This window comes from Pseudomonas sp. 8(2025) (genome assembly GCF_052665325.1).
Genome location: NZ_JBQOIE010000002.1, coordinates 227,208 through 284,878 on the forward strand (window position 1 = coordinate 227,208; position 57,671 = coordinate 284,878).

The window sequence follows — 57,671 nt, forward strand, 5'->3', positions numbered from 1 at the left end:
GATCGATCCGGTCACTTGCACAGTCTCGGGGCGGGCCCCAAGCCGGAGGAAACGCTGGGCCTCGGCTTCGGTCTGCACCGCGAACAGGCTCATCTGCGCCAGCATCGGTGCGGTCAGCCGAGCAAAACGCCCATAGCCCTTGGCCGAACGCTCGGACAACCGGGCATTGGCCAGGGCTACCGGAATCCCGCGCCGGGCACACTGGTCGATATGGTTGGGCCACAGTTCGGTTTCCATGATCACTGCCAGCTTGGGCTGCACCCGATCGAGAAACCGCGCCGCGGCGCAAGGCAAGTCGTAGGGCAGGTAGCAGTGCTGGATCCGCGGCTCGTTGGCAAACAGCGCGTGGATGCGCTCGGAGCCGGTGGGAGTCATGCAGGTCACGGTAATCGGCAGCTGTGGATAACGCGCCAGCAGCGCCCGGATCATCGGCGCGGCAGCGATGCTCTCGCCCACCGACACCGCATGCACCCAGATGCCACCGGGTTGCATGCTCGGCAAGCCGAGAGAGAAACGCTCGCCAATGCGCTTGGCATAAGCCGGCGCCTTGCGCGAGCGCAGCCACAGGCGGATCGCTACCAACGGCAGCCCCAGGTAAAACAATACGGTATAGAGAGTTCTATTCATGGCGGCGGAGTTTATCGTTTTTTTAGCCGATCGCCTTCAGGTGCACGGCAAAACGTTCTGCCAGCCAGTGCGCCGCGGGGCCCAGAGGTTCGTCACGGCGCCAGGCCAGTTCCACCACCAGTGCCGGGGGCGTCCACTGGCTGGCCAGCTCCACCATCTGGTTCTGATAGGCCGGGTACTGCACCACATGCCGTGGCAGCCAGGCCCAGCCCAGCCCGCGCATCAGCCATTCGGCCAGGACGTAGAAGCTGTCAGCCCGCCAGACCTGGGGGCTGACCTGCTCACCACCGGGGTAGCCACTGGCTTGCGGAGCGATGAGCAACTGCCGGTGTAGCGCCAGCAACTGGCGGTTGACCCTTTTTTCATGGGCCAGCGGATGCCCCACGGCGCAGACAGTGACCATCTCCACACTGCCCAGGGCCCGGCGCTCCAAAGTTTCCGGCATCTGTTCATGGTGAAACAGCAACCCCAGGTCGGCCCGGCGCTCCACCAGTTTGCGCGCTACGTCGCCCTGGGCCCCGCTGGCCAGTTGCACCTCCAGGCTGGGAAAGTGTTCCGCCAAAGCCTCCAGGCTGTCGAGCACCGGCTGATAGGGCATCGCCTCGTCCTGGGCCAGGCGCAACCGCGCTTCCTGGCCGCGCATCAAGGCCAGCGCCCGGCCATTGAGGCGGTCGCACTGGCGCAGGATCTCCCGCGCTTCCTGCAACAGTGCACTGCCCGCCTCCGTCAGCCTTGGCTGGCGGCCACTGCTGCGTTCGAACAGGCTGACTCCCAGGTCATCCTCCAGCTGGGCGATGGCACTGCTGATGGCCGATTGCGCCTTGCGCTGCTGGCGGGCCACGGCAGAAAACGAACGCAGTTCGGCGACCCCGACAAACAGGCGCAACTGCTCCAGGTTCCATTGCATGTTCATGGCACAACCTATCTATCATCCAGATAGGTAATGACTTTACCCCATCTGAACTTTCTCTAGAATGCCGACCTCACAAAGCAGTCCCAGCCCCGAGGAACCCTCCCATGAACGCTTACTACTACCTGGCTATCGCCATCTGCGCGGAAGTGATCGCCACTGTTTCAATGAAAGCGGTCAAGGGCCTGAGCACTCCGCTGCCCCTGGCATTGATCATCGTCGGCTACGGCGTGGCCTTCTGGATGCTGACCCTGGTGGTGCGTACGGTGCCGGTGGGCGTGGCCTACGCGGTATGGGCCGGCATGGGCATCGTCATGGTGAGCATCGCCGCGCTGTTTCTGTACGGCCAGAAGCTGGATATCCCGGCGATGCTGGGCATGGCGCTGATCGTCCTCGGCGTGGTGGTGATCCAGTTGTTCTCGAAAACCGCCGGGCACTAGAAAGCAGCCTCACGCCACACGCCTCAAGCGGCCAGAGTGAGCGCCAAGCTTGCAGCTTGAGGCCTGAGGCTTGAAACTTGCGGCTTCGTTTTACTTACCGAGGTCGCTGCATGCCATCCGCTATTTCCACCGATGTGCTGATTGTCGGCGCAGGCGTCGCCGGTCTCTGGCTCAACGCTCGCCTGCAACGCCTGGGTTTTTCCACCGTGCTGGTGGAAAGCGCCAGCCTCGGCGGCGGACAGAGCGTGAAATCCCAGGGGATCATCCACGGCGGCGCCAAATACGCCCTGCACGGCGCCCTCACTGGCGCCTCCGAGGCCATTGCCGACATGCCACGGCGCTGGCGCGAAGCCCTGGCGGGCAATGGCGAGCTGGACCTGTCCGGCGTGCGCCTGCTGTCCGAGGCCCACTACCTCTGGTCCCCCGGCACCCTGGCCGGCAACCTCACCAGCTTCTTCGCCAGCAAGGCGGTACGCGGGCGGGTCGATCAGGTCAAGGGCGAGCAACTGCCCCCGGCCCTGCAGGACAAGCGCTTCAAGGGCAAGGTCTACCGCCTCGCCGAACTGGTAGTGGATGTGCCGAGCCTGATCGAGCGCCTCGCGCACCTGGCGGGAGACAGCCTGCTGGCCGGGCAGAAGATCGAGCCCCTGCTGGAGAACGGCCAACTGCTGGGCCTGCGGGTCGACGGCCGGGAAATCCGCGCGCAACGCATTGTCCTCAGCGCCGGAGCCGGCAATGCCGAGCTGCTGCAAGCGGCCGGCCTGAGCCAGCCCGCCATGCAACGGCGACCATTGCACATGGTGCTGGTCAAGGGCCCGAGCCTGAAACCGCTGTACGCCCACTGCCTGGGCGGCGGGCCAAAACCACGGATCACCGTCACCACTCACCCGGCCGCCGACGGCCAGTGGGTCTGGTACCTGGGGGGCGATATCGCCGAAGCCGAGGGCGTGGCCCGGGAACCGGCAGCGCAGATTGCCGCAGCCCAGAAGGAACTGGGGCAACTGCTGCCCTGGATCGACCTGAGCCAGGCGCAATGGGCCACCCTGCGGGTCGACCGCGCCGAGCCGGCACAGTCGGGCCTGGCCCGCCCGGACAACGCCTTCCTCGCCGAGCAGGATCGCCTGCTGGTGGGCTGGCCGACCAAGCTGGCCCTGGCACCGGACTTCGCCGACCGGGTCCTGGCTGCCCTGGAGCGCGACGGCATTCGCCCCGCCGCCGCCCAGGCCCTGCCCGAACTGCCCAAGCCGTCCCTGGCGCAACCAGCCTGGGAGCAACTGCTGCCATGAGCCAGCCAACCCTGCACGATCTGCATCGCCCCTTGGGCAGCACCGGCCTGCTGGTGTCGCCCCTGGGTCTGGGCACGGTGAAACTGGGCCGCGACCAGGGCGTGAAATACCCCAACGGCTTCCAGATCCCCGACGACCAGGAGGCCCGCATGCTGCTCAAGCTGACCCGCGACCTGGGCATCAACCTGATCGACACCGCTCCGGCCTACGGCCGCAGCGAAGAGCGCCTGGGCCCGCTACTGCGCGGCCAGCGCCAGGAATGGGTGATTGTCAGCAAGGTCGGCGAAGAGTTCGCCGATGGCCTGTCGCGGCACGATTTCAGCGCGGCCCATACCCGGATGTCCGTGGAGCGCAGCCTGCAACGCCTGGAAACCGACTTCATCGACCTGGTGCTGGTGCATTCCGACGGCAACGACCTGGCGATCCTCGAGCAGTGCGAGGTCTACCAGGCCCTGGCGCAGCTCAAGCAGGAGGGCAAGATCCGTGGCTTCGGCTTCTCCGGCAAGACCGTAGACGGTGGCCTGAAGGCCCTGGAGCAAGGCGATTGCGCCATGGTTACCTACAATCTGAACGAACAGGCCGAGCGGGCAGTCATTGACTACGCTACCGCTCACCACAAGGGCATCCTGGTGAAAAAGGCGCTTGCCAGCGGCCACGTCTGCCTGAGCCCGGGCATCGATCCGGTGCGGGCCAGCTTCGAGCTGCTGTTTGACCGGCCCGGTGTCGCCAGTGCTATTGTCGGGACCATCAATCCCTTGCACCTGGCCCACAACGTGTCGACTGTGGCGCAGGTCCTTGGCAAGAACTGATGCCGCCGACGCGGCCGACCCCGACGCAAGAAGGAGCCGAGATGTCGCGACCGCTCATTAGAAAGAACCCCAGCAACTTCAAGACCCTGCCCCTGTTCGTCGAAGCGACTCCCGAAGGCTTGAGCTACCAGAGCGTCGGAATGCCGCTGAACTTCGCTCAGACCCTGCAGCGCCGGCGCGCGGTGACGGTGGCCGACAATCAGCGCTTCGCCCTGGAGCTGGCCAACCTCGGGGTCTCGGTGCGCCTGACCCTGCACTGGCAGAACCGCGACTACTGGGTGCTGGTGCGCCAACGCCGCCAGGATCGCGGCGATGTGGTGCTCAAGCTGATTTCCGGCTATGTCCCGGCTCACGAGCTCAACCTGCCACTGCATACCGCGATCCAGGAAATTGCCGAGGAATGCCTGCTGGAAACCCCCGAAGGCTGGCTCGGTGGGCGCTTCAATGACACCTGGCTGCCCGCGCCCTACGCCGGCGCCCTGCACTATCGCGAGGCCCTGCCCTTTCGCCTGACCCCGCTGTCCGGGGCGGCGCTGCCGGTGCGCTGTGGCAACCTGCAGTTGCTGGAGCGTCCCCGGGCCTATGTGCACCTGCCCACCGCCTCACTGCAGTTGATCTACGACCTGCGCCTGGACGTGCCGAGGGAAGCCAAGTCCCTGAGCCTGTTCCACGTCGACGAGCGCCTGGAGGGCGACCAACTGGTGGCACGGCTGGACCGCAAGCGCCCGGACCTGTACCTGATGCCCCTGGACAACGGCGAGCCCTGCGCCGAGCTCTACACCCTGAAGAAAGACCAGTTGCATCCGGCCAGCACCCGCGGCCTGTACCTGGCGGAAAGCTTCGCCCAGCAGGAAGGCTGGGTGGTGAGTGACGAGCGGATTCGCTGGAAGGACTGGCTCAGGCAGCGGGGCCTGGAGCCACCGCAAAAGGCGTCGAAGCTATCGCGGCTAACCGGCCGGGCCCGGCAGATCCTGCGCAAGATCGTCCCCGGCAAGGCCCGGCGCCAGGGCTGAGGCAAAAAAAGGCGCCTGCAACAGGCGCCTTTTTTGCAGACCGCAAGGCCGTTACTCGGCCTTGTCGGTCTTGCGGATCTTCTCGACGATAGCCGTGGTCGAGCTGTTTTCCACCAGCCCCAGCACCTTAACGGTGCCGCCATAGGCACCGACTATATCGGCACCTACAACCTGGTCGATGGAATAGTCACCGCCCTTCACCAGCACGTCCGGCCGAACCTGGGACAGGAGGTTTTCCGGGGTGCCTTCGGGGAAACTGATCACCCAGTCCACCGCCCCCAGCCCCGCCAGCACCGCCATGCGCCGGTCGACGCTGTTGATCGGACGGCCTGGGCCCTTGAGGCGACTGACCGAAGCATCATCGTTGATCGCCACGATCAACCGGTCGCCCTGGGCTCGCGCCTGTTCCAGGTAGGTCACGTGCCCGGCGTGCAGGATGTCAAAGCAGCCGTTGGTGAAGACGATCTTCTCGTTGTGGGCTCGGGCATCATCGATGGCCAGCAGCAACTGGTCGAGGCTCAGCACCCCGCGCTCGGAGCCTTCCTCGCGCTGGATCGCCCGGCGCAGTTCGGGAGCACTGATGGCGGCGGTACCCAGCTTGCCAACCACGATGCCGGCCGCCAGATTGGCCAGGCCCACTGCGTGGGGCAGCTCTTCGCCGGCGGCAATGGCGGCTGCCAGGGTGGAGATCACCGTATCCCCGGCACCGGTAACGTCGAACACTTCCCGGGCCCGGGCTGGCAAGTGCATGGCCGGATGGTCGGGGCGCAACAGGGTCATGCCATGTTCGCCACGGGTCACCAGCAGCGCCCCCAGTTCCAGGTCATGCATCAACTGCGCGCCCTTGCTCACCAGTTCGTGCTCGTCGGCGCAGCCGCCGACGATGGTCTCGAACTCGCTGAGGTTCGGCGTGATCAGGCTGGCGCCGCGGTAGATGGAGAAATCCTTGCCCTTGGGGTCCGCCAGCACCGGAATGCCCCGAGCCCGCGCAGCGGCGATCAGCACCTGGTGATTGCGCAGCGCGCCCTTGCCGTAGTCGGACAACACCAGCACCTTGATCCCGTCGAGCAGGGCATCGACCTCGGCCGCCAGGGCCAGGGCGTCGGTGGCGAAGGGTTCTTCGAAATCGATACGCAACAACTGCTGGTGACGGCTCATGACCCGCAGCTTGACGATGGTCGGCTGGTGCTTGATGCGCTGGAACAGCGCACGCACGCCCGCGCCTTGCAGGCTGTTGGCCAGGCTGTCGGCGGCTTCATCGTCGCCGGTCACGCCCACCAGGGAGGCCGGCGCGCCGAGGGCAGCGATGTTCAGGGCAACGTTGGCGGCACCGCCGGGGCGATCCTCGATTTGCTCGACCTTGACCACCGGCACTGGCGCCTCAGGGGAAATCCGTGAGGTACCACCATGCCAGTAACGGTCGAGCATGACATCGCCGACCACCAAGACGGGGGCTTGATCGAATCGCGGCATGGACAACTTCATGGAGCATCCCACATACAAAATGAACAGGGGCGCGATATTAACACAGGGTTGGCGCCGCCTAGTTCTATGCCTTGAATGGGGCCGACGAAGAATTCTTGCCGCTTATTTACGGGGCAGGAGTTGCAGCAGGCGGCGGATCGCCTCCGGCAGTGCCACGGTCGCCGTGTCGATCTCGCAATCGGCCTGCAACGGCGCTTCATAGGGGCTGTCGAGCCCGGTGAAGTCCTTGATCCGCCCCTCCAGCGCAGCCTGGTACAACCCTTTGGGGTCACGCCGGGCACAGGTATCAAAAGGTGTACTGACGTACACCTCGATGAATTCCCCCGGGCCGAACAGCGCGCGGGCGGCATCGCGCTCGGCGCGAAACGGCGAGATCGCCGACACTATGACCAGCAGGCCGGCGTCCACCATCAGCCGTGCCACCTCGGCCATGCGGCGGATATTCTCCTTGCGCGCCTCGGCCCCCATTCCCAGGTCACTGCACAGGCCACTGCGAACGTTGTCGCCGTCGAGGACGAAGGTGTGCATACCCAACTCGTTGAGCCGCAGCTCCAACAGATTGGCCAGGGTCGACTTGCCGGCCCCCGACAATCCGGTCAGCCAAAGACAGCAGGGTTGCTGCTGCTTGAGGGCGGCCCGGGCCTCGGTGGACAACGACAGGCTGTAGGGACGGATTTGCGGGCGCTCCAGCGGTACACAGGCAAGCTTATTCATAACCGAGCATCTCGTAGTCGCGTTGATAGACCCGGCGCACCAGGCGCCGGGTGCGTACCGAACAGATTTCCCTGACGGGGGTGCTATGGCGCTGCTGGGTGCTGTTGACATGGGGCAGTCGGGTCTGGACCTGCAACTGCTCGCACAGCAGTTGGAAATCTCGCTGCAGGTGCTCCTGATAGCCGACGAAATCCAGGGCCAGTCGGCCTAGGGAGTCGGTGAGAAAATCGCTCTGGGCAGCAAAGTGCATCTGCTTGTGGATGGTTTCCGGGTGCAGCCAGCGGCCGATAAAGTCATCGAAGTCGCGGTAATGCCCTACCAGCGCCTGGGCTGCCTGGTCCCGTCGGCCGAGGCGATTGCCCCGCAGGAAAGCGTAGGCCGAGTAGGCGCGCTCCAGGGGGTCGCGCACGAAGGCAAACTTGAAGCTGCTGGAAAAGGCCTGGGGAAACTGCTGCTCGTACCAGTACAACGGCAGGTGCCCGGGCATCCAACCGTCGAACAATGCCGAACAGATGCTGCTGCCCGCGCACTTGGGGACATGAATGAACAGGCAGGAGTGTCGGGAGAAGGCATCAGGAAAGCGCACATTGGCCGACATGGACTTGTTCACCACTTGGCGATCCACCACCGACAGGCGCCCAAGCAGGAAATTGCGCTGGGTCTTGGGTAATAACTTCCACACAAAGCGTTGCAACATTCTGCTACCCACGCGAGAGGGATGGCCCCCTCGATCTGTTCAAAGATTCAGGCGGGAACCATAACAAGCGGGAAACGCAGAATTATTTAGGCTTGGTCAAGACTGTAAGGAAGCGGCTACAAATGATGCCAAGGTGCCTTGCACACCAAGGCCCCGGGGAGCGAGCCGGCTCGCTCCCCGGAACAGGTCAGGCGATTCCGCTGGGCGCGGGCTCTTCCAGGCCCATGGCATGCAGCCGCGAGTAGTAGCCGTTCTGTGCCAGCAACTGGGCATGGCTGCCGCGCTCGACAATCCGCCCCTGGTCCATGACCAGGATCAGGTCGGCTTTCTCGATGGTCGACAGGCGGTGGGCAATCACCAGGGTGGTGCGGCCCTTCATGACCTTGTCCAGGGCGGCCTGGATGTGCCGCTCGGATTCGGTGTCCAGGGCCGAAGTGGCCTCGTCGAGAATCAGCAGCGGGGCGTTCTTCAGCAAGGCCCGGGCAATCGCCAGGCGCTGGCGCTGGCCACCTGAAAGCAGTACGCCGTTCTCCCCTACCTGGGTATCCAGGCCTTCGGGCAACTGGGCAATGAAGTCCATGGCATAGGCATCGGCGGCGGCCTTCTCGATGTCCTCACGCGGCGCACCGGCCAGGTCACCGTAGGCAATGTTGTTGGCCACGGTGTCACTGAACAGCGTGACGTGCTGGGTAACCTGAGCAATATGCCGACGCAGGTTCAGCAGGCGGAAGTCTTCGACCTCGGTGCCATCCAGAAGAATCTGGCCCTTGTCGTGGTGGTAGAACCGCGGAATCAGGTTGGCCAGGGTCGACTTGCCACTGCCGGAACGCCCCACCAGCGCCACCATTTTCCCGGGCTCGATACTGAAGCTGATGTCATCGAGCACCTGCCGTTCGGTTCCCGGGTAGGTGAAACTCAGGTTGCGCACCTCCAGGTGCCCATTGATGCTGGCGCGCTCGACAGTGCCGCGATCGACCTCAGGCTCGACGTCCAACTGCTCGAAGATGCTCTCCGCACCCGCCACGCCTTTCTGGATCGTTGAGCTGACTTCGGACAGCTGGCGGATCGGCTTGGGCAGCAGACCGGCCATGGTGATATAGGCCACCATTTCACCGGCAGAAGCATCACCGCGCAGATACAGCACCAGGAACATCAGTACCGCCATGGCGCTGTAGATCACCAGTTGCAACAGTGGGGTGTAGATGGCGCCGGTACGGGTCATGCGCAGTTGCTTGTCGGTGTTGCCCTGGCTGGCCGCAAGAAAACGCTGCTGCTCATAAGTCTCGCCGCCAAAGCTGCGAACCACGCGATAGCCCTGGATGGTTTCCGAGGCAACATGGGTCACATCACCCATGGCCACCTGGATCTTCTTGCTCTGCTTGCGGAATTTCTTGCTGGCGGTGCGGACCATGACCGCGATCAGCGGCAGGATGGCGATCATCACCAGGGTCAGGCGCCAGTTCATCCACAACAGCGAGCCGAACAGGAAGATCACGGTCATGCCTTCGCGGATCACCACCTTGATCGCGTCCGTCGCCGCCCCCGTGACCATGGTCACGTTGAAGGTGATACGCGAGATCAGATGCCCGGAGTTGTGCTTGTCGAAGTAACGGTTGGGCAGGGTCAACAGGTTGTTGAACAGTTGCACCCGCAAATCGTGCACCAGCCCCAGGGATACCTTGGCCAGGAAGTAATTGCCCAGGTAGGAGCCCAGGCCTTGCCAGGCAGCGATCAGCACGATCAGCAGCGGCACCGCTTGGAGCAACTGCATGTCGCGCAGATAAGGCACACCGGGAAACAGCACCGCCTGAGGGTTGGACAGGCCGTCGACGAAATACTTGAGGATGTAGCCGAGCATGGGCTGAGTCGAAGCGAAGATCAGAAACCCGACGATGCTGATGAGAAACAGACCAATATAGGGCCGCACATAGCCGAGCAGACGGAAGTAGATTTTCAAGCTCGAGGGGCTTGCGTCAGGACTGGAGTCGGTCATATCACGCGAATGTCGTCAAAAAGGAGGCTGACTTTAGCACAGCTTGTTCGCGGTACTGGCACTCCCATAGACCCGAGATTGTTCAGCTGACCAACGACACCGCCAGCCATAAGTCGTTATGATTGCCAGCTTAACTTCCGGGATGAACGTTCAAGCATGCAACCCAATGCCCTTCACAACACGGCCAATCGAGTATTCGATTTCATTTGCCTGTGGATTCTGCCGATCGGTTATCTACTGCTTCTCTGTGCGATGTTCTTCCTGCCGGGACGCAGTGGATTGCACAAGCTGTACTACGGACTGTTCAGCATCCCGACGCTGATCGCGCTGTGTACTCGCCCCAGCGAACTGAAAAGCCTTCTGCGCGAACCTGTCTTCATCGCCATGCTGCTGTTCTGCACCTGGGCCCTTGTCAGCCTGGCCTGGAGCCCTCCGGTGGACAGCGTGCTGGGGGAAATCAAGACGCCTCTGCACACCCTGATGCTGTTCGCCGGCTGCATGCTACTGGTTCGCTACCGCGGCGAGGTGCTACAGCCGCTGGTCTTTTGTGCTGCGATCGTTGCTCTCATCGCCTCGATCTTCAACCTGTACGTCTTCGTTCGATACCACACCCCCGAACTGCGCATGATCGGTGCGGGCGCCTTTGACAACCCATTGCTGAGCTCCCATGTCTTTGGGTTCTTCTGTGTCTACTGGCTGTGCCTGAGCATGAACTGCCGTCGTTACCAGATACTCTGGCTGAGCGTTCCGGCGTTGGTCATCATGGTCGCCGCGCTGATCGCCACGGGCTCCAGAACGCCTCTGGTGGCATTGACCCTGGCGGCACTGTGGCTGAGCTTCATTAGTTGGAACCGTCGTTCGCTGATGCTGCTGGGCGGTATGCTGGCAGGCGGTATAGCCGTCGTTGCGCTGTTCTCGCAGATGCTTCTGGAACGGGGCAGCTCTTCGCGTTTCGATCTCTGGCGCCTGGCCCTGGAACAGATTGCCAACCACCCATGGATCGGCCACGGCTACAACGCCAGTCTGTCCCTGGACCCCGGCATCGGTTTCCTGCTGCAAGAGCCCCATAACTTCGCCCTGGGCGTGCTCTACTATGTGGGCATCATCGGCCTTCTGCCGTGGCTGTTCATGCAGGCCTGGGCCCTGTTCAAAAGCTGGCAACTACGGGCCGAACCACTACTGATCCTGGCCTCGACCTGGCTGATGTTCGGCATTGGCGCAGGCCTGACCGAAGGCGGCGGGATTCTCTCTCGCCCCAAAGAGCACTGGTTCCTGCTGTGGATTCCCCTGGCCCTGATCGCTGCCCTGTGTATCAGCCAACGTGCGCGACGCTCACCCAGCCACACGGTCGAGTCGCTCACCCAGGCCGACGCCGACAAGCTGATGGCCAATGCCCGGGTAATCGAAGCCGACGGCCTGGGGCCCAAGGTCCTGCGTCTTGAAGACGGCAGCTTCCTCAAGCTGTTTCGCCCTCGCCGCTGGTACACCTCCGGAGGGTTCAATCCCTACTCCGCGCGGTTTGCCACCAATAGCGAGCAACTGCGCGAGCTGGGCATCACCACCCCGAAAATCCTCGGACTGTACCGTCTTGCCGACGGCAGCAACGCCGTCCGCTACCAACCGCTGCCCGGCCAGACTCTGCGCCAGAGTCTGCAATTGGCAAGCTCTGGCGACGAGCGTGCCAAGCTGATCAAGCGCTTTGGCGCCTTCATGGCCAACCTGCATGAGCAAGGGGTGTATTTCCGCTCACTGCACCTGGCCAATGTGCTGGTACTGGAAAATGGCGAGTTCGGGCTGATCGATCTTGCAGACCTGCGGGTCTATCCCTCCTCACTGAGAAAATCGCTGCGCCAGCGCAATGTGCGCCATATGCAGCGCTATGCCGAGGATTGTGGCTGGCTGTTCCTGGAGCACCTGGACGCACTGCAGGCCGGTTACGCCCAGGGCACCTCGATGCCACTGGCCACCGGACTGTTGAAGCAGCTACCGGCGAATGACCTGCACCAAGTGGCTCGCTGATCCCTGCGCACGCACCTGTTCCATGGCAGCTACACAGGGCTGCCTGGAACAGGTTCGGAAGGGATTAAACAGCGAGCGGTCAGGCTGAACGCTGCCGGGCGTAGGCCAGGAAGCCGTCAATATCATCGCTGCAGAGCTTGTCGGCCAACCCGTGCAACTCAGCCTCCGGCCAGTCCCACCAGGCACTCTGCAAGAGTTGCTGGCGCTGCTCCTCGGGAAAGCGCCAGCGCAGGAAACGCGCCGGGTTGCCACCGACCACCGCATAAGGCTCGACGTCCTTGGTGACCAGCGCTCCCGCCGCAACAATCGCACCATGGCCAATGGTCACACCGGATAACAGCGTGCTGTTGGAACACAGCCACACATCACTGCCCACCCGGACATCGCCATTGGTCCCGGCGTAGCCACTGATGTGCGCGGCCTGAGGCAGCATCGCCGGGAAGGGAAAAGTGGTGACCCAATCCGCTCGGTGGTGGCCACCGAGGAATATCTGCACCCCTTCGGCAATCGAGCAGTACGCCCCGATGCTCAGGGTCGAGCCCTCCTGCCAGTCATGCACCTCGGGCAAGCCATAGCTGCCACGCCCGATGCTGTAACCTGGATATCTCTGCTGGAAACGCACCACGCCGCGCTCGATTTTCGGCAGCTTGCGGATCGCACGCTTGGCGCGCTTCTCCAGAAAACGTTGAATCCAGCCCATGCTCCGGCGTCTCTTCAGTCTTTTTCCAGTGGAGAAAAATAAAGGCGGCCCAATCCACGCCAGGTTTTCTTGTTCCAGGCCTTGAACGGGATCTGTGCCAGCAGCTCGCGTGCCAGTTTGCGATCCCGATTGGAGACTTTGAGGAACATCGAACTGAGAAACTTGTAGCGCACCTCGTCATACAGCGGGTGGTCGCTGAACAGGGCATAGGAACGCAGGATGTTGTCGATCATGAACCGGTGGTTCTTGTAGGAGTTGGTGGCGTGCTTGCGATACCGCGCCATCAACACGTTCAAGCCATCGATGAAATAGCCGGCCCGGGTGATCTTCAGCTCGATCAGCAGGTCTTCAAGACGGATATTCGGATCGAAACCGCCGACCTTTTCCAGGGCCTCACGACGAATCATCAGGGTCGGAGCCGGTGGATAGGGCTTGCGCTCAAGGAACATGTCGTCGAAGTCCAGGCGCCGGAACGGCACGTCACGGCGCTGGCGCTTCTCGGGAAACAGGTTGCCGCCGCTGTCGATCAGCTCGATATTGCCCGCGCAGATCCCCACCTCAGGCTTGCCATCCATATAGGCCACCTGAGTCGCAATGCGCTCGGGCAGCATGATGTCGTCGGAGCCGAAAGGCACGATCAGGCTGCCCCTGGACCGTGCAATGGCACCATTGAGAGTGTTGGTCAGGCCCTGATTCTGCTGGACCCGGAAGTCGAAGCCATGCTGCTCCTGCAGGCGCCGGATACGCTCGACACTGTCATCGCTGGAACCGTCATCCACCACCAGCAGCTCGATGTTCGGATAGGTCTGGTTGAGCACACTGAGAATGCTTTGCTCAATGTAGGGCGCGTGGTTGTAAGAGGCGATAATCACCGTCACCACAGGTTGCTGGTCTGCCATTACTGCCTCTTGCCCGCTTGACTCAAGCCGGAGTCGATCAATTGCCGGTACTCCTCGCGGAACACCTCGATATCGTGTTCTTTCTGCAGATAGGCATAGGCCTGCTGGCCCTTGGCGGCCAGTTCCTCGTCGGACAGCCCGAGATAGGCATCCAGCGCGGCGACCAGCGCCGGTACATTGGCCGGCTCCACGGCCAAGCCGCCAGCCCCCTCGATCAGGGGCAGCATGGCCGGCACGTTCGAGGCGATCACCGGCAACTGCCCGCTCATGCCTTCAAGCAAGGCCAGGCCCAGCCCCTCGGCCAGCGATGGCATGGTCCAGATATCGAAGGCCCGCACGTATTGCAGGGCGTTCTCCTTGAACCCCAGCAGGTGAGCCCGGCCCTGCAGCCCCAGGCGCTCGATTTCAGCGCGCAGATTGGCTTCCTCGCGACCGGCACCAATGATTGCCAACTGAGTTTTCGGGTACTTGTCCTTGAGTTGAGCAAAGGCCTGCAGCAGATAGGTATGACCCTTGACCGGCACCAGGCGGCCCAAGGCACCAATCAGCCGCACATCGGGGGCCAGCCCCAGCAACTCCCGGGAGCGCTCGCGGGAATGCTGCAAGGCCTCTGCCTGTTCAATGTCGATGGCGTTGGTGATCGCCCAGGTGTTCTGGTCGGTGAAACCGCATTGGCAATCGAGCAGGTACTGCTTGACGGCCGGGGACACACCGACAAAGCGCCAATGCCGATCGATCAGACGCTGGGTCTGGCGGCGCCGGTAAAGCCGGTCGTACTCACCGAAACCGTGGGAAATTCCGATGCACAACGGCACCTTCAACCAGCGGTTGAGAGTCAGCATCATGTTCACCGGCTTGAAACGGTTGCAGATCACAACATCGAACTGTTCCTTGCGGCAGAACTGATACAGCCGCCACATGGCCCGCAGGCGCATGCCCTTGAGGGATTTGTCGGAAAACTCGAAATACACCGAATGCGCGGCGCGACTCACCGGATCGTTCGGCCCGGGGCGCCCCCGCAGGAACGCTGCGGTGACTTCGTAACGCTCAGCCGGCAAGGCCTTGACGATCTGCTCGGCGAGATCGGCGAAGTCGTGGGATTTGACGTTGTAGTCCGGCTGCAACTGCAGGACCTTGAAGCGCTGACTCATAACTATCCCCGGTGAAAACCTGCGGCATCGATGATCCAGGACGGCTCACTGGCCAGGGCTTGGAGCGACTGCGCATCCTGCTCCGGCAACTGCGACCACTCATTGCGCTTCCAGCACACAAAGTGGAAGTACGGGAAACTGCGGTCGCCGTCGCGGTCATTGGTCAGATGCCCATCCTTCCAGTACCAGCGCGTCGGAAAATCACGGCTGCCATCATGCCACTTGATGACTCCGCCCGGCGTGCTGAAGGCCTCGGTGAACTCACTGCGGCGGCGCCATGGATTGAACTTGCCCACCAGCTTGAACAGCGGTTCCGGGAAGTTCTTGCGCCAGAGGAAAATCCGACTGAACGCCCCTTCATCCAGTGCATGGTGCTCCAGGTCGGTAAAGCGCGTCTGCCAATCCTTGATCTGCCTGAACAACTCACGCTTGCGCGCAGTATTGCGTATCAGGCACAAGTGCCCGGCGACGCGCCGTTCATGGGTGGAGAACAGGTCATACCCCGCCAGGCGATCCGCAGTGAAATAGGCCCGCAGGTCACCGTAGACCAGGTCGATATCGCCGAAGGCCCAGAAGTCGTAGCCCTCCAGACGATCAATATGGATGTACCCCATTGCCGGCCTGATATCACAGAGCTTGTAGGCAGCATTGGGCGCAAAGTCGATCTCCAGGCGCCGGGATACCAAAGCGCAGTACTCAGCAAAGCTCATGCTTTCTAGCTTGACGTTCGGCGGCAGATTGTCCGGGGTCCCGCAGTCGCTGAAAAAGAGCCAGTCGATATCCGGATTCCGGCGGCAGCTTTCGAGAAAAAACGGCATCCAGAATGGCCAACGCCCGAAGTAGGGCATGAGAAACAAGATTCGCGGGCGAGGATTGATCACAAAGGACTCACTGTCGGATTGGGGCTACAAAACGCCCCCATGGTTATGTCGGTTTATCGCTGTTGCAATAGCCAGAACAGCTCGTGGCGTCTGACCGCCTTGCGAAAGAACTCATTCTCCCCCAGCGCTGAAGGCACCCTACCGGCCATAAGCCACTGTATCGACCTGCGCAGGCGTCGCTTGAACGGCATTTTCGGTTGCAGGTCATGCATCATGCCCAAGGCCATGGCCTTGTCATACTGCTCGCCCTGGGACAGTGACAAGCACCAGGGGCGCAACACCGCCGTCGACTCGAACACCGGCGGCAACGCAATGCCTGCGCCCGAATCCCCCATGGGCCAGCGGTCGTTGTCATGCAGGTGATTGGCATAGCCAAGGATAGAGGTCGGCTGCCAGGCCAGCCCTTCCAGGGCTTGCATGACCGCCTCACGAGCACAGATGTGGTCGGGATGAGGGTCCAGCGTCGGGTGCGGCAGCACTATCACTTCAGGGCGCGCCTTGAGCAGCAGCTCACGCAGGTCGGCCAGGAGATTGTTCCAGGTCGGCAACCCGTCCTGGTCGGCGGGCAGCGGGAATGGATTGAACTGGCGGAACAAGCGGATATCGCTCAGTTGCGCCTCGCGAGAAGCCACCGGCTGTTCAGGGGAGGCCTGCATGGCAGGCAGCTGCAGGCAGAAATAGCCCAACTGCACGCAATGGGATTCAGGCACCCCGGCCCAGCGCGGCACAGTAATACTGTCCCAGGCCCGCAGGCGCCCCTTGATCCGCGCCGCCTCTGCCGGGTTCATGCCCATGGCCTGGTAATGCTCAGCCTCGATTTCGCCTGCGGTGAGGGTCACGATCCAGGCCTCGTCGGCCTGGCTGTACAGACCGAAGGCTGCCAACTCGGCATCGTCGGCATGGGGAGCGATCACCATCACCCGCTGGCGCCGGTAGTCGGGATCCCGCCAGGACATCAGTTGCGGCTGGATGCGGAGCCGACAGAAGCGCCCGCGCAACCTCAGCTCGCCACTGACCAGGGAACTGGCCAGGCCGCTGAGGTTGAGGTAGCGCAGGCCATTGACCCCGCGCTCGAACACCTGACGATCGGCAAGCGGACCGCCCGACACCTCAACAGCCGGGTCGAGAAAACGTCCCAGCCACGAGCTCTTGACGTGCACGCCCAGAACCAGGGTTTCATCCCCGGCCAGCGCCAGCGGCGCCTCCAGCAACAGGCGCCCCGCTTCAAGGCGCACCGCGGCCTGCTGGGCATCGCTGCCGAAGTCGTAGCAGTAATCATCCTTGGGCGAATAGAACAGATGATCGGCAAACCAGGCTTCATGGGCCAGCCAGGCCAATACCGCCAGCAATACCGGCACCCACCAGGCCACCAGTATGCCGACCACCAATAGCAGCACCAGCCCGATCAACAGAGCGATTCGTTTATTGCGCCGGTGACGCTTGAGCAGTTGTTGTTTGCGACTCATGGGCTGACTCACACCTGGAAAACCGGCACAGGATTGCACCAACGGTCCTTGTATTCACGGTCGGCACGACCGAAGGAGAAACGCAGCGGCTTGTTCAGGGCACGGGCCTGTTCCCAGGCACTCTGGGTGTTGAGAAAACTCAGCACGCTGCCAGGGCTGAACTCACGAGTCTCCGGGTCTACCCCACCGTTCACGTACTCGACGCTGATCCACTCCGGCGCTTCGACCCGGTAGATCAGTTGCACGGCAATCGGCGCGTCGTTGAGGAAGATCACCGAACCGATCAGCAGCTCGCGCAGGCGCTCCAGCACCTCGGCCATACGCTCCGCCCCGGTGGCGGCAAAGCCCCAGCGGCGCTGGAACAGGTCGCAGTAGATCGCCGCCAGCTCGGGGCTGCTGAAATCACTGACCGGGCGTACAACCCCGCCCGCCTCTTCCAGCAGGCGCAGCTCACGACGCTGGTTGTAACGAAACTTCTTCGACAGCTCTTCCGGCGTCCTGGCCATGGCCAGCTGTTCAGCCTGGGGCTTGAGGCCGGTCAGGCGCCCCTCGTTCAATGCGGACAGGTAACGCCCACGATGGCGCAACACCGCCTGAGCATCGGCAGCGGCGGGCAGGATCAGCTCGGCATTGCCGATATCGAACAGGCCCTTCTTGCCGGCCCGCTTGAGCACGTCCTTGGACAGCGCCAGGTCGCGCCCCCAGGTGGCAATGGCCGCCTGCAATTGGCCGTTGCGCTCCCAGGCCAGGTAGCGCACCGGGATCTGCGCCAGGTCCGCCAACTGCTCCACCACCAGGGGATGGGTTGCCACACTGCCACCGAACCGCTGCCAGGCATCGGCGTAGGTCGATGCGTCAATGACTGACCAGCCACGTTCGCGCCAGCCTTGAAATCGATTGAGCATCAGCCCCTCGCGGTCAGATCGGTGACTTGCGGCAAACGCCAGAATACGTCGCGTACAGCACGGTCGGAGAAGCGCTCGCGCAGGCGATCGAGCATCAGCTCGGCACAGACCCGGCGCTGGTGATCGTCCATCGCGGCCAGATGCTGAAGCCCCTGGGCCATATGTTCAACGTCGCCCAGGGGGAACAGGATGCCCACCCCCTCGACCACTTCCCGGGCACCGCCACAGGCGGTGGCCAGCAGCGGCACGCCGGCGGCCATGGCCTCCAGCAGGACCATGCCAAAAGGCTCGTGGTCGGAGCTCAAGGCAAACACATCGAAGGCGCGGAAATAGCGTCGGGCCTGAGGCACCTGCCCGAGGAACAGCACGCGATCGGCAATCCCCAGCTCGCGGGCCAGGGACTTCAGGTCTTTTTCCAGACGCCCGGTTCCGAGAATCGCCAGTTGGCTGTGCGGCGGCAATTGCGGCAAAGCCGCGGCAAAGCCACGCAGCAAGGTGGCCTGGTCCTTGTCCGGATGCAGGCGCCCGACGTTGCCGACAATCCAGGCATCGGCGGACAGGCCCAGCTCGCTGCGCGCCTGGGCAGCGCTCAGTTGCTCGGCCTGCAGTGCCTCAAGGTCGATACGGTTGTACAGGGTCTGAATGCGCTGCGCCGGCCATTTCGGCAGGCAGGCACGCATGTCGTCACGCACCGCATCGGACACCCCGAGCAGGCTCAGGCGGTTACGGAACAGTTGGGCGAAGAGCTTGCGGCTGCCGCGCTTGTAATCGGAAAACGCATGATGGACACCGATCACCGGCAAGCCGGTACCCAGCAAGGCGATATAGATCGGCTTGAAGCGGTGAGCGATGCAGAAGCTGAAATTGCGTGACGCGGCGATCTTGCGCAGGTCGCGGATGGCGCCCAGCTTCAGGCCGCGGATGGCCTTGGAGCTGTATTCCATGAACAGCACTTCATCAGACGCGCAGCCCGCGGCGACATCGGCATCGGCGGCCCCGGTGAGAAACACCGTGGTCACTCGATAGCCGCTGCCCGCGAACAGGTTGGCGTATTGCCGGGCACAGTCCAGGAACGGCCCGTCATAGCCGTGGCAGAACTGCAGCACATGGCGTTCAGCCGAGCGTGTCATAAGGGTCCACGCCGTCTTTGACCACCAGAATGTCTTCCATGATCAGGTACTGCAGGTCGGACCCGTAGAACATGTTCAGGGCATCGGTAGGCGAACAGATCATCGGTTCGCCACGGCGGTTCAACGAGGTGTTCAGCGACACGCCGTTGCCGGTCAGTACTTCCAGGGCCTTCATCATGTCGTAGTAGCGCGGGTTGTATTCGCGCTTGAGCACCTGGGCCCGGGACGTGCCGTCCTCGTGGACCACTTCCGGCACCCGGGTCTTCCACTCTTCAGCCACTTCGAAGGTGAAGGTCATGAACGGCGCCGGGTGATCGACCTTGATCATCTGCGGGCCGACGGTGTCGAGCATCGACGGGCAGAAAGGCCTCCAGCGCTCGCGGAACTTGATCTGTTCGTTGATCCGGTCGGCCACGCCAGTGGCGCTCGGGCAACCGATGATCGAACGGCCGCCCAGGGCACGCGGACCGAACTCCATGCGGCCCTGGAACCAGGCCACCGGGTTGCCATCCACCATGATCTTGGCGATACGCTCCGGGGTGTTGTCGATCTGCCGCCAGGCTGGCTTGTTCGGGTGGCGGGCACAGGCCGCGATCACGTCTTCGTTGCTGTAGGACGGGCCGAGATAGACATGCTCCATCTTCTCTACCGGCACCCCACGGGCATGGGAAACGTAAGCCGCCGCACCAACGGCGGTACCGGCATCGCCGGAAGCCGGCTGCACGAACAGCTCCTTGACCTCGGGACGGGCAATGATCTTCTGGTTCAGCTTGACGTTCAGCGCACAGCCGCCGGCGAAGGCCAGCTTGCCGGTTTCCTTGAGGATGTCGCCCAGGTAATGGTCGATCATCTGCAGGGCCAGCTTCTCGAACAGCGCCTGCATGCTCGCCGCGTAGTGGATGTACGGCTCGTCGGCGATGTCGCCTTCGCGCTTGGGACCCAGCCACTCGATGAGTTTTGGCGAGAAGTAGAAACCCTTGCCCTTCTCTTTGTAGCGACGCAGGCCGATGACGTTGGCGTAATCGGTGTTGATCACCAGCTCGCCGTTTTCAAAACTGGCCAGGCGCGAGAAATCGTATTTGCTGGCATCGCCGTACGGCGCCATGCCCATGACCTTGAACTCGCCGTCGAGCATCTCGAAGCCGAGGAACTCGGTGATCGCGCCATAGAGGCCGCCCAGGGAGTCCGGGTCGAAGAATTCCTTGATCTTGTGGATCTTGCCGTTTTCGCCGTAGCCGAAGAAGGTGGTGGCGTACTCACCCTTGCCGTCGATCCCGAGGATCGCGGTCTTCTCCTTGAAGCCCGAGCAGTGGTAGGCACTGGAGGCGTGGGCCAGGTGGTGTTCCACCGGCTCGATCTTGACCTTTTTCGGGTCGAAGCCCAGCTGCTCCAGGCACCAGACGATCTTATTGCGGTAGCGCTTGTAGCGACGGTTGCCCATCAGGATCGCGTCCAGGGCGCGGTCCGGGGCGTACCAGTAGCGCTTGGCGTAGTGCCAGCGAGCCTTGCCGAACAGGCTGATCGGGGCAAACGGAATCGCGACTACGTCAACGTCGGAAGGCTTGATCCCGGCCTGCTCCAGGCAGAATTTCGCCGACTCGTAGGGCATGCGGTTCTTTGCATGTTTGTCGCGCACGAAACGCTCTTCTTCAGCGGCGGCAATCAGCTTGCCGTCGATATACAGGGCCGCTGAAGGATCATGGCTAAGGGCGCCGGACAGGCCAAGAATCGTCAATGCCACAGGGGTCTAGCCTCGTTTAGTCTGCATGCGGGCGCGATGCGCCTTGAAAATGAAGTGTGCTCGCAAGGGGCGAGAAACAACGAAAGGGCGGGATTATAACGTAAAAGCAGGTGCAAGCCTCTAGCGGCGAGCGCCAAGCATGGGTTGGCACCCGCCGCGCGCCGTGGCCGCGGCGCAGGCAGCGGCCATGGGTCGCAGGTCAGGCCTCGGTGCCCTGGGCCGTCTTGGGCAGGCGCTGGTCAATCACTTGATACAAATTGCTGTCTTGCGGCCAATTGCGCATGAATCGCGCGCGATCACGGGCATAAGCCGGGGCAAAGCTGCTCATGCTGGAGTGCTGGCACATGGAGTCGAGGTCTATCAGCGCCCAGCGACCCTCTTGCCAGAACAGGTTATGGCCCTTGAAGTCGCCATGGCTGATGCGCTCCTTGATCAGCTCGGCAAACAGCTGGTCCAGCGCCTGCAATTCCGGCTCCGGGGCTTGCCCGCTGTCCACGAAGGGTGCAAAGCGCTCGATGATGTCCGGCCCTGGCAGATGCTCGGTCACCAGGTAGGCGCTGCGCCGCAGCCACAGGAAACGCCGCTCCAGCAAGGCCAGAGGCTTGGGCGTGGCAATGCCCAGGAACGCCAGGCGATTGCCTTCGCGCCAGGAATGCCAGGCCCGGCTCGGGCGCCAGAAGCGCTTGAGCCAGTGAGCAAAGCCCTTGATGTTGTAGCGCTTGATCACCAGCGGCCGGCCCGCAACCTCGACCCGCCCAACACTGGCCGCGCCACCGGTCTTGTACAGATGGCCCTGATCCAGCAGGGCGTCGGCCTGCTCCAGCACCGGCAGCATCGCTGCCTCTTCCTCACGGCGGATCGCGCGCAAGGCGAACGGGCCGCGCTGCACGCTGAACAGCGTGCACTCGCGGCCGACCTTGTTGAGAAAGTCCCGCAGGCGCCAGCCCCGGACCTTGTTCACCTGCTTCTGCAGGGCTTCCAGGGGCAAGGCATGCTCGGCGTTGCTCAACAGGTAGTGCACCAGCAACTCTTCGGTGAACGGTTCCAGGCTCTTGGGCAACTGGGCGAAGAATACCCCGAGGTTCTCCAGGACCTTCTGCCGGGACAGGGGATTGCCCGCCTCTTCGACACAGATCCCCGCACCATCGATCAAATACAGCCGGTTGTCGTGGCGCAGCAGATTGTCCAGGTGCAGGTCCGATTGCCACAGGCCCTTGGCGTGCAACTGGCCGATAGCCCCGAGGGCCTCGGCCAGTACCTCAGCCTGCTCGTCGGCCAGCACCGGCAGAGCTTCCACCTGCTTCCAGGCGTCGCCCAGGCTTTGTGCGCCCTGCAGTAACTCGAACAGCAGCCAGCCGCCCTCGCCTTCCTGCAAACCGTCCGCCAGCAGCAAGGGCGTCGTCAGCCCTTGTTCTGCAAGCAGGCGCACACCCTGCAATTCTCGCTGGAAATGCCGAGCGGCCTTGGAGCCCACCAGCAGCTTGGCCAGCACCGGACGCCCGCGCCAGACCCCGGCCCCCACGTAACGCTGCCCCGGCAGCACCCGCAGCAGGCTCAGCAACTGCAACTGTGCCGGGCCGGCGGCGTCCGCCAACTCCAGGCTCAAGGGCAGCGTCGGGCTGCGCCCGCTGTTCTTCAGTTCGGACAGACGCATCAGCGTGCCCCCTTGTGGCTGCGCCGAGCACTGAGCCGCGCCACCCAGGCATCCACCAGGGAGCTGTCCCGAGGCTGACCCACATAGGCCGCCAGCAGGCTGCGCACCTCATCACCGCTCCACACCGCAGCCCGGCGCAGCAAGGGCTCCAGATCCTTGACCCGATCACGCTGGCCAAACAGCAGGGGCCGGGTCTTTTCCAGGTCGATCAACTGCGCCTGATACCCATCGCCCTCGGCCCGCAGGAAAATATGCTTGGGATAGAAGCAGCCATGCACCTGGCGCAAGCCGTGCAGCTGCCGGGCCAGTTGCCCGCAAGCCTGGAGCACCGCCTGCCGCTGATGCTCGCTGAGCCGGTCCCACTGCAACAGCAGCGCATCCAGGTCATCCCAGCCATCCAGGGCCCGGGTCAACAGGATCGCCCGGGACTCGCCATCGACCTTGCGCATACCGAAGAACACCGCTTGCAAGGCCGGAATGCCCAACTGCTGGTAGCGGCGGATATTGCGAAATTCACGGGCGAAACTCGGCTCGCCAAAGGGCCGGTGCAGGGTCCGGGTCAGGTAGTTGGTCTGGCGCTTGAGGTAGAACCCCTGCCCTTCCACATCCAGGCGAAACACACTGCTGCTGCCGCCACGACCGGTATTGGGTTCGTCCACCGCTTCCAATTGGGTGGCCCACAGCTGGTCGAAAGTGCCGAGGCCATTGCGCTCCAGCAGCGCACGCTCCTCGGACGCCAGAAAATCAGTCATTCACGCCCCTCGAAAAATCTCACCACGTGGCGAATACGCTCCTTGTCGGCGGCACTCAAGTGATCACGCTGACGGTATTGCAGGTAGAAACGCAGACGCTGGGTGGCCGACAGATGGTATTTGGCCACCTTATCCAGACAGGCCAGGTCCTTGGTGATCCGGTACTTGAGCCAGAAACCACGCCAGAAATCACCGTTCGGGCAGTCGATCAGGTACAACCGGTCCTGGTCGTCGACCAGCAGGTTGCGCCACTTCAAATCATTGTGGGTAAAGCGGTGGTCATGCATGACCCGGGTGTAAGCGGCCAACTGACGGCTGACGCCATCCACCCAACGACGGTCCTTCAGACGCGGGTCGTTGCTTTCGGCCAGCACCGAGAGATCCTCGGTACGTGGTAGCTCCCTGGTGATCATCGCACCCCGGGAATAGGCCAGGCAGCGACGCTCCAGGCCCCAGGCCACCACATCGGCGGTGGGAATGCCCCATTTGGCGAAGCGCTTGAGGTTCTGCCACTCGAACTTGACCCGGGGCTTGCCCAGGTAGCGCCGCAGATTCTTGCCGGCGCCGGTATAACGCTTGACGTAATAGTTGACGCCACCACGCTCGACGCGGATGACTTCGGACAACGGATCCCGGGTCAGGTGCTCGCCCTGCAGGGCAAACACCGCTTCCAGACTGCCGAAATCCTCCGCCAACGCCTGATAGGCCGGGTCCAGGTTCCAGCTCGCCATCAGAGTGCATCTCCGTACCGTTGCTTGCGGGCGTAGAGCTTTTCCGCCTTGCCTTCGAGCCAGGCCAGCAGCGCGCCCTCCTCGGCCAGAATCTGCCGCAACGGCTGCTGGAAGTAGCCCTTGAGAAAGCGCAGCTTGTCGCGGCGCGTCAGGCCGATATCCAAGGCCGAGAAATACAGCGCCGCCAGATCCTTGTTGCGCCAGCGCTGAGTGATCTTCGGCCGGGTCTGGGCCCGGTGCAGGTCGATCACCGAGAGCTTGAGCCCTTCGGGAGTGACAGGCCGATCGGTGTGCAGCAGGAAGTGGCAGATATAGCAGTCGCGGTGGTTGACCCCGGCGCGATGCATCATGCCGGTCATGCGCGCTACCTCGGCGATCAGCGCGCGCTTGAGCGCAGGCGCCGGCGGCTGCTTGACCCAGTCGATGCTGAAATCTTCGAGGCTGACGGTCGGCGCCAGTTCCTCGGTGACGATGAACGAATGCTGGTCTGCCGGATTGGCCCCACGCTCGCCGTAGGCCACGGCGGTCATGGTGGGCACGCCCACCTGATGCAGGCGCTCCAGGGCGCGCCATTCCTGGCCGGCGCCGAGCACCGGCAGTTTGGCGGTGACCAGGTTCTTGACGATCTCGCCCCAGCCGATACCACGATGGATCTTCACGAAATAACCGCGGCCGTCGACTTCCGTACGCAAGGTACGGCGCGCTTCCAGCTCACGGTAGACCTGGCCCTTCAGGCCCTCGACAGCGTCGAACGCATCGCGTCCGGCCCAGAGGCTCTTGAAGGGTTCGGCAAGCATCAACTTCATCGGTGTTGCTCCGCCAGAATCACATCCGCAGCGTGCTGCGGCATGCTGTAAAGGTCGGCCGTCTCGGCGAACGCCAGGCCATTTCGGCTCCAGGTCGCGCGTGCAGCGTCGTCGGTCAACATGGTGGTGAGGTATTGATTGAGCTGCGCCTGTTCCAGCGGCTCATCCAGCACCAGGCCGCTCTGGGCCTCGGCAATGTAATGGGCATAACCGCAGACCGCGCTGACCAGCACCGGCAGGCCGGCCACCAGGGCCTCCAGCAATACGGTGCCGGTGTTTTCGTTGTAGGCCGGGTGAATCAGCAGGTCGGCGCCCAGCAGGAACCGCGGGATATCGCTGCGGCCCTTCATGAACTGCACCTGGTCGCTCAACCCCAGCGCAGCACTTTGCACCTGGAATACCTTGGGGTCGTCCTGGCCGATTACAAACAGTCGGGTGCGTTTTTTCAGCGCCGAGGGCAATGCCGCCAGGGCCTTGAGGCTGCGGTCCACACCCTTGGTCTTGAACCCGGAACCGATCTGCACCAGCAGCAGGTTGTCATCCTTGAGCTTGAATTCGCGACGAAAATCCGCCCGGATCTCGGCGGCGTTGGCCGGTGCCCGGCGGTCCTGGGCGATCCCCGGCGGCAGCAGGTGGAAGCGCTCCAGCGGGGTGTCGTAGTGCTTGATGAACAGCGGCTGCTGGACCTCGGAGATCATCAGGATCTCGGTCTTGGCGTCCTTGGCAAACACCGCGCGCTCGTACTCGGCAAAGTGCCGGTAACGGCCCCAGCGCCGGTACAGGGAGTGCCGCAGGTTCTGTGCCTTGTCCTCGAAACAGCCATCGGCGGCGTAGTACACGTCCAGCCCCGGCATCTTGTTGAAACCCACCAGCCGGTCCACCGGGCGCTTGGCCAGGTCGGCCTCCATCCAGGCGCTGAGCTTTTCATTGCGACGATGGTTGAACAGCGCCTTGACCGGCGCCACCAGCACTTCGAAACCGGGAGGGACATCGCCTTCCCAGATCAGGGTGTAGACACGGATCTGATGCCCACGCCGCTGGCACTCCAGGGCGATGCGCATGAAATCGCGCTGCAGGCCGCCGAAGGGGAAATACTTATAAAGGACAAAAGCCAATTGCATCAGCGCGGCTCCTCAGCCAGTAACAGGGTGCTCAGTCGGCTGGCGACACGCTCGGGATTCAGGCGAGTGAAGCACAGCGGCCACTCGCGTTTGAGGTCATAACGCTGCTGGTCCACAGCGGTGGGCTGATAGGTGCATTTCTTCTGCAGGCACGGCGCGCACGGGAAGTTGCTGCCCAGGTGGATCTGCACCCGGCCATAGGCGCCGGTCAGCCCCGGGTTGGTCGGCCCGAACAGTGAGATGGTCGGTACATCCAGTGCCGCGGCGAGGTGGCCCAGCCCGGTGTCCACGGCCACGCAGGCCTGGGCATCGGCCAGCACCTTGGCGACCCCGGCCAGGTTCAGCTTCGGCAGCACCGTGGCGTTTTTCAGGCCGCTGGCGATGCGCTCGGCGCGAGCCTTTTCCGCGGGGTTGCCCCAGGGCAACTTGACCTCGACGCCGAGCATGCCCATGCGTTCGGTCAGCTCGCGCCAGTAGGCCTCGGGCCAGTGCTTGGTGTCCCAGGTGGTGCCATGCAGGAACAGCACGAAGGGCTTCTTGCGCGGCAACTCCACGAGTTTTTCGACGTTCAGGCCATAGTCGCCCAGGCCCTGGGGCAGGTCGTAGCCCAGGGCCACGGCGAACAGTTGGCGCACGCGCTCCACCGCGTGCTGCCCACGGGCCACCGCCAGGCGCCGGGAATAGAAGCGTGAAGCCAGAGGCTCGCGGGCCGAGTTCTTGTCCAGCCCAGCCACCGGGGCACGCACGTAACGCGTCAGCCAGGCACTCTTGAGCAGGCCCTGGGCATCGATCACCAGGTCGTACTTGGTCGAGCGCACGCTCTGCTTGAAGCGCCGCCACTCGCCACTCTTGATGGTCTGCCAGATGTTCTTGCGCCAGCGACGGATCGCCACCGGTATCACCTTGCCGACCGCCGGATGCCAGGTGGGAATTTCGGCAAAGCCTTCTTCCACCACCCAGTCGAACTTGATCCCGGGGATGGCTCGCGCGGCATCGGTCAGCGCCGGCAATGCATGGATCACATCCCCCAGGGACGAGGTCTTGATCAACAGTACCCGCAACTTATTGAACCTCGACCACGGTGCCCTGCAACCGCTGCAGGGCTTCGTTCACCGGCTGCGGCAACAACTGGCGCAGGCAGTTGTAATGGCCGAAGCGGCAGGTGCGGTCAAAGCACGGGCTGCATTCGATCCCCAGCCGTACTACCTCGACCCGATCGGCCAGGGGCGGGGTGAAGCCCGGCGAAGTGGAGCCGTACACCGCCACCAGCGGGCGATTGAGCGCCGCAGCCACGTGCATCAAGCCGGAATCGTTGGACACCACCGAGTCGGCGCAGGACAGCAGATCGATGGCCTCGGCCAGGGACGTTTCGCCACTGAGGTTGCTCGATTCCTCGCGCAGGCCGGGAATCAGCCGCCCGCGAATCTCTTCGCCCACAGCATGGTCATTCTTCGAGCCGAACAGCCAGACCTGCCAGCCTTCGCGGATCTTCGCCTCGGCGACCTGGGCGTAGTGCTCGGACGGCCAGCGCTTGGCTTCGCCGAACTCCGCCCCCGGGCACAGTGCCAGCACCGGGCGGTCCAGGCTCAGGCCGAACTTGGCCAGGGCCGCGTCCCGGCTTTGCGGATCGATCTGCAGGCTCGGGCGCGGATAAGGCTTGGGCAGCTCGGCCCCCGGCTCATAGGCCAGGGCCATGAAACGCTCGATCATCAGCGGGTAGCGCTCCTTGTCGAGCTTGCGCACGTCATTGAGCAGGCCGTAGCGGAACTCGCCGCGCCAGCCGGTGCGCTTGGGAATGCCGGCAAAAAACGGCACCAGCGCCGACTTCAGCGAGTTGGGCAGCAGGATCGCCTGATCGTACTGGCCAGCCAGGGACTTGCCGATCCGCCGGCGGGTCGCCAGTTCCAGGGCGCCATGGCCCAGGGGAAAGCTCAGGGCCCGACGCACCTGGGGCATGCGTTCGAGGATCGGCCGGCTCCACTCGGGGGCCAGCACGTCGATCTCGCATTGTGGATGACGCTGTTTCAGGCACTCGAAGAGTGTCTGCGCCATCACCATGTCACCGACCCAACTGGGCCCAACGATCAGAATATTCATGTGGTTTCCATAAACGAACCGGGGAGGCATACGCCTCCCCGCCTCGAGAATCCAGCACCGCGGCCTTCACCGCCGGTTCAGTTTGGGCGAGCCGGCAAGGCCCGCCGAATACATGGTTGGCCTTCTCAGGCCGCTTAGCTTAGCCCCAGCTCACGCCAAATTCGTAACACTTCCCGTCGTTCGGTCACAAATTGATCACCGGTAATGATTCCGGCCTCATTCTGCAACGCCTGCCGGTGAGCCGCGGAACGGTAGGCCTTGTAGACCTCGCGCAGCAGGCTGGCATCGCTCGCGGGCATCAGCCCGACTTGCTCCAGACCTTCCAGGATGCGGATGTTATCGGTATAGCGCAGCAGTGACGGGTGCTCTTCGGACCACGCCAGGGCCGCGTATTGCACCATAAATTCGATATCGACGATACCTCCGGCGTCCTGCTTGAGGTCGAACGGCGCCGTGGCTTCGAAGGCATTGGCTGCGGTTCCGGCGGCGGTCAGGCGGCTGCCCAGGTTGTCGCGCATCTTGGCCCGCATCTCGCTGACTTCCTGGCGCAGCTTGGGCAGGTCGCGTTTTTTCCCCAGCACCGCGGCCCTGACCTTTTCAAAGGCCTGGCCCACATCCTGGCTGCCCACCAGCACCCGCGCCCGCACCAGCGCCTGGTGCTCCCAGGTCCAGGCCTCGTTTTCCTGATAGCGGGCAAAGGCCCCCAGGGAACTCACCAGCAACCCCGAAGCGCCGGAAGGCCGCAGGCGCATATCCACTTCATAGAGCTGGCCGGAGTTGGTCTGGGTGGTCAGCAGGTGAATGATGCGCTGCCCCAGCCGGGTGAAGAACTGCGCACCGTCTATGGGTTTGGGCCCGTCGGTTTCCGCCTGGGGGTCGCCATCATGGATGAACACCAGGTCCAGGTCGGAACCATGGCCCAGCTCGATGCCGCCGACCTTGCCGTAACCGACAATGATGAAGCCCGGGTCGCACAAGGTGCCGTCGGTACGCAGCGGTGCACCGTGCTTGGACACCGTCTGGCGCCAGGCCAGGGCCAGCACCTGTTCCAGGATCGCTTCGGCGAGCCAGGTCAGGTAATCGCTGACTTTCATTAAAGGCAGGCTGCCGGCGATCTCCGAGGCGGCCACTCGCAGGCGGTGGGCCAGCTTGAAGTGGCGCAGGGCTTCCATCTGCTGCTCAAGGTCATCCTCGGGAATGCGCGTCAGGCGCTCGCGCAACTCGGCAGCCAGTTCCGGCGCCAGGGGCGGCTTGAACAGGCGCCCCTCGTTGAGCAGTTCATCCAGCAGCAGGGGGAAGCGGGTGATCTGCTCGGCGATCCACGGGCTGGCGGCGCACAAGGTCAGCAGACGACGTAGAGCCCCCGGGTTCTCGGTGAGCAGCACCAGATAGGCCGAGCGCCGCGCCACGGCTTCCACCAGCGGCAGCACTCGCTCCAGCACCAGGTCCGGATTGGCGTGCTCCACCGCCTGGGCCAGCAACCGCGGAATAAAGGCATCCAGACGTTCGCGCCCCAGGCGCTGCATGGCACGTAGCTGCGGGCTGCCCCGCAGACCGGCCAGGGCACGCAGGGCCTTGGGCGCATCGACGAAGCCACCCTCCTGCAACTGGCGGCAGGCGGCCTCCTCGTCCTGGGCTTCCTCCCACAGCGGCAGCCATTCGCCACCCACCACCACTTCGCTTTCGGCGCCTTCATCCTCATCCGGGTCGGCGATGACCTGACGGAAGTGCCAATCTACCCGGCCGCGCCAGTGCATCAACTGTTCGTGGAAGGCGTTCCAGTCGGCAAAGCCCAGCATGAAGGCGATCCGCGCCTGATCCTGGGGATTGTCCGGAAGCATCTGCGTCTGGCGATCGGCGATGGCCTGGATCGCGTGCTCGGTATAGCGCAGGAACTCATAGCCTTCGCGCAGCTCGCTGATCACGGCAGGCGGCAGGTAGCCCTGCCCTTCCAGAGTGCCCAGCACCTTTAATAGAGGACGCTGCTGCAGGCTCAGGTCGCGTCCGCCATGGATCAGCTGGAAAGCCTGGGCGATGAACTCGACCTCGCGGATCCCCCCCGAGCCCAGCTTGATATTGTCGGCCATGCCCTTGCGCCGGACTTCCTGCTGGATCAGCTGCTTCATGGTGCGCAGCGCCTCGATGGCGGAAAAGTCCAGGTAACGGCGATAGACGAAAGGCCGCAGCATGTCCAGCAACTGCGCACCGGCGGCCTGATCCCCTGCCACCACCCGGGCCTTGATCATGGCGTAGCGTTCCCAGTCGCGCCCCTGATCCTGGTAGTACTGCTCCAGCGCATTGAAGCTCAACACCAGGGCACCGGCAGAACCATAGGGCCGCAGGCGCATGTCGACGCGGAACACGAACCCGTCGACGGTCATCGGGTCCAGGGCCTTGATCAGGCGCTGCCCGAGGCGAATGAAGAACTCCTGATTATCCAGGGGCCGCTTGACGCCGACGGTCTCGCCGCCTTCGGGGTAGGCGAAGATCAGGTCGATGTCCGACGACAGGTTGAGTTCCACCGCCCCCAGCTTGCCCATGCCGAGGATCACCATCTGCTGCGGCTCGCCGCTACGCCCGCCGGTGGGCACGCCGAACTGCTGGGTGTGACGCAGATACAACCATTGATAGGCCTGGTCGATGCAGGCGTCGGCCAGATCGGAAAGGTCGCGGCAGGTCTGCACCAGATCCGCCTGGCGGGTCAGGTCGCGCCAGATGATCCGTACCTGCTGACGGGTGCGCTGGCGCCGCAGCACGCGCCCCAATTGATCCTCGCTCTCGGCCGCCTGCACCGCGGCGGCGATTTGCGCGCACAACTCCCCAGGCGCGAATGGGCGGTCCAGCTCGCCGCTGCGCACCAGCTCCAGCAACATCAAAGGGTCACGCAGGCTCTGTTCAATGACAAAGTCGCTGGCGGCGCCCACCCGGGCGAACTCCGCCCAGCGTTCGGCGCTCCAGTCGGCCAACCCGGGATCGCCTTCCAGGGCCGCGACGGCGCCACGCAACGACTGCTCTGCGCGACTGACCAATGGCAAGAGAATCGCGGGGACGGGGGCAAGCGCGGGCAGGCTCATGGGCTATCCTTGATCGGCGTGGAAAATGCGGGCGGGGACGGATGTCGCGGGCAGGCCGCCTGATGGACTGTCGAACAAAAGTTAGAAATAGCTGAAAATAGGTTTTTTTTAGCAGCCGGCATTAATTTATTACCTATTCCCGTTAGTCATCGACCAACAGTAACGATTATTCTCACAACGCAGCAGGAGGCCACAAGCCGCTCTTCTGTAGTTTTACTACTCGTATATACATTCGAAAGGCTGAAATGGCCGACGATTTGTAGTAAAACTACACGCCGCTGGATCAACCTCCGGCAATCCAAGAATTTATAATCGTCTGCCCAAAAGGCCAGTCGCAAACTCAGGCAACCGATTCTGGAAGCCTTTCCGCCCTGGAGCAAGCCATGCAAGACCTCGATCCCGTCGAAACCCAGGAATGGCTGGACGCCCTGGAATCGGTTCTCGACAAAGAAGGCGAAGACCGTGCTCACTATCTGATGACCCGTATGGGCGAACTCGCGACCCGCAGCGGCTCGCAACTGCCCTACGCCATCACCACGCCGTACCGCAACACGATTCCCGTCACCCACGAAGCACGCATGCCTGGCGACCTGTTCATGGAACGCCGCATTCGCTCGCTGGTACGTTGGAACGCGTTGGCCATGGTCATGCGTACGAACCTGAAAGATTCTGACCTGGGCGGTCACATCTCCAGCTTCGCCTCCAGCGCCACCTTGTATGACATCGGCTTCAACTACTTCTTCCAGGCCCCGACCGACGAACACGGCGGCGACCTGATCTACTTCCAGGGTCACGCATCGCCTGGCGTCTACGCCCGTGCGTTCATGGAAGGCCGCATCACCGAAGACCAGATGAACAACTTCCGCCAGGAAGTCGATGGCAATGGCCTGTCGTCCTACCCGCACCCTTGGCTGATGCCTGACTTCTGGCAGTTCCCGACCGTTTCCATGGGTCTGGGCCCGATCCAGGCGATCTACCAGGCGCGCTTCATGAAGTACCTGGAAGCCCGTGGCTTCATCCCTGCCGGCAAACAGAAAGTCTGGTGCTTCATGGGCGACGGCGAGTGCGACGAGCCGGAATCCCTGGGCGCGATCTCCCTGGCCGGCCGCGAGAAGCTGGACAACCTGATTTTCGTCATCAACTGCAACCTGCAGCGCCTCGACGGCCCGGTTCGCGGCAACGGCAAGATCATCCAGGAACTCGAAGGCGTGTTCCGTGGCGCCCAGTGGAACGTCAACAAGGTGGTCTGGGGCCGTTTCTGGGACCCACTGCTGGCCAAGGACGTCGACGGCATCCTGCAGCGCCGCATGGACGAAGTCATCGACGGCGAGTACCAGAACTACAAGGCCAAGGACGGCGCGTTCGTCCGCGAGCACTTCTTCAACACCCCTGAACTCAAGGCGATGGTTGCCGATCTGTCCGACGACGAGATCTGGAAACTCAACCGTGGCGGCCATGACCCGTACAAGGTCTATGCGGCCTACCACGAGGCGGTCAACCACAAAGAGCAGCCGACCGTCATCCTGGCCAAGACCATCAAGGGTTATGGCACCGGCGCCGGCGAAGCGAAGAACACCGCGCACAACACCAAGAAAGTCGACGTCGACAGCCTGAAGCTGTTCCGCGACCGTTTCGACATTCCGGTGAAAGACGACGACATCGAGAACCTGCCGTTCTTCAAACCAGAAGAAGGCAGCGCCGAAGCCCGCTACCTGAGCGAGCGTCGTGCCGCACTGGGCGGTTTCGTGCCGCAGCGTCGCGCCAAGAGCTTCAGCGTCCCGACTCCGCCACTGGATACCCTCAAGGCCATCCTCGACGGCTCGGGCGACCGTGAAATCTCCACCACCATGGCCTTCGTGCGAATCCTCGCGCAACTGGTCAAGGACAAGGAAATCGGCCAGCGCATCGTGCCGATCATCCCGGACGAAGCCCGCACCTTCGGTATGGAAGGCATGTTCCGCCAGTTGGGCATCTACTCCTCCGTCGGCCAGCTCTACGAGCCAGTCGATAAAGACCAGGTGATGTTCTACCGCGAAGACAAGAAGGGCCAGATCCTCGAAGAAGGCATCAACGAAGCGGGCGCCATGAGCTCCTTCATCGCTGCCGGTACTTCGTACTCCAGCCACAACCAGCCAATGCTGCCGTTCTACATCTTCTATTCGATGTTCGGCTTCCAGCGTATCGGCGACCTGGCCTGGGCTGCCGGCGACAGCCGTACCCGCGGCTTCCTGATCGGCGGTACTGCCGGGCGCACCACCCTCAACGGGGAAGGCCTGCAGCACGAAGACGGTCACAGCCACATGCTGGCCGGGACCATCCCGAACTGCCGCACCTTTGATCCGACCTACGGCTACGAGCTGGCGGTGATCATCCAGGACGGCATGAAGAAGATGACCGAAGAGCAACAGGACGTCTTCTACTACATCACCGTGATGAACGAGTCCTACCAGCAGCCAGCCATGCCGGCCGGTGTCGAGGAAGGCATCATCAAGGGCATGTACCTGCTGGAAGAAGACACCCGCGAGGCCGCGCACCACGTGCAACTGATGGGCTCCGGCACCATCCTGCGCGAAGTTCGCGAAGCCGCGAAGATCCTGCGTGACGAGTTCAACGTCGCTGCCGACGTCTGGAGCGTGACCAGCTTCAACGAACTGCGCCGCGACGGCCTGGCCGTGGAACGCAGCAACCGTCTGCACCCTGGCCAGAAGCCGAAGCTGAGCTACGTCGAAGAGTGCCTGAACGGCCGCAAGGGTCCGGTCATCGCCTCCACCGACTACATGAAGCTGTTCGCCGAACAGATCCGCCAGTGGGTCCCATCCAAGGAGTTCAAAGTCCTGGGCACCGACGGTTTCGGCCGCAGCGACAGCCGCAAGAAACTGCGTCACTTCTTCGAAGTAGACCGTCATTTCGTGGTGTTGGCAGCCCTGGAAGCCTTGGCTGACCGTGGTGACATCGAACCTAAGGTCGTGGCTGAAGCCATCACCAAGTTCGGTATCAACCCGGAAAAACGCAACCCACTGGACTGCTGAGGAGACTTTCTGTGAGCGAACTCATTCGCGTACCTGACATCGGCAGCGGTGAAGGTGAAGTAATCGAACTGTTTGTGAAGGTCGGCGACCGTATCGAAGCCGACCAGAGCATCCTGACCCTGGAATCGGACAAGGCCAGCATGGAAGTGCCGGCCCCGAAAGCCGGCGTCATCAAGAGCCTCAAGGTGAAGCTGGGCGACCGTCTGAAAGAAGGCGACGAACTGCTCGAACTGGAAGTCGAGGGCGCCGCTGCTGCGGCCCCGGCGGCTGCTCCTGCGGCAAAAGCTGAAGCCAAACCGGCTGCTGCTCCTGCCGCAGCGTCAGCCCCAGCCGCAGCCCCTGCTGCCGCTTCGGTTCAGCAAGTGCACGTGCCGGACATCGGTTCGTCGGGCAAGGCCCAGATCATCGAGATCCAGGTCAAGGTCGGCGACAAGGTCGAGGCTGATCAATCGCTGATCACCCTGGAATCCGACAAGGCAAGCATGGAAATCCCGTCGCCTGCCGCTGGCGTGGTCAAGGCCATCAGCGTCAAGCTCAACGACGAAGTCGGCACCGGCGACCTGATCCTGGACCTGGAAGTGGCGGGTGCTGCGGCTCCTGCTGCCGCTCCGGCCCAGGCTGCTGCTCCGGCCGCTGCCGCTGCGCCTGCTCCTGCAGCAGCCCCGGCTGCTCCAGTGGCTGACAGTGTTCAGGACATCCACGTTCCGGACATCGGTTCGGCCGGCAAGGCCAAGATCATCGAGGTGCTGGTCAAGGCTGGCGACAGCGTTGAAGCCGACCAGTCGCTGATTACCCTGGAATCCGACAAGGCGAGCATGGAAATTCCATCGCCTGCCGCTGGCGTGGTGGAAAGCGTTTCCATCAAGCTGGACGACGAAGTCGGCACCGGCGATCTGATCCTCAAGCTGAAAGTCAAAGGCGCAGCGCCTGCTGCTGCCCCGGCTCCGGCTGCGGCGCCAAGCGCTCCGGCTCCAGCCGCCGCTGCTGCCCCGGCTGCCGCTGCACCTGCTGCCGCCCCGGCCGCCGCACCTGCCAAGCCAGGCGCGAAAGTTCACGCCGGCCCGGCTGTGCGTCAACTGGCCCGTGAATTCGGCGTCGAGCTGAGCGCTGTCGGCGCCAGCGGCCCACACGGTCGCATCCTGAAAGAAGACGTGCAGGTCTACGTCAAGGCCATGATGCAGAAGGCCAAGGAAGCGCCAGCTGCTGGCGGCGCAACCGGTGGCGCGGGCATCCCGCCGATTCCGGTCGTGGACTTCAGCCGCTTCGGTGAAATCGAAGAAGTGCCGATGACCCGCCTGATGCAGGCCGGCGCCGCCAACCTGCACCGCAGCTGGCTGAACGTGCCACACGTGACTCAATTCGACTCGGCCGACATCACCGAGCTGGAAGCTTTCCGCGTTGCACAGAAGGCCGTGGCCGAGAAGGCCGGCGTCAAGCTGACCATCCTGCCGCTGCTGCTCAAGTCCTGTGCCCACCTGCTCAAGGAACTGCCGGACTTCAACAGCTCCCTGGCGCCAAGCGGCAAGGCGATCATCCGCAAGAAGTACGTGAACATCGGCTTCGCCGTGGACACTCCGGATGGCCTGCTGGTACCGGTGATCAAGAACGTCGACCAGAAGAGCCTGCTGCAACTGGCGGCCGAGGCGGCTTCCCTGGCGGAAAAAGCCCGCACCAAGAAGCTCTCCGCGGACGAGATGCAAGGCGCCTGCTTCACCATCTCCAGCCTCGGGCACATTGGCGGCACCGGTTTCACGCCGATCGTCAACGCGCCGGAAGTGGCGATCCTCGGTGTTTCCAAGGCCACCATCCAGCCAGTCTGGGACGGCAAGGCCTTCCAGCCGAAACTGATGCTGCCACTGTCCCTGTCCTACGATCACCGTGTGATCAACGGCGCGGCCGCCGCACGCTTCACCAAGCGCCTGAGCGACCTGCTGGCGGACATCCGCACCATTCTGCTGTAACCCGCGTACCGGCCCTCCTGTCATGGGCGGGCCGGTAGCGCACGCTTTCCGAGCGCCACGCTCGTACCTCAACCCCGTCAATTTGGCGGGGCTTTTTTTGCCAGAAAAACGTCGCCAATTGCCCGTCAGTGCACGACGCCAAACAGCAAAAAAGTTACTTTGCAGAAATCCTTCTGCCTGCCGATACAGGTTTATAGCACTTAGCCTTCATCTTACTTGTCAGTCGATGCGCCATGATGCAACCTTGCCGCAGGCAACAGTAAAGAGGGCGTGAGCCCGGCGCGATCAGCAATTTCGAAGCGAGTTTCCCCATGAAAAGCCAACCCGATGCCGCCAGCCGTATGGCGGCCGAGGTAGTGACGCAGTTGCCTGTGCCCTCGCGGCTCGGCATGTTGCGTTTCGAACGGCTGAATGAAGCGAGCTGGGCGCTGCTGTTTCTCGATCCCAATTGCGAACGCCAGTTCGGCCTGCCCGCCGTCGAACTCTGCGCCCTGGTCGGCTCGCCCTATGCCAGCCTGATGGAGCCCGAAGCCCGCTATCAGTTGCACGACACCATCCAGCAGCAACTGAGCAACAGCTCCCATTACCTGATCCGCTATACCCTGCACACCGCCCAGGGGCCCTTGAGCATCCTCGAGCTGGGCGAAGCCTACAAACAGCACAACCGGCACCTGCTGCGCGGCTACCTGTTGGTGGTCGAAGGGCTGTTCAGCGATGCTTCGGCGCTGCCGGCACTGGATCTGGAAACCCAGAACACCCGCCTGCAGATCGCCCTGGAACTCAACCAGCGGGCCCAGCAGGAGCAATTGCAGCACCTGGAAAGGGTGCGTGCGCAGCAGGATTTGATCCTGCTCCTGACCCGCCAGCGCTACAGCACCGGCAATTCGTTGAAGGAAGCTGCCGAACTGATTACCCGCAGCGCCTGCGACATCTACCAGATCGACTGCGCCAGCATCTGGAACCTGGAAGACCAGCAACTGGTGCCGATTGCTGCCTATCACCGCGGCCCCCAGGAATACCGCATGCCGGAGTCCATCGACGCCAGCAGCTTTCCCGACTACCTGGAAGCCCTGCACAGCTGCCGCGCCATCGACGCGCAAAACGCCATGCGCGACCCGCGAACCCGGGAGATGGCCGAGAGCCTGCGCCCGCGGGACGTCAACGCCATGCTCGACGCCAGCATCCGCATCGACGGCCAGGTCGTCGGCGTACTGTGCCTGGAACAGACCGGCATGACCCGGGCCTGGCAGTCCGACGAGATCGCCTTCGCCGGCGAACTGGCAGACCAGTTCGCCCAGGTCATCAACAATCACAACCGGCGGGCCGCCACCAGCGCCCTGCACCTGTTCCAGCGCGCCGTGGAACAGAGCGCCAACGCCTTCCTGCTGGTCAATTGCGACGGCGTGGTGGAGTACGTCAACCCCAGCTTCACGGCGATCACCCAATACAGCACCGAAGAGGTCCATGGCCACCGCCTGTCCGAACTGCCGGCCCTGGAAAACCTCAGCGAGCTGCTGTTCGACGCTCCGTCCAGCCTGGCCAAGAGCAACAGCTGGCAGGGCGAGTTCAAGAGCCGGCGCAAGAACCTGGAGCCTTACTGGGGCCAGCTGTCTATCTCCAAGGTGTATGGCGACAACCGCGAGCTGACCCACTACATCGGCATCTACGAAGACATCACCCAGACCAAGCTCGCCCAGCAGCGCATCGAGCGCCTGGCCTACACCGACAACCTGACCAACCTGGGCAACCGCCCCGCCTTCATCCGCAACCTCGATGAACGCTTTGCCCGAGACAGCGATACCCCGATCAGCCTGCTGCTGGTGGACATCGACAATTTCAAGCGGATCAACGACAGCCTCGGCCACCAGACCGGCGACAAACTGCTGATCAGCCTGGCCCGGCGCCTGCGCAACAGCCTGAGCCCCAGCGGCAGCCTGGCGCGCTTCGCCAGCAACGAATTCGCCGTGCTGCTGGACAACACCGACCTGGAAACCGGGCAACAGATCGCCAGCCAGTTGCTGATGACCCTGGACAAGCCGATGTTCGTCGACAACCAGTTGATCAGCGTCACCGGCTCCGTGGGCCTGGCCAGTGCGCCGCTGCACGGCCGTGACCCGCAGACCCTGATGCGCAACGCCGGCCTGGCCCTGCACAAGGCCAAGGCCAACGGCAAGCACCAGGTGCAGGTGTTCACCGAGGCGCTGAACGCCGAGGCCAGCTACAAACTGTTCGTCGAGAACAACCTGCGCCGCGCCCTGACCCAGAACGAGCTGGACGTGTTCTACCAGCCCAAGCTGTGCCTGCGCAGCGGCCGCCTGCTGGGCATGGAGGCGCTGCTGCGCTGGAACCATCCGGAAAAGGGCATGATCCGCCCCGACCAGTTCATCAGCGTGGCGGAAGAAACCGGCCTGATCATCCCCATCGGCAAGTGGATCGCCCGCCAGGCCTGCCGCATGAGCAAGCAACTGACCGCCGCCGGCATGGGCAACCTGCACGTGGCCATCAACCTGTCGCCCAAGCAGTTTTCCGACCCGGACCTGGTGGCCTCCATCGCCAGCATCCTCAAGGAAGAACAACTGCCCTCCTCGCTGCTGGAGCTTGAGCTGACAGAGGGCCTGCTGCTGGAAGCCACCGACGACACCCACCAGCAGCTGGAACAACTGAAAAAACTCGGCCTGACCCTGGCCATGGACGACTTCGGCACCGGCTATTCGTCCCTGAGTTACCTGAAGAAATTCCCCATCGATATCATCAAGATCGATCGCAGCTTCATCCACGAGATCCCCGACAACCAGGACGACATGGAAATCACCTCTGCGGTGATCGCCATGGCCCACAACCTGAAGATCAAGGTGGTCGCCGAAGGCATCGAGACCGCCGAGCAACTGGCCTTCCTGCGCCGCCATCGCTGCGACGTGGGCCAGGGCTACCTGTTCGACCGGCCGATTCCCGGCTCCGAGCTGATTGCCAAGCTCAAGCGTTATCCTCGTGGCCCAATTGCCTGACAGCGCTGTAACACTCGGGCAAACTGCGTGTCTATCGACTGACTGACTCCCCAACCTGACTGGAGGACTGCAACATGGTCTTGCGCTCGGAAATTCTGGTGAACAAAAACGTGCTTCCAACCAAAGAACAAGCTCTGCCTGGCCGTGAAACCCCCATGACCCTACCTGCCGAACACTACGTCAACGGCAACCCGCTGCTGGGCCCGTTTCCGGGCAATGTGGATTTCGCCATCTTCGGCCTGGGCTGTTTCTGGGGTGCCGAACGGCGATTCTGGCAGCGCGAAGGCGTGTTCAGCACGTGCGTGGGTTATGCCGGCGGCTTCACCCCGAACCCGACCTACGAAGAAGTCTGCTCGGGCCTGACCGGGCATACCGAAGTGGTGCTGGTGGTGTACGAGCCGGAAAAGGTCAGCTACAAGGAATTGCTGGCGATGTTCTGGGAACTGCATAACCCGACCCAGGGCATGCGCCAGGGCAATGACATCGGCACCCAGTACCGCTCGGTGATCTACGCCACCAATCCGACCCAGCTGGAGCAGGCGCTGCACAGCAGGGACGTGTTCCAGGCGGAGCTGACCAAGGCCGGCCTGGGCACCATCACCACGGAAATCGAAGAAGCGCCGACCGTGTACTTCGCCGAGGCTTACCACCAGCAGTACCTGGCGAAGAACCCTGAAGGCTATTGCGGGATCGGCGGCACCGGCGTGACCTGCCCGATCTGAGTCCTTGGGCCGGCCAGCCGGCTCCTGCAACCTTCCGCAGGAGCTGGCTGGCCAGCGACCCCTTACTCTGCGATCAACCAGTCCATCTGCCAGCCGCCCTGGGTCTGGCCCAGCTTCTTCGACAGCCAGGGCAGCAGCTCGCGCAACTCCTCTTCCAGGCCCCAAGGCGGGTTGGCGATCGCCAGGCCCGAACCGTTGAGGCTGTTGGGCGTATCCAGCGGATGCACCAGCAACTCCACCCGCAGCAGCTTCGGCGCACCGGTACCGGCCAGGTCCTGATAGAAGCGTCGCAGGGCGCGCTGGTCCTTGACCGGGTACCAGATGGCCGCCACGGTCTGGCGCATGCGGCCAATGGCTTCCTTCAGCGAGGCCGCACAGCGCTGCATCTCGTCCAGTTGCTCGAAAGGCGGGTCGATGAGCATCACCGCGCGTTTTTCCGCCACCGGCAGCAGGGCCCGGGCCACGTGCCAGCCCTCGCCCAGGTGCACCGCTACCCGCCGGTCACCCTTCATGTTGTCCTTGAGCAGCAGGCCGTCTTCCGGGTGTTTCTCGTTGAGCAGCACCCGATCCTGGGAACGGGTCAGGCGCCGAGCCAGTTCCGGCGAGCCCGGGTAGTAACGCAACTCGCCATCGGGGTTCATCTTGTGCAGCACCTGCATGTAATCGGCGGTCAGCGCCGGCAGGTCCTCGTCGCCCCACAGGCGGGCGATGCCTTCCAGGTACTCGCCGGTGCGCGTGGCCTGGTCGCCCTTGAGGTCATACAGGCCGATACCGGCGTGGCTGTCGAGGTAGGCGAACGGCTGCTCCTTGCGCGACATCAGGGCGATGAGGCGGGTCAGGGTCAGGTGTTTGAAGACGTCGGCGTGATTGCCGGCGTGGAAGGCGTGACGATAGTTCATGGTTGCTCCTGCGCAGGGGGGCAAGTTTACCCTGTGCGCAGGCTGTCGTCAGTTCAGAGCCGGGCCGTACCCGACGCAGGCGACGACGGGCACGGGGAGGCGCTCAGACGAACTCGTGGCTGACTTGCGACCACAGGCTGACCCGCCGCCCGGACGTTTCGAACACCTCGATCTCGCGCTTGATCCCGCCACTGTCCTTCCAGCCCGGCAGGTCGAGCACGATCAGTTCCTCCATCATCGCCATGTACAGCGAATCCACCGGCGCCCAGAGCTTGCCGATGGCGGCATTGTCCTTGCCCGCCAGGCACAGGTTGATCGGGTGGGACATGCTCACCTGGCTGAACACCGCATGGCCGGCTTCCAGTATCTGCGCCGCGACCTGGTTGCATTGGAGAAAACGCTCGTTGATGACGGCCGGCTCGGAATGGCTGTAGGGGCAGGCCAGGAAAATCTTGCGCATCGTTACCTCGATTTCAGGGATAGGTGATGCGGGCCGTCAGGCCCGCGCAGGTTGCAGGGCAAAGGCGGCCGCCTGTTCCTGCTCTTGCAGCTCATAGCGCTGGGCGGCCGGCACCGAGATGCGGATGGCGATCGCCACCGCCAGCAGGCCGCCAAACAGTTTGCCGAGCAGAATCGGCAGGATCAGGCTTGGCTGGAAGTTCGCAGTGAAGGCCAGGTGGTCGCCGATCAGTGCCTGGGCGCAGACCCCCAGGGCCACGCACAGCACCTTGTCGCGGGCGGTCATGTGCTTGAACAGGTGGAAGGTGGCGATGATGTTGGCAAACACCATGATGAACCCCGCGGCACCGGTGCTGGACAGGTTCAGATGGCGTCCCAGCAGCTCCATGGGCTTCTTGCAGTAGCGCTGGAACAGGTAGCAGATGGGGAAGGTACCGGCGAGCATGATGCCGATGTAGCCGGCGATCTCGATCGCCCGGAACAGCTCCTTTTCGTCGGCGAACATCGGGTCGAAGCCCCAGCCGCCGAAGTTGATGCTGAAGAACTTGGTGAAGTGCTCGACGATGCTCAGGGCCAGGATCAGCTTGATCGCCGCGTCCATGATCTTGCCGAACACCAGGAAGCCCCTGACCATCATCTGCGGCCGGTAGCGCAGCCCCGCCGCCAGCAGGAAGCAGAACACGAACAGCGGCGCCAGCAGCTTGAGCATGTCGACGAAGCCCAGGGACAGGTAGTACAGCGCCTCGGAGTTGGTGGAAACGATGTCCCGCACCGGCAGGTGGGTAGCGGTGATGATCAGCAGCGACATCAGCACCGCGAACGGAATGCTGATCAGCCCGGCCATGGCACCCAGGGCCAGGTACTTGTGGTCCTTGCGCTCGAGCATGGTCAGGCCCACCGGGATCAGGTAGACGATGGTCGCCCCGGAGGTGTAGCCCACCAGCATCGCGGTGATCCACAGGTCACGGTTGGCGGTCAGGGCGTTGGCCAACTGGTAGCCGCCCATATCCACGGCAATGATCGACAGCGCCGCGATGGAGACATCCGAACCCAGGGCGTTGAAGAACGGCCCCAGGGCGTGGGAAATGCCCTGGGACAGGTAGGGAATCGCCACCATGATCCCGGCCTGGGCCAGGAACACCGGGCCGATGGAGTGGATACCGTTGACGAACTCCTTACCCAGCCCGCTCTCGGGCTTGATGATGGATGACAGGGCGCCGATCACGGCGCCGAGCATGATCAGGTAAATGACGTAGTTTCCAAATTCAGCCATGTGGGTTCATCTCTCTGAGCGTCATTTATAGGTTTCCCCCGCCGGGGAAGTTCTTGTCGAGGCCAGCTCTGGTCACTCATCGCCAAGGAGAACGATGAACCAGGTGATGAAATACAGGGCACATCCCGTGCCACAATGTGTATTAGTTGTGGTTTTTACTTTAAAACAACCATATTTCGGTCAATTCATCTTCGCAACATTGGCCCGACCTGCCGTGAGTCCGGAGCCAACCCCATGACTGCAGGCCATTGTGAAACGTGCAAGTAAATGCTTAACTTTTCCATCGAATTTGACCGAATCAGCACATTCCTGAACCAGGAGTGTGCGTAAGTAACAAAAAATGCCCATTTGTGTGGCGAAGTACCACTAAACGGAAAACACCATGCGCCCCAACGAACGACGACAGCACATTCTCGAACTCCTGCGGCAACGGGAGCGGATTTCTGTGGAAGAGCTGGCGCGCATCACTGCCACGTCCCAGGAAACCATCCGCCGCGACCTCAGCGACCTGGCGGAAAGCGGCCTGGTCACCAAGTTCCACGGTGGCGCGGCCCTGCCCCCTACCGGCGAGCACGAAAACACCTTCCAGACCCGCATGAACGAACACGCCCAGGAGAAGCGCGCCATCGGCCGCTACGCCGCCGGCCTGTTCTGCGCGGGCGACAGCATCTTCATCGATACCGGCACCACCACCCTGTTCTTCGCCCGGGAACTGGCGCAGCACACCCGCCTGACGGTGATCACCAACTCCCTGCCGATTGCCGGCTGCATTGGCGAGTCGGGCAATCGGGTGTTCATGATCGGTGGTGAATATCGCCCCGACTCGACACAGAACGTCGGCACCCTGGCCCTGGAACAGATCACCCGTTTCAACGCCGAGCACGCGGTGATCACCATTGGCGCACTGAATGAAGACGGCGCCATGGACTTCTCCATCGAAGAAGCCGAAGTGGCCCGCGCCATGATTGCCCAGGCCCGCCAGCTGACGGTGATCGCCGACTCTTCGAAGCTGGAACGCCGCGGCCTGTTCAAGGTGTTCCCGCTGGAGCGCATAGACCGCCTGGTAATCGACCGCCAGCCCGGCCCGGAGCTGCTGGCGGCCCTGGAGAAAGCGGGCGTGGAGGTGCATCTGGTGCCACAGCCCTGAACCAGGGCCGTTGCCACAGGTGATGGCCATCACCGAAAACCACAACCAAATGACCGATATATGACCGAATAGAAAATAAAAACAACAATCATGGCCCGCATTATGCTTTGATTCCTGCACAGATCCTTGGGTGTTACCGCAGGAAACAGGCATTTATATGACCGAACTTTATCCGAACAATGTGACTTTCGATGTGGCCATCGTCGGTGGCGGGGTCGTCGGTTGCGCCATGGCCCGGCGCTTCGCCCTCGAAGGCGCACGGGTGGTGCTGCTGGAAAAGGGCAGCGACATTCTCTCCGGCGCCAGCAAGGCCAACAGCGCCATCCTGCACACCGGCTTCGACGCCCCCAGTGGCAGCCTGGAACTGCAGTGCATGCAGGCCGGCTACCAGGAATACCTGGAAATCCACTCGGCCATGAACCTGCCACTGCTCAAGAGTGGCGCGCTGGTAGTGGCCTGGAACGCCGAGGACCAGGCCAGGCTGCCGGGGATCCTCGCCCAGGCCCAGGCCAATGGGGTAGACAACGTACGCCTGCTGGAACGCAGCGAGATCCTCGCCCTGGAGCCGCACCTGGCCAATCACGCCGTGGGCGCGGTACTGGTCCCCGACGAGCACCTGATCGACCCCTGGTCCGCCCCCCTGGGTTACCTGCAGCAGGCCATGGCCCATGGCGCCCGCGTACAGTTGCAATGCGAGGTGCAGCAAGGCCAGTTCGATGGCGACGCCTGGACCCTGCACACCAACCGGGGCACCCTGCGCAGCGCCCAGGTGATCAACTGCGCCGGGCTGTTCGGCGACACCCTGGAACACAACCTGCTGGGCCACAGCGAATTTCGCATCATGCCGCGCAAGGGCCAGTTCGTGGTCTTCGACAAGGCCGCGGCCACACTGCTGGAGCGCATCGTCCTGCCGGTACCCAACGAGCGCACCAAGGGCATAGTCCTGACCCGCACGGTGTACGGCAACCTGCTGGTGGGCCCCACCGCCGAAGAGCAGGAGGACCGCGTGCATGCGGGGCTCGACGGCCCGACCCTGCAAAGCCTGATCGATGCCGCCGTGGAGCGGATTCCCGCCCTCGCCGGGATGCCGGTCACCGCCACCTACGCCGGGCTGCGCCCCGCCAGCGAAAAGAAGGAGTACCGGATCCAGGCCGACCACGCCCGGCACTGGATCACCGTCGGCGGCATCCGCTCCACCGGGCTCACCGCCGCCCTGGGTATTGCCCGGCATGTCTACGGCCTGTACAGCCAGCGCCGCCAGCACCAGCCGGTGCGCGAACCGGTCTGGCCACAGATGCCCAATCTGGCAGAGCACTTGCCCCGCGACTGGCAGCGCCCCGGCTATGGCGAAATCATCTGCCATTGCGAACTGGTGACCCGGCGCGAAATAGAAAGCGCCCTGCACAGCCCCCTGCCACCTGGCGACCTGGGCGGGCTCAAGCGCCGCACCCGCGCCTGCATGGGCCGCTGCCAGGGTTTCTATTGCTCGGCCCAGGTCGCCGAACTCAGCGCCAGCCAACTGGCCGTCCCTCTTGCCACAGGTCGTTGCCATGAACAGCACTGAACTTCTTCAGGCCGAAGCGGCCATTATCGGCAGCGGCCCGGCGGGCCTGGCCGCGGCTATCGAACTGCGGCGCCAGGGTATCGGCCCGGTGATTGTCATCGAACGTGAAAGCGAAGCCGGCGGCATTCCCCGGCACTGTGCCCACCCGCCCTTCGGCATGCGCGAGTACCAGCGCCTTCTCAGCGGCCCGGCCTATGCCCGGCGCAATGTCGAAGCCGCGCTGAAAGCCGGCGTGATCCTGCTGCTGCGACACACGGTGGTCAGCCTGGAGCCCGGCGGCCTGTTGCGCCTTGCCACTCCAGACGGGCCACGGCAGATCCAGGCACAGAAGGTGCTGATCGCCACCGGCGCCCGGGAAACCCCGCGCTCGGCACGCCTGCTGTCCGGCGACCGCCCGGTGGGGGTGATCAACACCGGGGCCTTGCAGAACTTCCTCTATGTGCAGCACCTCAAGCCTTTCGAGCGGCCGCTGATCATCGGCACCGAACTGGTCAGCCTGTCTGCCGTGCTCAGTTGCCGACGCGCCGGTATCCGTCCGGTGGCGGTGCTGGAAGCCAATAAACGAGCCACCGCCCGCTGGCCGCTGTCGGTGTTCCCAAGGTTGCTGGGCATCCCCATGCACTTTGGCGCCGAGCTGCTGGCGATCAATGGGTGTGGCCGGGTGGAGTCGGCCCGGGTGCGCCTGGCCGACGGCCAGGTTCGCGACATTTCCTGCGACGGCGTGCTGCTCACCGGCCAGTTCACCCCGGAGTCGAGCCTGGTGCGCCTGAGCCACCTGCAACTGGACAATGGCAGCGGGGGGCCGAAGATCGACCAGTACGGCCGCTGTTCGGACCCGGCCTACTTTGCCGCCGGCAACCTGCTGCGGCCGATCGAGACGGCCGGCTGGTCCTACCGCGAAGGGCGGCGCATCGGCAGCCTGATGGCCCTGGCCCTGAGCGGCCAGCTACCCGATGCCAATGACGCCCTGACCCTGAAGTACGCCGCCCCGATCAAGCTCGGCGTGCCGGGCCGCCTGGTGCGCGGCGAACTGGCGGGCCTGGCGCACATCCAGTTGCGGGTCAGCCAGGCGGTCAGTGGCACCCTGCGGGTCCGCGCCCAGGGCCTGGAGCTCTGGAGCCGACCGGTCTCGGCACTGCCGGAACGGCGCCTGCTGATCCCCATCAAGGACCTGCACCTGCCGGAACATTTCGACCAACTGGACATCTGCATCGACCAGGCCGTCCCACAACAAGAGAAATGACCATGCGAATAGCCGCACTTGACCAGGGCACCACCAGCACCCGCGTACTGGTCGTGGACATGCAAGGCCGTGCCGATATCCAACTGGCGCTGCGCCACCAGCAGCATCACCCGCGCCCGGGCTGGGTCGAACACGACCCGCTGGAGCTGCTGGCCAACCTGCAACGCTGCCTGGAAGCCACCGGCCGGGTCGACGCCATCGGCCTGGCCAACCAGGGTGAAAGTTGCCTGGCCTGGGACGCCGTCAGTGGCGCGCCGCTGTCGCCGGTGATCGTCTGGCAGGACAACCGCAGCACCGCGCGCATCGAAGAACTGCGCGCCAGCGGCGCCGAAGCCCTGACCCTGGAACGGGCCGGGCTGCCCCTGGATGCCTACTTCTCCGCCAGCAAACTGGCCTGGATCGTCGACAACCTGCCGGCGGCACAGGCCGCCCTGAGTGCCGGCCGCCTGCGCCTGGGCACCACCGATGCCTACTTTCTCGATCGCCTGACCGGGGTCTACGCCACAGACATCACCACCGCCTCGCGCACCTCGCTGATGAATCTCGCCACCGGCCAGTGGGACCCGCAGTTGTGCCAGCTGTTCGGCGTGCCCCTGCAGGCCCTGCCGGAAATCCGCGCCACGGTCGGCGACTTCGGACGCATCGGCCAGACCCCCATCAGCGCCTCGGTGGTCGACCAGCAAGCCTCGCTGTACGGTCACGGCTGCCGGGAGCCGGGGGACGCCAAGATCACCTTCGGCACCGGCGCCTTCGCCCTGACAGTCACAGGCGAACAGATCATTCGCGCCCCGGAGAAAGGCCTGCTGGCCACCGTCGCCTGGCAGGCCGACGGCAAACCGGTGTATGCCATGGACGGTGGCGTGTACGACGCCAGCGCCGCAGTGGAATGGGCCGGGCGCCTGGGCCTGTTCAGCGACTTCTCGGAACTGGCAGCCTTCGATCAGCCACCGGCGATTTCCCGCGAGCTGGCGTTTGTCCCGGCCTTGTCCGGGCTTGCCTGCCCGCACTGGGACCGCAGTGCGGGGGCGGTGTGGATCGGCATGAACGCCGCCACCACTCGCCAGGACCTGTGCCAGGCGGTACTGGAAGGCGTGGCCCTGCGCAGCGCGGAAGTGATCACGGCGATGGACGATCACCTCAACGTCACCGACCAGTTGTCGATTGACGGCGGCCTGGCCCGCAGCCCGTATTTCGCCCAGTTCCTGGCCGATATCCTGCAACGCACCATAGTCACCCAGCGCTTCGACGAACTCACCGCCCTGGGCTGCGCCGCCCTCGCCGCCCGCGGCCTGGGGCTGGAGTTGCCAGAGCTGGACAACACCCGCACCGACTACCGGCCGCGTATCGACCGGGCCACGGCAGACGCCTGGCGCTGCACCTTCAGCACCGCGGTCAAGCGCTCCCAGGGCTGGTCCCAGCCGCGCTGAAACCGCCCGCCGGCCATGGATGGCCGGCCCTTTCCTGCCGCACCTCGGGACCCTTGCCCATCCGCCGCGCCTATTGGACACTGACGCGCCTGCCCGCGGCCAAGCGGCGGGCACATCAAACGGTTGCTGGCGACTCAGACACACGGGACCACTGACTGCTGCGCGGGCACACGACCTGCCTGGCTGTGCTCATTAATGGATTAGCCAGGGTCTGTTACCGCTTGGTGACAAGCCCTTAGTCGAGGATTTATGAAAGACGCAACGATTGCGCTGCACCATGGATTCAAGTCGGACCCGACCACCAAGGCCGTGGCCGTGCCCATCTACCAGAACGTCGCCTTCGAGTTCGACAATGCCCAGCACGGCGCTGACCTGTTCAACCTCGATGTGCCCGGCAACATCTACACCCGCATCATGAACCCCACCAACGATGTGCTGGAACAGCGCATGGCCGCCCTGGAAGGCGGGATCGCCGGGCTGGCGGTGGCCGCCGGCAGTGCCGCCATCCACTACGCGATCCAGACCCTGACCCAGGCTGGGGACAATATCGTCTCTACGCCCCAGCTGTACGGCGGCACCTACACCCTGTTCGCCCACCTGCTGCCCAGCTTCGGGGTCGAAGTACGCTTCGCCCGGGACGACTCGGCCGAGGCCATTGCCGAGCTGATCGACGACAAGACCAAGCTGGTGTACTGCGAGAGCATCGGCAACCCCGCGGGCAACATCGTCGATATCGAGGGCCTGGCCCAGGCCGCCCACGCCCGTAACGTGCCACTGATGGTGGACAACACCGTGGCCACGCCGATCCTGTGCAAGCCGATCCAGTTCGGCGCCGACATCGTGGTGCACTCGGTGACCAAGTACGTCGGCGGTCACGGCAACTCCCTGGGCGGGGTGATCGTCGACAGCGGCAACTTCCCCTGGGCCGACCACCCGCAGAAGTTCGCCAGCCTCAACACCCCGGAGCCGGCCTACCACGGCGTGGTCTACACCGAGAAGTTCGGCCCCGCCGCCTTTATCGCCCGGGCCCGCACCGTGCCGCTGCGCAACACCGGCGCAGCATTGGCGCCGATGAACGCCTTCCTGTTGCTGCAAGGCCTGGAAACCCTGGCCCTGCGCATGGAACGCCACACCGACAACGCCCTCAAGGTGGCGCAGTTCCTCAAGGCCCACCCGCTGGTGGCCTGGGTCAGCTACGCCGGCCTGCCCGACCACCCGCACCATGAACTGGCGCGCAAATACATGCAGGGCAAGCCATCGGCGATCCTCTCCTTCGGCCTCAAGGGCGGCTATGCCGCGGGCGTGCGCTTCTACGATGCGCTGCAGATCTTCAAGCGCCTGGTGAACATCGGCGACGCCAAGTCCCTGGCTTGCCACCCGGCGTCCACCACTCACCGGCAGATGAACGAAGAAGAGCAGGCCAAGGCCGGGGTCAAGCCGGAGATGATCCGTCTCTCGGTGGGCATCGAGGCCATCGAAGACCTGCTCGAAGACCTGGACCAGGCACTGCAACAAGCCTGATCCCCGGCCCTGGCGTTCTGCGCCAGGGCCATTGCCTAGCGCGTTGGCACCCACGCCTCTCCCCTCTCCAGCCCCCAGGACCCTTGATCACCCGCAAAGGAACCCGACATGATTGTGCGTTACGTCAAGATCACCATGACCCTGGCAGTGGCGGCCTTCGCCCTGCTGGTGGCCTACAACAACATCAGCGACTACGGTTCCAACTTCGCCTTTGTCCAGCACGTGCTGAGCATGGACAGCGTCTTCCCTGGCAACAGCGCCACCGACCGCGCCCTGACCTTGCCGCTGCTGTGGAATGCCGGTTACTGGCTGATCATCGCCGGCGAAGCCCTGACCGGCGCGCTGCTGGTGTTTGGCGCCCTGCGCCTGTGGCTGGCCCGGCACGGTGTCGCCAGCGACTTCAACCGCGCCAAGCGCTGGGCCATTGCCGGCTTCTGCCTGGGCTTCTGCGTCTGGTTCTTCGGTTTCATGGTGGTCGGCGGCGAGTGGTTCATGATGTGGCAGTCCAAGGCCTGGAACGGCCAGGACGCGGCGTTCAAGTTCTACATGGCGATCCTGGGCGTGCTGATATTCCTCAACCAGCCCGACACCGAGCTGCACTGACCCTATAGTCGCAGCCGAGCCATGGCGAGGCCTTGCGGTCCCTCCGAGCGCCCCTCGTTAGCAGCCTGCGGCAGCGGCTACGGGACGCAAAAAAAAACGGCCCGCTGCGGTGACGCAGCGGGCCGTTCTTCATCGCCCCGGGGAATCAGGGCAGGATTTGCGCACTCAGTGGTTGAGCTTGAAATCCTTCTCGGCCGCTTCGAAGCGCTGGACCATGCCGGCGCTCGGCGTGCCCATCTTGCTCACCAGCAGGATCGCCAGGCTGGCGAAGATGAAGCCCGGGATGATTTCGTACAGGCCCAGCAGAGCGAAATGCTTCCACAGGATCACAGTGACGGCACCGACGATGATGCCGGCCAGCGCGCCGTCACGGGTCATGCCTTTCCAGATCACCGAAATCAGTACCACGGGGCCGAAGGCCGCGCCGAACCCGGCCCAGGCATAGCTCACCAGGCCCAGCACGCGGTTTTCCGGGTTGGCGGCCATGGCAATGGCGATCAGCGCCACCACCAGCACCATGGCGCGGCCGACCCACACCAGTTCCAGCTGGGAAGCGTGCTTGCGCAGGAAGGCTTTGTAGAAGTCTTCGGTCAGGGCACTGGAGCACACCAGCAGCTGGCAGCTCAGGGTACTCATGACTGCCGCCAGGATGGCCGACAGCAGCACACCCGCGATCCATGGGTTGAACAGCAGCTTGGCCAGTTCGATGAACACCCGCTCAGGGTTTTCGGTCACAGGGCCGGCCACCTCAGGGTGCGCCGAGAAATAGGCGATACCGAAGAAGCCCACCGCCACGGTGCCGCCCAGGCACAGGATCATCCAGGTCATGGAGATGCGACGGGCCTTGGCAATCGACTTCACCGAATCGGCGGCCATGAAGCGCGCCAGGATATGCGGCTGGCCGAAGTAGCCCAGGCCCCAGCCCATCAGCGAGATGACGCCGATGAAGGTGGTGTTCTTGAGCATGTCGAAATTGGTCGGGTCCTTGGCTTCGATGGCCAGGAAGGTGGTGTCCACACCACCGGTCGCCAGCAGCACGATGATCGGCGTCAGGATCAGAGCGAAGATCATCAGCGTGGCCTGGACGGTATCGGTCCAGCTCACTGCCAGGAAACCACCCACGAAGGTGTAGGCAATGGTTGCCGCCGCACCGGCCCACAGCGCTGTCTCGTAGGGCATGCCGAAAGTGCTTTCGAACAGGCGGGCACCGGCGACGATGCCGGAGGCGCAGTAGATGGTGAAGAACACCAGGATCACCACCGCAGAGATGATCCGCAGCAGGCCGCTCTTGTCTTCAAAGCGGCTGGAGAAGTAGTCCGGCAGGGTCAGCGCGTCACCGTTGTGTTCGGTCTGCACCCGCAGGCGGCCGGCCACGAACAGCCAGTTGAGGTAGGCACCGACGATCAGGCCGATGGCGATCCAGCTTTCCGAAAGACCGGACATGTAGATGGCGCCCGGCAGGCCCATCAGCAGCCAGCCACTCATGTCGGAAGCACCGGCGGAAAGCGCGGTGACCACGCTGCCGAGGCTGCGGCCGCCAAGAATGTAGTCGGAAAGGTTGTTGGTGGAGCGATAGGCCATGAAGCCGATCAGCACCATTGCCGCGATGTAGATCACGAAGGTGATCAAGGTTGGATTGCTTGCACTCATTGAGTTACGCCCTGGCTTTGTTTTTATGGTGCGGCGGCCACTGCCACCCGCCGCCAAACGATGACGCTTGGGAGACGATCAGGCGGGCCGCGCATTTATGACTGATGTTTCCCCAGGAAAGCCATCAGCCGATGAACCAGTCCTGCAGGACGGTTGCACCTTGGCCGCGAATCCTATGCAACAAGACGAACAAGGTGCAACCAATTTGCGCCGAATCAGTTGCACCTTGTCCAAAAACTGGTCGTTGACGACGCTTTTGCTCCTTTTTGGAGCAAAAAATGGCGTTTTCAGAAGTAAAGGCACCAGTAGGAGGCAAGCCACTCCGTGCAGGAATTTTATTCCTGACAAGCTGCTTCTTTTTCCAGCTAAAAATGGGTTGCACCCGGTTGCACCTATTGCAGTGCACGGATAATCTTGCCGCCAGCTGATGCCACACGTGCGTGGCAAACATGAGGATAAAAATATGGCTACCACCACCCTCGGGGTCAAACTCGACGACCCTACCCGCGAGCGCCTCAAGGCCGCCGCGGCCTCGATCGATCGTACGCCGCACTGGCTGATCAAGCAGGCGATTTTCAATTACCTGGAAAAACTCGAGGGTGGTGCAACCCTGACCGAGCTGAGCAGTGCCACCGCCAAAGACGGCGAGGATGCCGGCGAGGTACAGACCGATCACGCTCACCAATGCTTCCTGGAGTTCGCCGAAAGCATTCTCCCGCAGTCGGTGCTGCGCGCCTCGATCACCGCCGCCTACCGCCGCCCGGAACCGGAAGTGGTGCCGATGCTGCTGGAGCAGGCGCGCTTGCCGGCCGCCACCGCCGAAGCCGCAAACAAGCTGGCCGCCTCGATCGCCGAGAAGCTGCGCAACCAGAAGAGCGCCGGCGGCCGTGCCGGTATCGTCCAGGGCCTGCTGCAGGAGTTCTCCCTGTCGTCCCAGGAAGGCGTGGCGCTGATGTGCCTGGCCGAAGCCCTGCTGCGCATCCCCGACAAGGGCACCCGTGACGCGCTGATCCGCGACAAGATCAGCACCGGCAACTGGCAGCCGCACCTGGGCAACAGCCCATCGCTGTTCGTCAACGCCGCCACCTGGGGCCTGCTGCTTACCGGCAAGCTGGTGTCGACCCACAACGAAGCCGGCCTGACCTCCTCCCTGAGCCGCATCATCGGCAAGAGCGGCGAGCCGATGATCCGCAAGGGCGTGGACATGGCCATGCGCTTGATGGGCGAACAGTTCGTCACCGGCGAAACCATCGCCGAAGCCCTGGCCAACGCCAGCAAGTTCGAAGCCAAGGGCTTCCGCTATTCCTACGACATGCTCGGCGAAGCCGCACTGACCGAGCACGACGCACAGAAGTACCTCGCGTCCTACGAGCAGGCCATCCACTCCATCGGCAAGGCCTCCCACGGTCGCGGCATCTATGAAGGCCCGGGCATCTCCATCAAGCTCTCGGCCCTGCACCCGCGCTACAGCCGCGCCCAGTACGAGCGCGTTATGGAAGAGCTGTACCCGCGCCTGCTGTCCCTGACCCTGCTGGCCAAGCAGTACGACATCGGCCTGAACATCGACGCCGAGGAAGCCGACCGCCTGGAGCTGTCCCTGGACCTGCTGGAGCGCCTGTGCTTCGAGCCGCAACTGACCGGCTGGAACGGTATCGGCTTCGTGATCCAGGCCTACCAGAAGCGCTGCCCGTACGTGATCGACTATGTCATCGATCTGGCCCGTCGCAGCCGTCACCGCCTGATGATCCGCCTGGTGAAAGGCGCCTACTGGGACAGCGAGATCAAGCGCGCCCAGGTCGAAGGCCTGGAAGGCTATCCGGTCTACACCCGCAAGGTGTACACCGACGTTTCCTACATCGCCTGCGCACGCAAGCTGCTGTCGGTGCCGGAAGTCATCTACCCGCAGTTCGCCACCCACAACGCCCACACTCTGTCGGCGATCTACCACATTGCCGGTCAGAACTATTACCCCGGCCAGTACGAGTTCCAGTGCCTGCACGGCATGGGCGAACCGCTGTACGAGCAAGTGGTGGGCAAGGTTGCCGAGGGCAAGCTGAACCGTCCATGCCGCGTCTATGCACCGGTGGGCACCCACGAAACCCTGCTGGCCTACCTGGTACGCCGGCTGCTGGAAAACGGCGCCAACACCTCGTTCGTCAACCGTATCGCCGACCAGTCGATCTCGATCCAGGAACTGGTGGCCGATCCGGTGACCCAGATCGAACAGATGGCCACCCTGGAAGGCGGCTTCGGCCTGCCGCACCCGCGCATTCCATTGCCGCGTGACCTGTATGGCGCCGAGCGGGCCAACTCCGCCGGCATCGACATGGCCAACGAACACCGCCTGGCGTCGCTGTCCTGCGCACTGCTGGCCACCGCCCACAACAACTGGAAAGCCGCACCGATGCTCGGTTGCGCCGCCAGCAGCGAAACCCCGGCGCCGGTACTCAACCCGTCGGACCATCGCGACGTGGTGGGCCATGTCCAAGAAGCCACGGTCGAAGACGTCGACAACGCCATCCAGTGCGCCCTCAACGCCGCACCGATCTGGCAGGCCACGCCGCCGGCCGAACGCGCTGCAATCCTGGAACGCGCCGCCGACCTGATGGAAGGCGAGATCCAGCCGCTGATGGGCCTGCTGGCCCGGGAAGCCGGCAAGACCTTCGCCAACGCCATCGCCGAAGTGCGTGAAGCCGTGGACTTCCTGCGTTACTACGCGGTGCAGGCCCGCAACGACTTCAGCAACGACGCCCACCGTCCGCTGGGCCCGGTGGTGTGCATCAGCCCATGGAACTTCCCGCTGGCGATCTTCAGTGGCCAGGTCGCCGCGGCCCTCGCCGCCGGTAACCCGGTATTGGCCAAGCCGGCCGAACAGACTCCGCTGGTAGCCGCCCAGGCCGTGCGCCTGCTGCTCGAAGCCGGGATTCCCGAAGGCGTGCTGCAACTGCTGCCGGGCCAGGGCGAAAGCGTCGGTGCCCGCCTGGTGGGTGACGAGCGCGTCAAGGGCGTGATGTTCACCGGCTCCACCGAGGTCGCGCGCCTGCTGCAACGCAACATCGCCGGGCGTCTGGACAACCAGGGCCGGCCGATCCCGCTGATCGCCGAAACCGGTGGCCAGAACGCCATGATCGTCGACTCCTCGGCCCTGACCGAACAGGTGGTCATCGACGTGGTGTCCTCGGCCTTCGACAGTGCCGGCCAGCGTTGCTCGGCCCTGCGCGTGCTGTGCCTGCAGGAAGATTCCGCCGACCGCGTGATCGAAATGCTCAAGGGCGCCATGGCCGAAAACCGCCTGGGCAACCCTGAGCGCCTGTCGGTGGACATCGGCCCGGTGATCGACGCCGAAGCCAAGGCCGGCATCGAGAAGCACATCCAGGCCATGCGCGACAAAGGTCGCAACGTGTACCAGATGGCCATCGCCGACGGCGAAGAATGCAAGCGCGGCACCTTTGTCATGCCGACCCTGATCGAGCTGGAAAGCTTTGACGAGCTGCAGCGCGAGATCTTCGGTCCGGTGCTGCACGTGGTGCGCTACAAGCGCAAGGAAATCGACCAGCTGATCGCCCAGATCAACGCTTCCGGCTACGGCCTGACCCTGGGCGTGCACACCCGGATCGACGAGACCATCGCCAAGGTGGTGGACAACGTCCACGCCGGTAACGTCTACGTCAACCGCAACATCGTCGGTGCCGTGGTCGGCGTGCAACCGTTCGGCGGCGAAGGCCTGTCGGGCACCGGCCCGAAAGCCGGCGGCCCGCTGTACCTGTACCGCCTGCTGTCGACCCGCCCGGTGGATGCCATCGAGCAGTCCTTTGCCCGTGGCGACGCCGAGAACGCCCCGGACCTGCGCCTGCGCGAAGTCCTCAGCAAGCCGTTGAACGCCCTGCAAGCCTGGGCCGAGAGCAGCAAGCTGGCGGAACTGGCGATCCTGTGCAAACAGTTCGCCGGCCAGTCCCAGAGCGGCATCACCCGGCAGTTGACCGGCCCTACCGGCGAGCGCAACAGCTACGCCATCCTGCCCCGCGAGCACGTCCTGTGCCTGGCGGAGGTCGAGGGTGACCTGCTGACCCAACTGGCAGCCGTGCTGGCCGTCGGTGGCTCGGCGGTGTGGCCGGAAAGCGAGATCAGCAAGGCGCTGTTCGCCCGCTTGCCGAAGGAAGTCCAGGCACGCATCCAGCGCGTGGCCGACTGGAGCAAGGACGAAGTGGTATTCGACGCCGTCCTGCACCACGGTGATTCCGACCAGCTGCGCAGCGTCTGCCAGCAGGTGGCCCAGCGTGCCGGTGCCATCGTTGGCGTCCAGGGCCTGTCCCAGGGCGAGACCGCGATTGCCCTGGAGCGCCTGGTGATCGAGCGCGCCTTGAGCGTCAACACCGCAGCGGCCGGCGGCAACGCCAGCCTGATGACCATCGGCTGAAGCCGATAGTCAGCACCCTGGAAAAGAGCGCCCTCAGCGGCGCTCTTTTTTTGCCCGACGCCATTTCCTGTAGCCGCTGCCGCAGGCTGCGACCGGCCGGAACGGCCGTAGCGATTTCATTGCCGCCGAAGCTCCTGCGGGACTTATCGCAGCCTTCGGCAGCGGCGACAGGGGCTGTGCCTGTTTGGCATCTTTATCACCCACATCAATCTTGCTATCCAGCCTTCATTCACGCGCCTAGACTCGGCCCATTCCCTATCCCACAGGTATGCCGCCATGTCCGAGACGCTGCTCAGTTCCCGCAATCTGGCCTTCGAACTGTATGAGGTACTCGACGCCGAGGGCCTGACCCAGCGCGAGCGGTTTGCCGAGCACAACCGGGAAACCTTCGACGCCGCCCTGAGCACCGCCCGCAGCATCGCCGAGAAGTTCTTCGCCCCCCACAACCGTAAGGGCGATGAGCACGAGCCACGCTACGAAGACGGCCAGGCGGTGCTGATCCCCGAGGTGAAACCGGCGGTGGATGCGTTCCTCGAAGCCGGCTTCCTGAATGCCGCCCGCAGTTTCGAAGCCGGCGGCATGCAACTGCCAACCCTGCTGTCCCAGGCCTGCTTCGCCCACTTCCAGGCGGCCAACGCGGCCTCGACCTCCTACCCGTTCCTGACCATGGGCGCCGCCAACCTGATCGAGAGCTTCGGCACCGAAGAACAGAAACAACGCTTCCTGCAGCCGATGATCGACGGTCGCTTCTTCGGCACCATGGCCCTGACCGAGCCCCATGCCGGCTCGTCGCTATCGGATATACGCACCCGCGCCGAACCGGCCGCCGACGGCAGCTACCGGCTCAAGGGCAACAAGATCTTCATTTCCGGCGGCGACCACCCGCTGTCGGAAAACATCGTGCACATGGTCCTGGCCAAGCTGCCGGACGCGCCGCCCGGGGTGAAGGGCATTTCGCTGTTTATCGTGCCCAAGTTCCTGGTCAACGACGACGGCAGCCTGGGGCCGCGCAACGATGTGCTGCTGGCTGGGCTGTTCCACAAGATGGGCTGGCGCGGCACCACCTCCACCGCGCTGAACTTCGGCGATAACGGCCAGTGCGTGGGCTATCTGGTGGGCAAGCCCCATCACGGCCTGAGCTACATGTTCCAGATGATGAACGAGGCGCGAATCGGCGTCGGCATGGGTGCGGTGATGCTCGGCTACGCCGGCTACCTGTACTCCCTGGAATACGCCCGCGAACGCCCGCAAGGTCGCCTGCCGGACAGCAAGGACCCGAGCACCGCGCCGGTGGCGATCATCCAGCACCCCGATGTGCGGCGCATGTTGCTGACCCAGAAGGCCTACGTCGAAGGCGCCTTCGACCTGGGGCTATACGCGGCGCGGCTGTTTGACGACACCACCACCCTGGCCGATGCGGCCGAGCGCCAGCAGGCCCACGAACTGCTGGACCTGCTGACCCCGATCGTCAAGTCCTGGCCTTCAGAGTTCTGCCTGAAGGCCAACGAACTGGCGATCCAGATTCTCGGCGGCCACGGCTATACCCGGGAGTACCCGGTGGAGCAGTACTACCGCGACAACCGCCTGAACCCGATTCACGAAGGCACCCACGGCATCCAGTCCCTGGACCTGCTGGGACGCAAGCTGGCG

The 57,671-nt window shown here is 63.6% G+C and carries 44 protein-coding genes (2 of these 44 cut by a window edge); 17 read left to right on the forward strand and 27 right to left on the reverse strand.

What is annotated here, in order from left to right; all coding sequences use genetic code 11:
* Together waaA and ACUXVH_RS04940 are read right to left on the reverse strand one after the other, a co-directional pair.
* Window positions 1-627 carry the beginning of a lipid IV(A) 3-deoxy-D-manno-octulosonic acid transferase gene (waaA, locus tag ACUXVH_RS04935; RefSeq protein ID WP_065364878.1) on the reverse strand. It extends 654 nt beyond the left edge of the window, so the window shows 627 of its 1,281 coding nt (coding positions 1-627); the start codon lies at window positions 625-627; the stop codon falls past the left edge of the window.
* 22 nt (window positions 628-649) lie between these two features.
* On the reverse strand, window positions 650-1,534 hold the full coding sequence (locus ACUXVH_RS04940; protein ID WP_015633922.1) for a LysR family transcriptional regulator: 885 nt from the start codon (window positions 1,532-1,534) through the stop codon (window positions 650-652).
* Window positions 1,535-1,644: 110 nt separating this feature from the next.
* Between ACUXVH_RS04940 and ACUXVH_RS04945 the strand changes: the two genes are divergently transcribed.
* The 4 genes from ACUXVH_RS04945 (at window position 1,645) to ACUXVH_RS04960 (ending at window position 5,085) form a co-directional block, all read left to right on the forward strand.
* Window positions 1,645-1,977: a DMT family transporter gene (locus tag ACUXVH_RS04945; protein ID WP_011058907.1), complete on the forward strand. Its 333-nt coding sequence runs from the start codon at window positions 1,645-1,647 to the stop codon at window positions 1,975-1,977.
* A gap of 110 nt (window positions 1,978-2,087) precedes the next feature.
* Entirely contained in the window at window positions 2,088-3,263 is a 1,176-nt protein-coding gene (locus tag ACUXVH_RS04950) for an NAD(P)/FAD-dependent oxidoreductase (protein ID WP_065364877.1), read from the forward strand.
* Window positions 3,260-4,072 carry an aldo/keto reductase gene (locus tag ACUXVH_RS04955; protein ID WP_015633920.1) on the forward strand — a complete coding sequence of 271 codons (813 nt, stop codon included), beginning with the start codon at window positions 3,260-3,262 and terminating at the stop codon, window positions 4,070-4,072. Before ACUXVH_RS04950 ends, ACUXVH_RS04955 begins: the two co-directional genes overlap by 4 nt.
* Window positions 4,073-4,113: 41 nt before the next feature.
* The gene (locus tag ACUXVH_RS04960) at window positions 4,114-5,085 is read left to right on the forward strand and encodes a hypothetical protein (RefSeq protein ID WP_019093038.1); all 972 of its coding nucleotides are present in this window, start codon (window positions 4,114-4,116) and stop codon (window positions 5,083-5,085) included.
* Window positions 5,086-5,136: 51 nt separating this feature from the next.
* Here ACUXVH_RS04960 and hldE read toward each other — a convergent pair whose 3' ends face one another.
* From hldE to msbA, 4 genes are all read right to left on the reverse strand, one after another.
* Window positions 5,137-6,570, reverse strand: coding sequence for a bifunctional D-glycero-beta-D-manno-heptose-7-phosphate kinase/D-glycero-beta-D-manno-heptose 1-phosphate adenylyltransferase HldE (gene hldE / locus ACUXVH_RS04965; RefSeq protein ID WP_011058903.1), 1,434 nt, complete (start codon window positions 6,568-6,570; stop codon window positions 5,137-5,139).
* A gap of 102 nt (window positions 6,571-6,672) precedes the next feature.
* Window positions 6,673-7,284, reverse strand: a complete 612-nt coding sequence (gene cysC / locus ACUXVH_RS04970; protein WP_011058902.1) for an adenylyl-sulfate kinase — start codon at window positions 7,282-7,284, stop codon at window positions 6,673-6,675.
* The gene (locus tag ACUXVH_RS04975) at window positions 7,277-7,981 is read right to left on the reverse strand and encodes a sulfotransferase family 2 domain-containing protein (RefSeq protein WP_065364876.1); all 705 of its coding nucleotides are present in this window, start codon (window positions 7,979-7,981) and stop codon (window positions 7,277-7,279) included. The genes cysC and ACUXVH_RS04975 overlap by 8 nt, the downstream gene beginning before the upstream one ends.
* A gap of 187 nt (window positions 7,982-8,168) precedes the next feature.
* Complete coding sequence (msbA, locus tag ACUXVH_RS04980) at window positions 8,169-9,974, reverse strand: lipid A export permease/ATP-binding protein MsbA (protein ID WP_011058900.1); 1,806 nt, start codon at window positions 9,972-9,974, stop codon at window positions 8,169-8,171.
* Window positions 9,975-10,130: 156 nt separating this feature from the next.
* Between msbA and ACUXVH_RS04985 the strand changes: the two genes are divergently transcribed.
* Entirely contained in the window at window positions 10,131-11,993 is a 1,863-nt protein-coding gene (locus tag ACUXVH_RS04985; RefSeq protein ID WP_065364875.1) for an O-antigen ligase family protein, read from the forward strand.
* A 79-nt stretch (window positions 11,994-12,072) separates the two neighbouring features.
* Here ACUXVH_RS04985 and ACUXVH_RS04990 read toward each other — a convergent pair whose 3' ends face one another.
* The 16 genes from ACUXVH_RS04990 to glnE all read right to left on the reverse strand — a co-directional run bounded on the left by ACUXVH_RS04990 (window position 12,073) and on the right by glnE (window position 31,101).
* Window positions 12,073-12,693 carry a CatB-related O-acetyltransferase gene (locus ACUXVH_RS04990; protein ID WP_123397752.1) on the reverse strand — a complete coding sequence of 207 codons (621 nt, stop codon included), beginning with the start codon at window positions 12,691-12,693 and terminating at the stop codon, window positions 12,073-12,075.
* Between the two features lie 14 nt (window positions 12,694-12,707).
* Window positions 12,708-13,592 carry a glycosyltransferase gene (locus tag ACUXVH_RS04995; protein WP_065364873.1) on the reverse strand — a complete coding sequence of 295 codons (885 nt, stop codon included), beginning with the start codon at window positions 13,590-13,592 and terminating at the stop codon, window positions 12,708-12,710.
* A complete protein-coding gene (locus ACUXVH_RS05000; RefSeq protein WP_065364872.1) occupies window positions 13,592-14,743 on the reverse strand; it encodes a glycosyltransferase in 1,152 nt (383 codons plus the stop codon). Before ACUXVH_RS05000 ends, ACUXVH_RS04995 begins: the two co-directional genes overlap by 1 nt.
* A gap of 2 nt (window positions 14,744-14,745) precedes the next feature.
* On the reverse strand, window positions 14,746-15,624 hold the full coding sequence (locus tag ACUXVH_RS05005) for a DUF6625 family protein (RefSeq protein WP_065364871.1): 879 nt from the start codon (window positions 15,622-15,624) through the stop codon (window positions 14,746-14,748).
* A gap of 53 nt (window positions 15,625-15,677) precedes the next feature.
* Window positions 15,678-17,090 carry a PIG-L deacetylase family protein gene (locus ACUXVH_RS05010; protein ID WP_065364870.1) on the reverse strand — a complete coding sequence of 471 codons (1,413 nt, stop codon included), beginning with the start codon at window positions 17,088-17,090 and terminating at the stop codon, window positions 15,678-15,680.
* Window positions 17,091-17,098: 8 nt separating this feature from the next.
* The gene (locus ACUXVH_RS05015; RefSeq protein WP_011058893.1) at window positions 17,099-17,995 is read right to left on the reverse strand and encodes an antimicrobial resistance protein Mig-14; all 897 of its coding nucleotides are present in this window, start codon (window positions 17,993-17,995) and stop codon (window positions 17,099-17,101) included.
* The gene (locus tag ACUXVH_RS05020) at window positions 17,995-19,125 is read right to left on the reverse strand and encodes a glycosyltransferase (RefSeq protein WP_065364869.1); all 1,131 of its coding nucleotides are present in this window, start codon (window positions 19,123-19,125) and stop codon (window positions 17,995-17,997) included. The genes ACUXVH_RS05015 and ACUXVH_RS05020 overlap by 1 nt, the downstream gene beginning before the upstream one ends.
* Entirely contained in the window at window positions 19,109-20,866 is a 1,758-nt protein-coding gene (locus ACUXVH_RS05025) for a carbamoyltransferase family protein (protein ID WP_015633912.1), read from the reverse strand. Before ACUXVH_RS05025 ends, ACUXVH_RS05020 begins: the two co-directional genes overlap by 17 nt.
* A 199-nt stretch (window positions 20,867-21,065) precedes the next feature.
* Complete coding sequence (locus ACUXVH_RS05030) at window positions 21,066-22,520, reverse strand: lipopolysaccharide kinase InaA family protein (RefSeq protein ID WP_065364868.1); 1,455 nt, start codon at window positions 22,518-22,520, stop codon at window positions 21,066-21,068.
* Window positions 22,520-23,272 (reverse strand): lipopolysaccharide kinase InaA family protein, encoded by a 753-nt coding sequence (locus ACUXVH_RS05035; protein ID WP_011058889.1) that lies wholly within the window; start codon window positions 23,270-23,272, stop codon window positions 22,520-22,522. The genes ACUXVH_RS05030 and ACUXVH_RS05035 overlap by 1 nt, the downstream gene beginning before the upstream one ends.
* Entirely contained in the window at window positions 23,269-24,003 is a 735-nt protein-coding gene (locus tag ACUXVH_RS05040) for a lipopolysaccharide kinase InaA family protein (RefSeq protein WP_065364867.1), read from the reverse strand. Before ACUXVH_RS05040 ends, ACUXVH_RS05035 begins: the two co-directional genes overlap by 4 nt.
* Entirely contained in the window at window positions 24,003-24,809 is an 807-nt protein-coding gene (gene rfaP, locus ACUXVH_RS05045; protein ID WP_065364866.1) for a lipopolysaccharide core heptose(I) kinase RfaP, read from the reverse strand. Before rfaP ends, ACUXVH_RS05040 begins: the two co-directional genes overlap by 1 nt.
* Entirely contained in the window at window positions 24,806-25,930 is a 1,125-nt protein-coding gene (locus ACUXVH_RS05050; protein WP_065364865.1) for a glycosyltransferase family 4 protein, read from the reverse strand. The genes rfaP and ACUXVH_RS05050 overlap by 4 nt, the downstream gene beginning before the upstream one ends.
* Window positions 25,930-26,991 (reverse strand): lipopolysaccharide heptosyltransferase I, encoded by a 1,062-nt coding sequence (waaC, locus tag ACUXVH_RS05055; protein WP_011058885.1) that lies wholly within the window; start codon window positions 26,989-26,991, stop codon window positions 25,930-25,932. Before waaC ends, ACUXVH_RS05050 begins: the two co-directional genes overlap by 1 nt.
* Window position 26,992: 1 nt before the next feature.
* Window positions 26,993-28,027 (reverse strand): lipopolysaccharide heptosyltransferase II, encoded by a 1,035-nt coding sequence (gene waaF, locus ACUXVH_RS05060; RefSeq protein ID WP_053148729.1) that lies wholly within the window; start codon window positions 28,025-28,027, stop codon window positions 26,993-26,995.
* A gap of 134 nt (window positions 28,028-28,161) precedes the next feature.
* On the reverse strand, window positions 28,162-31,101 hold the full coding sequence (gene glnE, locus ACUXVH_RS05065) for a bifunctional [glutamate--ammonia ligase]-adenylyl-L-tyrosine phosphorylase/[glutamate--ammonia-ligase] adenylyltransferase (protein ID WP_019093029.1): 2,940 nt from the start codon (window positions 31,099-31,101) through the stop codon (window positions 28,162-28,164).
* A gap of 383 nt (window positions 31,102-31,484) precedes the next feature.
* On the opposite strand from glnE, the gene aceE reads away from it, so the two are divergent.
* From aceE to msrA, 4 genes are all read left to right on the forward strand, one after another.
* Complete coding sequence (gene aceE, locus ACUXVH_RS05070) at window positions 31,485-34,130, forward strand: pyruvate dehydrogenase (acetyl-transferring), homodimeric type (RefSeq protein WP_011058882.1); 2,646 nt, start codon at window positions 31,485-31,487, stop codon at window positions 34,128-34,130.
* A gap of 11 nt (window positions 34,131-34,141) precedes the next feature.
* Window positions 34,142-36,091, forward strand: a complete 1,950-nt coding sequence (aceF, locus tag ACUXVH_RS05075) for a dihydrolipoyllysine-residue acetyltransferase (protein WP_011058881.1) — start codon at window positions 34,142-34,144, stop codon at window positions 36,089-36,091.
* A gap of 311 nt (window positions 36,092-36,402) precedes the next feature.
* Window positions 36,403-39,096 carry a sensor domain-containing phosphodiesterase gene (locus ACUXVH_RS05080; protein WP_011058880.1) on the forward strand — a complete coding sequence of 898 codons (2,694 nt, stop codon included), beginning with the start codon at window positions 36,403-36,405 and terminating at the stop codon, window positions 39,094-39,096.
* A 74-nt stretch (window positions 39,097-39,170) separates the two neighbouring features.
* Window positions 39,171-39,818, forward strand: coding sequence for a peptide-methionine (S)-S-oxide reductase MsrA (gene msrA, locus ACUXVH_RS05085; protein ID WP_065364864.1), 648 nt, complete (start codon window positions 39,171-39,173; stop codon window positions 39,816-39,818).
* Between the two features lie 62 nt (window positions 39,819-39,880).
* On the opposite strand, the gene ACUXVH_RS05090 is transcribed toward msrA, so the two are convergent.
* From ACUXVH_RS05090 to eutH, 3 genes are all read right to left on the reverse strand, one after another.
* Complete coding sequence (locus ACUXVH_RS05090) at window positions 39,881-40,717, reverse strand: 23S rRNA (adenine(2030)-N(6))-methyltransferase RlmJ (RefSeq protein ID WP_011058878.1); 837 nt, start codon at window positions 40,715-40,717, stop codon at window positions 39,881-39,883.
* Between the two features lie 103 nt (window positions 40,718-40,820).
* On the reverse strand, window positions 40,821-41,177 hold the full coding sequence (locus ACUXVH_RS05095) for a DUF1937 family protein (RefSeq protein ID WP_065364863.1): 357 nt from the start codon (window positions 41,175-41,177) through the stop codon (window positions 40,821-40,823).
* Window positions 41,178-41,213: 36 nt separating this feature from the next.
* Window positions 41,214-42,449 (reverse strand): ethanolamine utilization protein EutH, encoded by a 1,236-nt coding sequence (eutH, locus tag ACUXVH_RS05100; protein ID WP_011058876.1) that lies wholly within the window; start codon window positions 42,447-42,449, stop codon window positions 41,214-41,216.
* Window positions 42,450-42,831: 382 nt separating this feature from the next.
* Here eutH and ACUXVH_RS05105 point away from each other — a divergent pair, with 382 nt between their 5' ends.
* From ACUXVH_RS05105 to ACUXVH_RS05130, 6 genes are all read left to right on the forward strand, one after another.
* Window positions 42,832-43,596 carry a DeoR/GlpR family DNA-binding transcription regulator gene (locus ACUXVH_RS05105; protein WP_011058875.1) on the forward strand — a complete coding sequence of 255 codons (765 nt, stop codon included), beginning with the start codon at window positions 42,832-42,834 and terminating at the stop codon, window positions 43,594-43,596.
* 157 nt (window positions 43,597-43,753) lie between these two features.
* Window positions 43,754-45,160: an NAD(P)/FAD-dependent oxidoreductase gene (locus ACUXVH_RS05110; RefSeq protein WP_065364862.1), complete on the forward strand. Its 1,407-nt coding sequence runs from the start codon at window positions 43,754-43,756 to the stop codon at window positions 45,158-45,160.
* Window positions 45,147-46,403, forward strand: coding sequence for an NAD(P)/FAD-dependent oxidoreductase (locus tag ACUXVH_RS05115; protein ID WP_065364861.1), 1,257 nt, complete (start codon window positions 45,147-45,149; stop codon window positions 46,401-46,403). Before ACUXVH_RS05110 ends, ACUXVH_RS05115 begins: the two co-directional genes overlap by 14 nt.
* A gap of 2 nt (window positions 46,404-46,405) precedes the next feature.
* Window positions 46,406-47,830 carry a glycerol kinase gene (locus tag ACUXVH_RS05120; RefSeq protein ID WP_100255272.1) on the forward strand — a complete coding sequence of 475 codons (1,425 nt, stop codon included), beginning with the start codon at window positions 46,406-46,408 and terminating at the stop codon, window positions 47,828-47,830.
* Window positions 47,831-48,079: 249 nt separating this feature from the next.
* Window positions 48,080-49,351, forward strand: coding sequence for an O-acetylhomoserine aminocarboxypropyltransferase/cysteine synthase family protein (locus ACUXVH_RS05125; RefSeq protein ID WP_015633901.1), 1,272 nt, complete (start codon window positions 48,080-48,082; stop codon window positions 49,349-49,351).
* A 108-nt stretch (window positions 49,352-49,459) separates the two neighbouring features.
* A complete protein-coding gene (locus ACUXVH_RS05130) occupies window positions 49,460-49,954 on the forward strand; it encodes a DUF2165 family protein (RefSeq protein WP_011058870.1) in 495 nt (164 codons plus the stop codon).
* A 165-nt stretch (window positions 49,955-50,119) separates the two neighbouring features.
* On the opposite strand, the gene putP is transcribed toward ACUXVH_RS05130, so the two are convergent.
* Complete coding sequence (gene putP, locus ACUXVH_RS05135; RefSeq protein ID WP_011058869.1) at window positions 50,120-51,604, reverse strand: sodium/proline symporter PutP; 1,485 nt, start codon at window positions 51,602-51,604, stop codon at window positions 50,120-50,122.
* A 124-nt stretch (window positions 51,605-51,728) separates the two neighbouring features.
* Window positions 51,729-51,986 carry a hypothetical protein gene (locus tag ACUXVH_RS05140; protein WP_134532534.1) on the reverse strand — a complete coding sequence of 86 codons (258 nt, stop codon included), beginning with the start codon at window positions 51,984-51,986 and terminating at the stop codon, window positions 51,729-51,731.
* 81 nt (window positions 51,987-52,067) lie between these two features.
* Between ACUXVH_RS05140 and putA the strand changes: the two genes are divergently transcribed.
* Both putA and ACUXVH_RS05150 read left to right on the forward strand, forming a co-directional pair.
* On the forward strand, window positions 52,068-56,021 hold the full coding sequence (gene putA, locus ACUXVH_RS05145) for a trifunctional transcriptional regulator/proline dehydrogenase/L-glutamate gamma-semialdehyde dehydrogenase (protein ID WP_015633899.1): 3,954 nt from the start codon (window positions 52,068-52,070) through the stop codon (window positions 56,019-56,021).
* 276 nt (window positions 56,022-56,297) lie between these two features.
* Window positions 56,298-57,671: the 5' portion of an acyl-CoA dehydrogenase gene (locus tag ACUXVH_RS05150; protein ID WP_065364859.1), read on the forward strand. The gene runs 429 nt beyond the window's last position; only the first 1,374 of its 1,803 coding nucleotides appear in the window; the start codon lies at window positions 56,298-56,300; the stop codon falls past the right edge of the window.

Coding starts and splice junctions, on each gene's coding strand:
- ACUXVH_RS05110 (WP_065364862.1), top strand. CDS start 43,754: ATGACCGAACTTTATCCGAACAATGTGACTTTCGATGTGGCCATCGTC.
- ACUXVH_RS04975 (WP_065364876.1), bottom strand. CDS start 7,981: ATGTTGCAACGCTTTGTGTGGAAGTTATTACCCAAGACCCAGCGCAAT.
- ACUXVH_RS05035 (WP_011058889.1), bottom strand. CDS start 23,272: ATGACTGATTTTCTGGCGTCCGAGGAGCGTGCGCTGCTGGAGCGCAAT.
- ACUXVH_RS05050 (WP_065364865.1), bottom strand. CDS start 25,930: ATGCAATTGGCTTTTGTCCTTTATAAGTATTTCCCCTTCGGCGGCCTG.
- eutH (WP_011058876.1), bottom strand. CDS start 42,449: ATGGCTGAATTTGGAAACTACGTCATTTACCTGATCATGCTCGGCGCC.
- rfaP (WP_065364866.1), bottom strand. CDS start 24,809: ATGAAGTTGATGCTTGCCGAACCCTTCAAGAGCCTCTGGGCCGGACGC.
- ACUXVH_RS05020 (WP_065364869.1), bottom strand. CDS start 19,125: ATGACACGCTCGGCTGAACGCCATGTGCTGCAGTTCTGCCACGGCTAT.
- ACUXVH_RS04990 (WP_123397752.1), bottom strand. CDS start 12,693: ATGGGCTGGATTCAACGTTTTCTGGAGAAGCGCGCCAAGCGTGCGATC.
- ACUXVH_RS04955 (WP_015633920.1), top strand. CDS start 3,260: ATGAGCCAGCCAACCCTGCACGATCTGCATCGCCCCTTGGGCAGCACC.
- ACUXVH_RS04945 (WP_011058907.1), top strand. CDS start 1,645: ATGAACGCTTACTACTACCTGGCTATCGCCATCTGCGCGGAAGTGATC.
- ACUXVH_RS04995 (WP_065364873.1), bottom strand. CDS start 13,592: ATGGCAGACCAGCAACCTGTGGTGACGGTGATTATCGCCTCTTACAAC.
- glnE (WP_019093029.1), bottom strand. CDS start 31,101: ATGAGCCTGCCCGCGCTTGCCCCCGTCCCCGCGATTCTCTTGCCATTG.
- ACUXVH_RS04940 (WP_015633922.1), bottom strand. CDS start 1,534: ATGCAATGGAACCTGGAGCAGTTGCGCCTGTTTGTCGGGGTCGCCGAA.
- ACUXVH_RS05115 (WP_065364861.1), top strand. CDS start 45,147: ATGAACAGCACTGAACTTCTTCAGGCCGAAGCGGCCATTATCGGCAGC.
- putA (WP_015633899.1), top strand. CDS start 52,068: ATGGCTACCACCACCCTCGGGGTCAAACTCGACGACCCTACCCGCGAG.
- ACUXVH_RS05000 (WP_065364872.1), bottom strand. CDS start 14,743: ATGAGTCAGCGCTTCAAGGTCCTGCAGTTGCAGCCGGACTACAACGTC.
- putP (WP_011058869.1), bottom strand. CDS start 51,604: ATGAGTGCAAGCAATCCAACCTTGATCACCTTCGTGATCTACATCGCG.
- aceE (WP_011058882.1), top strand. CDS start 31,485: ATGCAAGACCTCGATCCCGTCGAAACCCAGGAATGGCTGGACGCCCTG.
- ACUXVH_RS05015 (WP_011058893.1), bottom strand. CDS start 17,995: ATGCTCAATCGATTTCAAGGCTGGCGCGAACGTGGCTGGTCAGTCATT.
- msrA (WP_065364864.1), top strand. CDS start 39,171: ATGGTCTTGCGCTCGGAAATTCTGGTGAACAAAAACGTGCTTCCAACC.
- ACUXVH_RS04960 (WP_019093038.1), top strand. CDS start 4,114: ATGTCGCGACCGCTCATTAGAAAGAACCCCAGCAACTTCAAGACCCTG.
- ACUXVH_RS05105 (WP_011058875.1), top strand. CDS start 42,832: ATGCGCCCCAACGAACGACGACAGCACATTCTCGAACTCCTGCGGCAA.
- msbA (WP_011058900.1), bottom strand. CDS start 9,974: ATGACCGACTCCAGTCCTGACGCAAGCCCCTCGAGCTTGAAAATCTAC.
- ACUXVH_RS05130 (WP_011058870.1), top strand. CDS start 49,460: ATGATTGTGCGTTACGTCAAGATCACCATGACCCTGGCAGTGGCGGCC.
- ACUXVH_RS05120 (WP_100255272.1), top strand. CDS start 46,406: ATGCGAATAGCCGCACTTGACCAGGGCACCACCAGCACCCGCGTACTG.
- ACUXVH_RS05080 (WP_011058880.1), top strand. CDS start 36,403: ATGAAAAGCCAACCCGATGCCGCCAGCCGTATGGCGGCCGAGGTAGTG.
- ACUXVH_RS05125 (WP_015633901.1), top strand. CDS start 48,080: ATGAAAGACGCAACGATTGCGCTGCACCATGGATTCAAGTCGGACCCG.
- hldE (WP_011058903.1), bottom strand. CDS start 6,570: ATGAAGTTGTCCATGCCGCGATTCGATCAAGCCCCCGTCTTGGTGGTC.
- ACUXVH_RS05040 (WP_065364867.1), bottom strand. CDS start 24,003: ATGGCGAGCTGGAACCTGGACCCGGCCTATCAGGCGTTGGCGGAGGAT.
- ACUXVH_RS05030 (WP_065364868.1), bottom strand. CDS start 22,520: ATGCGTCTGTCCGAACTGAAGAACAGCGGGCGCAGCCCGACGCTGCCC.
- cysC (WP_011058902.1), bottom strand. CDS start 7,284: ATGAATAAGCTTGCCTGTGTACCGCTGGAGCGCCCGCAAATCCGTCCC.
- ACUXVH_RS04950 (WP_065364877.1), top strand. CDS start 2,088: ATGCCATCCGCTATTTCCACCGATGTGCTGATTGTCGGCGCAGGCGTC.
- ACUXVH_RS05095 (WP_065364863.1), bottom strand. CDS start 41,177: ATGCGCAAGATTTTCCTGGCCTGCCCCTACAGCCATTCCGAGCCGGCC.
- ACUXVH_RS04985 (WP_065364875.1), top strand. CDS start 10,131: ATGCAACCCAATGCCCTTCACAACACGGCCAATCGAGTATTCGATTTC.
- ACUXVH_RS05010 (WP_065364870.1), bottom strand. CDS start 17,090: ATGAGTCGCAAACAACAACTGCTCAAGCGTCACCGGCGCAATAAACGA.
- waaF (WP_053148729.1), bottom strand. CDS start 28,027: ATGAATATTCTGATCGTTGGGCCCAGTTGGGTCGGTGACATGGTGATG.
- ACUXVH_RS05090 (WP_011058878.1), bottom strand. CDS start 40,717: ATGAACTATCGTCACGCCTTCCACGCCGGCAATCACGCCGACGTCTTC.